We start from the raw sequence: 57,671 nt of genomic DNA on the forward strand, positions 1-57,671 counted from the left end.
GTAGTCTACTAGTATCTCAGGCAGTAACAACTTAAGGATATCGATAAAAGAATCTTGCATTAGGGTATAATTTGAAAATACAAATATCTAGATTTTAATATTTCCCCACAACAATATGTGTTGATCCCAAGAAAGACGTTATTTAAAACGTACGCAAAAGGACTACAGCATGTCTTTAAAATTAGAAATCGTTCAAGAAATAGAACAAGGACAGCTTACCGTTACTCAGGCAACAAAGAATTACGGTATCCAATGTAGAAAGACAGTTGTACAATGGTTGCGAAAATTTGGTAACTTTGATTGGGAGAACCAAATTCCTTTAAAGATGGAAAAAACACCCGAACAAAAGATTATGGAGCTTGAAGTCCAGGTCAAGCTTTTAGAGAAACAAAAGGCATTCTTGGAGCGACAGGCTTTTGTTGCAGACAAAAAAGCTATCTTGTTTGACATGATGATTGATTTAGCAGAAAAAGAATATCAAATCGATATCCGAAAAAACTCTGTACCCGAACAATCGATTATTTCAAAACAAAAGAGCAACAAACAATAGCATTTACCTGTTATTTGTTCGGGATAGACAGACAGGTTTATTATCGAAGAATTCGAAGAAAAATAGTTAAACAAGACAAAGCAGAACAGGTTGTTTTGTTGGTTGATTCTTTGCGAAAAACAATGCCTAGAATAGGCACTAGAAAACTATATTATCTTTTGGGGGAGCAACTCCAATTAATGAAAATAGGAAGGGATAAATTCTTCGATATACTAAGAGCTAATCATTTGTTAATACAACCCAAACGGTCTTATCAGATAACAACCAACTCACATCATCGCTTTAGAAAACACGAAAATCTAATTTTAGATTTAGAAATAAACAGACCAGAACAAGTATGGGTATCTGATATTACATACATTGGAAAAAGAGACAACCCTTGTTATTTAAGTTTAGTTACTGATGCGTATTCAAAGAAGATAATGGGCTACTTTGTGGCTAACAATTTAAATACCCGAAGTAGTATAATGGCTTTAAAAATGGCTCTTAAACAAAGAAAGTATTCTCATTTACAATTGATACATCATTCGGATAGAGGAATTCAATATTGTGCCAATGAATATCAAGAAGAACTTATTAAAAACAAGCTCTCATGCAGTATGACACAAAATTCAGATCCTTATGAAAATGCTATTGCAGAAAGAATAAATGGAATTTTAAAACAAGAATTTAACATTGACAAATACAATCAAGGAGCAAAAATAACAAATCAAATTATCAAAGAATCAGTTACTATTTATAATGAAATTAGACCCTCTTATTCAAATTATATGTTGACGCCAAACCAAATGCATTCTCAAAACAAAACTAAGATGAGAATCTATAAAACAAAAAACAGTAGTAAAAACGTTTTTACTACTGTTTAATATTTAATTTTATCTAATAATATGTGTCACTTTTTTAGGACGAGACAAAAAAATCTCAAAATTTAATAAATCAATACCAAAAATTGTAGGGATTCTTAAAAGTGCGTTAAGGATGGAAGCGGCATCCTTTTGCGATCATTCATACTCTGTCATAACCAAAACCTCCCTTCGCAAAAGATATAGCGGACAGCCTGACCCATAGGGAAACGCCATAAATAGTAAATACGGAAGTCTTTGGTTATCTAACACCTCTGAATTTTGGTCTGAATGCTTTTATTTTAGCATTGAATGATTCTTGCAGAAGCATTAGTACTTCTGTTGTCAAAATAATTTAATATGGTTTGATAATGATTCATAATGGTACGAGAGATTGTACCGAAAGACTTAAACCCGGATTGATCTACTTTTTCAGGATCAAGACGAAAAAAACTTCAATAAAATGAGGACAACTTGTTTAGGAAATGTTATCTGGGTTGAAATGATTTGATACTTTTGTGATAAAGAAATTGTATATGACCGAATTGTTATCCTTTATTAACTCTTTACAAAAATTGGATAATGAAACTGAACTGGCTGTTCGTAGTTATTTTGTAGAAAAGAGATTTAAGAAGAATGAATTCATTATCAAGGAAGGTTTAATCTGCACTAATGTTTATTTTATTCAATCTGGTGTGGTTCGCAGATTTTGTTTAGAGGATGGAATGGAGGTTACAAAATGGATTTATACAGATCATCAGTTTATTACTTCATTAAGTAGTTTTTTTGAGCAACGACCTTCGTTTGAAATTTTCCAAGCTTGTGAGGACACGATTGTGTATTCGTTGTCTTATGCAGATGAACAGATTTTGCTAGAATATCCTTTGTTTTCAAAATTTCATGTTAAACAACTTAGAATGTATCTTTCTAAAATAAATGAATTTCATCATAATTTTAGATTGATGAGTGCTCATGAAAAATATATATTTCTTCTCAAATCATTTCCAGAAATTATTAAACGAGCCAAGTTAAAACATATCGCATCCTTAATTGGCGTTAGTCCTGAAACTCTAAGCAGGATTAGAACTTCAATTATTTGACTTTAGGTCAATAAAACAAAAAATTATTTTCCCCACTTTTGTATTTAAATTTAGTAATTGTGAAAGTTAGTATAGTGGGAAAAAAAGCCAGGATCGGAAAGAATGTACAAATTGGTAATTTTGTGACAATTGAAAATGAAGTTGTAATTGGTGACAATACTTGGATTGGGAATAATGTTAGCATTCTAAATGGTACAAGTATAGGGGAACGTTGTCAAATTCATTCTGGAGCAGTTTTGGGAGGAAATCCGCAAGATTTGAAGTATAATAACGAACCAACTTTATTAATAATAGGAAACGACAATATTATTCGCGAATCTGTTACTGTTAATAAAGGCACATTGTCCAAAGGCAAAACGGAGATAGGAAATAATAATCTTATTATGGGAAATGCTCATATTGGGCATGATTGCCTTATTGGAAATAATTGCATAGTAGGTTTTGGCCTAGGTATAGCAGGTGAGGTTGTTATTGATGATTGGGTAAATATTGGTGGTTTGGCCGCTATTCATCAATTTTCTGTTCTTGGTATACACAGTATGATTGGCGGTATGAGTCGGGTGGTAAAAGATGTTCCTCCCTATGTATTGGTTGGTCGTGAACCATTGACCTATGTTGGACTGAATAGGGTTGGCTTGAAAAGAAGAGGTTTTAAGCCTGAAAAAATAAACGAGTTGAAAGAGATTTATCGTATTGTTTTTCAAAAAAATAAAAACACGACTCTTGCTTTGGAGTTTATAGAAAACAATTTTGAGCCATTTTTAGAGCGAGACATTATTATAGATTTTATTAGGAAATCAGTGCGTGGAATTGTGAAAGGCTCGAAAGAATAGAATTTGAAGTTTTTGGAGGGTTGTTAAAAATAATTAATAAATCATTTGAAAAATAATCAATAGAATAACTTCAGAGAGATACTTGTCTTTCAATTTGAAAAAATTTAATCTATTGTAGTACTAATATTTCTTTTATTCGCTTAAAAAACTAGCTTACTATAGGGTCAGTCATAAAAAATAGACCTTTATGCAGTTTTATTGATCTACTTAAAAGTCTGTAATACTTATGGTTGAATAAAAAAGTTGAAGAATAGATAAAAAGCTATCAAGTTTAATAATTGAAGATTTCTTCTCTTATTATCGAATTATTTTTACATAAGCGCTATAGACATTATCTTTGATGGAGGTTCGGAGATAAACTTCGTTTTCGTCTTTTGTTTTAAAATCAAATTGAATTAATGCAGCATCAGAATAGTAAAACAAAGAATCATCATCTGGAAATTCGAGGTTTGAAATAGGCATTGTTGTTAGTTTTGTTTCAAGTGCTATTTCGCCATTAGTAATGTCTAATTGAAAAAGTTTTCCCTTACGGGTATATCCAAAAATATTATCACTTTCTTCAATAATGTATTCGATATTATCCTCTTTAAAATCTGTTTTCCATATTCGGGTTCCTGTTTTTGAATCAACAGCATATACAGAAGAAACTTCTGAACCTTGTGCTGCAAAATATAGTTTTTTGTCTTTACAAAAGATACGCTCTTTGATATTAAATTGATTTTCATCTAATTTAAATTGCCATAGTATATCTGGTGTATTCGGACTTAAAGCAAAAACAATATCTTTTTCATTGGCTATAAATATATTTTCGCCGTCTGTTACAGGTTTTCCGTGTATAGGTTCCTCAAAAGTTTTTTGGTAAAGAAGTTTTCCTGTATTTGCATCAAAACTATAGAAATTAGATCCGCTTTGAGCAAAAATTTTATTATCAAAAAACAGAACCGGAATATCGTTATTTGTCGAATCTAGTTTATAATTCCAAAGTAAACTACCGTCTTTTATATTGAGGGCGTAAATATTTTGATTTTGAGCAGTTATAAACAGTTTCCCATCATTTATGACAGGAATCTGATCCTTTAGTACAATTTGATCTGTACTATTGCCTAATCTGGATTTCCAAAAAACAGCACCGGTTTGGTTGTCAATTGCAAAAATTTCACCGTTAATAAATGGGACGTATATGACTCCATCATGGAGTGTAACTTTATTGGCGCACATTTCAGTGTAGGCATCTGTAGCTTTTACAGTCCAGCTAATTTGTTCCGATTCTAAATCAAAAGAAAACAGAGATCCATCGTAGTCATAAATCAAAATTAATGCGGTATCTAACGGCACTTTTTTAAGCGGATTTATGGATTTATTAGTGACCATATCACTTACGGTTAAAACGGTATTGTTAGAATAATTGGTTTTGTCGGGTATTGAAGTGGTTGGCGTTTGCCCAAAAATAGTTATAACTGTAAATACAAGTAAAATAGTTATTAGTTTTTGTTTCATTTTTAAAATTTTGGTTTTAAAATTTGATTTCTTTTTTTACTTCTATGAAATTGTTCTTTCAAAGTAACGGAGAGAAGCATCTTTTGTTGTAACTTTTTTGATTATACTGTTGCCATATTCACATTAGTTTTTTCTGATAAAGATCTTTTTTTATATCAATAGACTTAATAATGTTATTACATTTAACTCTTTGTTAGAATTATTTGGAATGAAAATATAATTATTTATTGTTAAAGAGATGGATTAAGTATAGTTCAAAATATACAAATTCAGGATATTGAAGTCAATAAAAAAGCCAATGTCTGGATCAAATATAATGAAAAATTATTAGAGCGTTTTAGAAGTTATAAGTTCTTTGTGTTTTGAATTTGGATGCAAAAAAAAGAATTGGTAAAAAAGAAATTTCAATCTGTCCTCGCAACAGTGAATTACAAGAAAGCACAAAAAAAACTCCTTAATTTCTTAAGGAGTTTTTTGGTGGGCGATGAGGGGTTCGAACCCCCGACCCCCTCGGTGTAAACGAGGTGCTCTGAACCAGCTGAGCTAATCGCCCTGTTTTATTAGGTTGCTATCATTTGATGATTGCGTGTGCAAATATACGCTAGTTTTTCAGTTGTGCAAAGGAAATTCATTAAAAATTTAAACTTTTTTTACGAATATTTATATCTTGCTGGTGCTGAATTTATTATGACTTGCGAGTTTTTTGCTTTTAAAAGAAAATCTATCACAAAGGTAATTCTGCAACCACAAAGGTGCTTCCGCCAACATAAATAAAATCGTTTTGGATTGCATTTTTCTTCGCTTCTAGAAAAGCTGCTGAAACAGAACTATATTTTTTTCCAATTAATTGATGTTTTATTGCTGCTTCTTGCAGAATTTGTGTGTCTAAACCCCTTGCAGAATCGGGTTTGCAGAAATAATAACATGCTTTTTTAGGAAAAAGCGGTAAAATAGCTTCTAAATCTTTATCATTTACGACTCCTAAAACAATATGCAGGTTTTCGAAAATTTCGTTCTCAATCTGAGACATCACAATGGCTAAGCCGTGTTTGTTATGTGCGGTGTCGCAAATTATTTTTGGATCTTCGCCCAATTGCTGCCATCTTCCTTGCAATCCAGTATTTTTTACGACTTTCGATAAACCAGATTTTAGATTTTCGTCTGAAATTTTAAATTCTTTTTGTGAATTTAAAACTGCAACAGTTTGCTGAACTGTTTTTTTATTATGAAATTGATAATCACCTAATAGATCTGACGGAAGAACTGTGGTAATAAGATCTGAAGCAAAATAAATAGGGGCTTTGTTTGCCTCGGCTTTAGCCAAAAATACAGGCTGTGTTTCTGTAGTATATTCTCCAATAACAACAGGAACATTTGGTTTTATAATTCCTGCTTTTTCACCAGCAATTGCTGCCAGCGTGTTTCCTAAAAATTGGGTGTGATCCAAATCGATGTTGGTAATCACAGAAACTAATGGCGTGATAATGTTGGTAGCGTCCAATCTTCCGCCAAGACCTACTTCGATAACAGCAATGTCTACTTTTTCTGCTACAAAATAATCAAAGGCCAAGCCAACCGACATCTCGAAAAAACTCAAATCATTTGCTTCAAAAAAATCTTTATGTTGCGCAATGAAACTACAAACAAAATCTTCGGAGATTTCTTCTCCGTTAATTTTAATTCTTTCGCGAAAGTCTTTAAGATGCGGCGAAGTATACAACCCTACTTTAAATCCGGCTTCTTGCAAAACCGAAGCCAGCATGTGCGATGTAGAACCTTTGCCGTTAGTTCCTGCGACATGAATGCATTTTAACTTATTTTGTGGATTATCAAGATGTGTCGCCAACAATTTGATGTTGGTTAAATCTTCTTTGTACGCAGAAGCGCCCTGCAATTGGTACATTGGCAACTGATTAAACATCCAGTTGGTGGTTTCTTGATAGTTCATTTATTTTGGATAAAATGGTTCTTGATTGAAATAATTTTCGATTTTTTTAGTTTTATATTACAGCGAAAATTATCTTTAGTGCAAAATTGAAATATTTTTTAGAATTAATTATTAAAAACACGAATTAAAATATGTTTAGCCTCATTCAATTACAAACTGATACCATTGCAAACGCCGCTTCTAATGTAGTTATCGAAAAAATTGCTCCCAATACAGAGATTTCTGTTTTAGGATTTATCTTAAAAGGAGGTTTTTTTCTTATTCCAATTGCGATTTTATTGTTTTATACTTTTTATGTCATTATAGAGCGTTACTTATACATTAGTAAAGCTTCTAAAATTGATGCCAGATTGATGCAGGATGTTGGAGATAAATTAAATTCTGGTAATATAGAATTGGCGAGAACAATTGTTGAAAGAAGCGATACTGCGGCTGGAAAAATTTTGAAAGAAGGTGTTTTGGTTATTGGAAGGCCGATTGCTGAAATTGAGTCGAATATGGATCGTGCCGCCGATATTGAAATTGGTGAAATGGAAAGACGTTTAGGCCATCTTGGACTGATCGCGGGGATTGCACCAACTCTTGGTTTTGTTGGTACTATTTCTGGGGTTATCAAAATCTTTTACAGCATCTCGATTACAGAAAATATCAGTATTGGAAATATTTCGGGAGGTTTGTACGAAAAAATGATTAGTAGTGGTGCAGGACTTATTGTCGGAATTATAGCCTACAGTGCCTACCACTTATTAAACGGTAAAATTGATGATTTTGCTTTAAAAATTCAGAAGCAAATATTAGAATTTGTGAATATAATTCAAAGAGCATAAGGTATGTCTATCAAAAGAAAAAGAAGGTTTCATGCCGAAGTGGCGACTTCATCCTTGAGCGATATTATGTTTTTCTTGTTGTTGTTTTTCTTAATTATTTCAACACTTGCAAATCCTAATGTAATCAAAATGACTTTGCCAAAAGCAAAAGCCAACGAAAAAACCAACAAACAACTGATCAGTTTATCTGTTACAGAAGATAAAAAATTCTACATTGACAAAGAAGCTGTTGACTTCGAAAATCTTGAAACTACGTTAATGTCAAAAATTGGCGACAATAAAGAGCAAACAGTTGTAGTAAGAATTCCGTTTAATCTGCAAGTACAGGATTTAGTAGATGTGCTGCAAATTGGTGTGAAGAACAATCTAAAGTTTGTAATTGCTACGAGTCCGAAGTAATTATAATTACTTGCATTTTGTGTCTTTGCGAGGAACGAAGCAATCTCATATAGAGGAGGGAGTTAACATAGATTTCTTTTGTTAAGGAGATTGCTTCGTTCCTCGCAAAGACTCCATTAATAAAATCTATATAAAAAAGGCTTTCTGAACTATTTCAGAAAGCCTTTTTTATTAGTCGCTTTATATTTTTTAGTTCAAACTAAAATTATAAACAATTTTCCCAACTTGTTTTGCAGCGGCATTACTATCAGGTGACCATTTGGTATTCATTGCGGCAATTTTCGCCTGTTCAAGTAGGCAACTTGCTGTATTTGTGGTTCCTTTTATTCCAGGAGTCGCACTAATCGTTCTTCCGTTTTGATCAACAGTTACTTCTACAACAACTTTTCCGGCTTCATCACAAGTATATTTTGGGGCAGGTTTAGAAAGTGCTTTTCGGTTTCCTAAAGAATATCCTGAGCCGCCACCTGAACCTCCGCCACTTCCGGCTCCGTAACCGCTTCCTGTACCAATACCATTTCCGGTTCCGTTGCCTCCTCCGGTTCCGCCACCTGAGCCACCTGTACCATAATAACCATTAGATCCTAGACTTCCGGTTGCTTTTCCTTTGTTTCCAGCTGCTTTATCATCGCCGTCACCGCCTTTGTTTGATCCTTTTAAAATACTGGATAAGGCATCGTTGGTAGAATTAGAAACTTTTGGTTTCTGAGGAACGGGTTTTGCTTCTGGTTTAACGACTGGAGTATTTTTTTTAGGTTTTTCTTTTACCGGAATTACCACACTTTCTTCTGTAGCTGTTTCCTGTGATAGAATGGCTTCATCCGGAGTTGCTTTTGCGGGAGTAGGTTTGGCTTCGTTTTTTACATCCAAAACTTCACTTTTATAATTGGCACCAGAACCTAAGTCGCTATCACCAAAATTAATTGTTACCCCGCCGCCGCCGCCTCCAGCAGCAAGAGCTACGTTGTTTTCGGGATTATATGGAGGCCAAAAGCGCAACAGGAACATAAGTAAAAGTAACATACCGAAGATAATAGTTGACATAATTAGAGATTTCTTCTTGTCTGATAAAGATGATTTTAGGATAAATCCAAAAAGTATTTCTAAAGCCCAAACAGTTCTTGATACAGCACCCATTATTTGTAATTTATTAATATGTTGTTACAACGTTTAAAAGTACTAAAAATTGTTTAGAATCAAAGGCGTGTCTTAATTTTATGGAAGTAGTTTTTAGCACGCAGATTCTACAGATTGAGCATATTTTTTCTCTTATCTTTTAAAAAGTATCTGTACAAAGCTGGTTCAATCCATTTAAATCAGTATGAAAATTTATACACAAAACTTGGAATATTCCAAAACCTAATTGAAAAAAAAACGAGCTAAATAAATTTAGCCCGTTTAGAATAGAGTAAAAAAAATTACACTAATTGTTTCAACGCAATTTCAAATGCTGTTGCGCTGATATTTGTTTTTGATGGATTCAAAGCATGTGCTTTTACAATCGCATTTTTGATGATTTCTGAAGTATCATGAAAAATAGCTTCATCGGTCATTTGTACTTTTTTCTCCATAAAATAAGCAAAAACTCTCGCCATTCCGCAGTTCGAAATAAAATCCGGAATCAAACTTACTTTGCTGTCAACTTGTTCCATGATAGAGCCAAAGAAAATTTCTTTATCAGCAAAAGGCACATTTGCCCCACAGGAAATAACTTCCAATCCGTTAGCAATTAAACCATCAATCTGATTTTGTGTTACCAATCTTGAAGCCGCACAAGGCGTGAAAATTTCTGCGCCAATTGTCCAGATTTTAGCATTGATTTCCTCAAACGGAATCATATTATCGGCTACCAATTTGTTTCCGTCTTTGTTTAAAAATAAAGTTCTGATTTCTTCAAAAGAAAAACCTTCTTCATTTATCAATCCGCCATCGCGGTCAATAATTCCGATTACTTTTGCACCCATATCGGCCAGGTAAAAAGCAGCTGCAGAACCCACATTACCAAAACCTTGCACGATTGCTTTTTTGCCTTTTATATCACCACCGTAAGTAGCATAAAAATGGCGAACAGCTTCGGCAACACCAAAACCAGTAATCATATCGGCAACGGTGTATTTTTGTGTAACATCCGGCGAGAATTTTGGGTTTTCGATCACTTTTATAACACCCTGACGCAATTGTCCTATTCTATTGATTTTGTCGGCTTCTGTGGGTCTAAAATGCCCGTTGAAAACACCTTCTTGAGGATGCCAAACGCCACATTCTTCTGTCATCGGAATTACCTCATGAATTTCATCAACATTTAAATCTCCGCCTGTTCCGTAGTAACTTTTTAACAAAGGAGAAACGGCTTTGTACCAACGTTGCAAAACACCTTTTTTACGAGGATCGTTTGGATCAAAATTAATTCCAGATTTGGCACCTCCAATCGCAGGTCCAGAAACAGAAAATTTCACTTCCATCGTTTTTGCCAGAGACAAAACTTCGTTCATATCTAAGCCTTTTCTCATTCTGGTTCCTCCACCAGCGGCTCCTCCGCGAAGTGAGTTAATCACTGTCCATCCTTCAGCTTCTGTTTCAGAATCTTTCCAGTTAAAAACAATTTCAGGTGCTTTATTTTCAAATTGCTGTAATAAATCTTTCATTTTGTTGAGATATGTTTATTTTTAGCAAATATATAGAATTGATTAATGCGAATACTCTATTGATGCAGAAATCTGAAAATGGTTTTTAAATTAGTTGTTTTTACCTAACAATTCATTTTTTAAATCTTTGTCTACTGGGTTTTCTGAAAGCCAAATACCAAAAAATGCTTTTTTAAATTCGAAACTTTCAATTTTACCTTCGTATTTATCATTTTTATAAATCCATAATGATCTGTCCAAAGGATTGTAAATTAAGTTAAAACTGTCTCCTGCTTTCGTAATTTCTCTACCTATTAAGTTTTCTAATTCTTGTACTTCCTTAGTTAATTTTAGAATTCCAACTTCCCCAACAGACTTTTCCATTCCTTTTGCCAATGCTTTTGATAGCTTTTTTGATGTAACAAGTGATGATGTTATCTGAATTCGGATAGCCATCTCGATATCACTTTCCAAAATAAGATTCGCATCCTGAGTCAATTGTGATAAATATAAAGCTTGTACATATAATTCTGTAAACATTTTAGAGCGTTCTCCAACACCATTTAAGGTCAGGGTCTTTCCCTTAAAATCAATAGTTCTTGGTACAGTAACTCCGCCTACTTCTAATTTAGTTTGTGCTGAGACTGTCGAAAATTGTGAACTAAAAATGAATGCTAATACTAATAAAATCTTTTTCATACGTTGTCAATAATTTATTTTTTTTGGCAAAAATAATGTAATTTATAATTTTTGGCTATTTAAAGTTAATATTTTTTTATAATGAATTGCTATTTCTTTTATTTGTAGGATATTCATAATCAAAATAGTAGGAGTTTTTTTATCTACATATACGCAGTTTTTTGCTTTTTGGTTTTTTTGAGATTATAATAATTTGCTTATTTTTTAAATTTTATTTTTGTTTGATAATTTTACTCTTAAAATTTGAAGAAAATGCTGGAAATTTCATTTTCGATAGTTGAAAATTCAACAGAATCACGAAAACGTTATCGTGATTAAGGATAATATCTTAAAATTGTATGCACGCATTGTTAATTCGTATTTAAAATTTATCTTTGGAAGCCTTTATTCAAAAAAAAGAGGCTTCGATAAAATAAAAAACCAAAAACATACAATATGAATTTTAATCTAACCGAAGAACATTTGATGATTCAGCAAGCAGCAAGAGATTTTGCTCAAAACGAATTATTAGAAGGTGTCATAGAGCGCGATGAAAAACAAATTTTTCCAGCGGAACAAATAAAAAAAATGGGACAATTAGGTTTCATGGGAATGATGGTTGATCCTAAATATGGAGGAAGCGGTTTAGATACTATTTCGTATGTAATTGCCATGGAAGAAATCTCTAAAGTAGATGCTTCTGCCTCTGTGGTGATGTCGGTAAACAATTCATTGGTTTGCTGGGGATTACAGGAATTTGGTACAGAAGAACAAAAACAAAAATATTTGCCAGGTTTGGCTTCAGGAGAAATTCACGGTGCTTTTTGTTTGAGTGAGCCCGAAGCCGGAAGCGATGCGACTTCGCAAAAAACAACGGCCATTGATATGGGGGATCATTATTTGGTAAACGGAACAAAAAACTGGATCACCAACGGTAATACTGCCTCTGTTTATTTGGTTATTGCACAAACGCATGCTGAAAAAAAACATAAAGGAATCAATGCTTTGATTATGACCAAAGATATGCCTGGTTTTTCTGTTGGGCCTAAAGAACAAAAAATGGGTATTCGTGGTTCAGACACACATTCTTTGATGTTTAATGATGTAAAAGTACCAAAGGAAAACAGAATTGGTGAAGACGGTTTTGGTTTTAAATTTGCCATGAAAACACTTGCCGGCGGTCGTATTGGTATTGCAGCTCAAGCTTTAGGGATTGCTTCTGGTGCTTATGAGTTGGCTTTGAAATATTCTAAAGAACGTAAAGCCTTTGGAACAGAAATTTGTAACCATCAGGCTATCGCTTTCAAATTGGCAGATATGGCGGTAAATATTGAGGCAGCTCGTCATCTTTGTATGAAGGCCGCTTGGGACAAAGATCAACACAATAACTATGATGTAAGTGGTGCAATGGCAAAATTATTTGCCTCTCAGGTAGCTATGGATACAGCGGTAGAAGCTGTACAAATACACGGAGGAAATGGTTACGTAAAAGAATATCACGTAGAGCGTTTTATGCGCGATGCCAAAATTACTCAGATTTACGAAGGAACTTCAGAAATTCAGAAAATTGTAATTTCACGAGCTGTGATTGCAGGATAATTTTCTTTCTACATAAAATTTTAAAACCCTTTTCTAGCTATTTTTTGGCTTCAAAAGGGTTTTTATTTTTTCGTTAAAATTAGTTACATTTACCTAAAGCAACTTCCTATGTACGAAGATTTAAAATATTGGTACCTGCGCGACCACAAATTATTTAGAACATTAAGCTTTTCTCAGATCAGGCAATTGTGCATTATTACCGGTTTTAAAACAGCTTCAAAAGGAGAGATTATTTATTTTTCATCTTCGGATGTGCCTCGTATTTTTTTACTTAAAAAAGGAAATATTAAAATTGTCGCTGTCGATGAAGATGGTAACGAAACCATAAAAGACATTATCCAGAAAGGAGATTTGTTTGGCGAACTCACTTTAGAAACAGACGAAAAAGTAGAAGAATACGCCAAAGTCTTGTCGGATGACGTGTCTATTTGTAGTTTTCTAATGTCTGATTTTGAAGATTTATTACTCAAAAATCCCACACTGGCTTTGTCGTACACCAAGTTTGTAGGTCTGAAAATGAAGCGCATCAAAAATAGTTACAGCAATCTTATTTCTAAAGATGCCAAAACACGATTGTATCAGTTTCTAAAGGATTGGGCGGCTAGCGAAGGGGTGCATAATAGTGATGATAACTCGGTTAAGATTTTAAATTATTTAACCCAAAATGATATTGCTCAAATTATTTGTACGTCCCGACAAACTGCGACACAATTGCTAAATGAGATGGAGGCCAACCAAATTTTGATCTACAATCGCAAGGAGATTTTGATTCAGGATATCACTAAATTATGATATTTTGGTCGAACTGTAAATTAGCCGACATTTGGTTTTGTGATGCTGAAGTAGTTTTGTAAAGTAAAAATATAAAACTATGAAAAAGATAATTTGTGTTGTCTTAACAACAATTGCTTCGTTTGCAAATGCGCAAAGCATACTTCCGAAATCGGCGACCGAAATCGCTCCGTTATTAATAGGAGAAAAAATACCCGATGTTATTCTAAAATCATCTGATAATGTAACGGTGCCAATTAAATCGTTATTAAAAAAGAAAAAAACAGTTCTCGTTTTTTATCGCGGCGGCTGGTGTCCTTACTGCAACATGCATTTGTCTGCTTTGGCTGAGGCCGAAGAGCAAATTCTTGGTTTGGGATATCAAATTATTGCGATAAGTCCTGATGCTCCCGAAAATCTGAAGCTTACCGAGGAAAAAGATAAGATAAAATATACTTTACTTTCGGATTCGAGAGGCGAATTGGCAAAGGCTGTGGGGATTTCTTTTGAAGCTCCGGAAAACTATAAATCAATAATTAACGTAAATTCTAAAGGAGAAAACAAGGAGTTTTTGCCAGTTCCATCGATTTTTGTTTTGAATACAGATAATGAAATCGAGTTCGAATTTATAACTCCCGACTTTAAACATAGAATTACAACAGAGCTGTTAATCGCCGTTTTGAAAACCTTAAAATAACATAACATGAAAAAGTTACTAGTTTTTGTATGGTTTTTAATCTCTGTTGCAACATTTGCTCAAAACGATTCAAAACGGATTAGTCAGTATAATTTAGAAAAAAAAGTAGCGATTCAGGGTTACGATCCGGTAGCTTATTTTAAACAAGCAAAAGCAATTAAAGGAAAAAAAGAAGTGAGCGTTTCTTATCAGGGAGTTATTTATCAATTTTCGTCAAGCGAAAATAAAGATGTGTTCTTAAAAAATCCTTCAAAATACGAACCTCAATATGGTGGATGGTGTGCGTACGCTTTGGGAAGTTCTGGTGAGAAAGTAGAGATTAATCCGGAAACTTTCAAAATTATAGATGGTAAATTGTATTTGTTTTACAATGCTTATTTCAGTAACACATTGAAAAGCTGGAATAAAGACGAAACAAATCTCAGGTTGAAAGCAGACTTAAATTGGAAGAAAATCTATAATTAGAATGATGAAAAAAATAATATTACAATGGATTTTAAGGTTTTTTACAGCCGTAATTTTATTGCAAACGTTGTACTTTAAATTTAGTGGAGCCGAAGAAAGTATTTATATTTTTTCGACTCTCGGAATCGAACCTTACGGAAGAATTGGTTCTGGAATTGCAGAAGCGATTGTTTCGATTTTGTTAGTAATTCCAAGAACAACATGGCTGGGAGCTTTGGGTGGAATCGCGGTAATGAGTGGAGCTATTTTATCACACTTATTTGTTCTGGGAATAACCGTTCAGAATGACGGTGGCCTTCTGTTTTTGCTTGCTGTTCTGGTATTATTGTCTTGTTTGGCTTTGCTTTATTTGGATAAAGAGAAATTTTTGAACGTTTTAAAACTAAATAAATATGTTAATTAAATCGATACACCGCAGTTTAGACAAATTAACTGGTTTACTGAATCAGTTGTCTGAAAACGAATATTCAAATTCCTGCCCGGCATTAAGCAACGCCAGTATTGGGGAGCATACACGGCATATTCTTGAAATGTTTCAATGTCTTGAAAATAGTTACGAACTGGGTATTCTGAATTATGACAACAGAGAACGCAGTAAACGTATTCAAACCGATACGGCATTTGCAATACAAACGATTTTGGAAATAAAAAACGGACTGAAACCCGATAACAAAATCATCTACCTAGAACAAATAATTGACGGATTGAATCTGCGTATTCAAAGTAATTATTACAGAGAGTTATTGTACAATTTAGAGCATTGCATTCACCATCAGGCTTTGATAAAAGTGGCTGTTTTACAGTGTGAAAATGTGTTGATAGATGAAAATTTTGGCGTTGCAGGCTCAACAATAGAATATAGAAAACAATGTGTACAGTAAGTTTTATCAATACCGATAAAGAAATCATTATTACATCAAATCGTGATGAAAAGGTGCTGCGACCAAGTGCAATTCCGCCCAGAAATTATGTCAAAAACGGAAAGAATATTATTTTTCCAAAAGATAAAAAAGCAGGAGGAACCTGGTTTGCAGTAGATGCAGAAGGAACAATTTTGGTGTTACTCAATGGTGCTTTAGAAAAACATGAAGTACAATTGCCTTACCGAAAAAGCAGAGGATTGATAGTGCTCGACATGATAAGCCACGAATCTCCAAAGGAATTCTGGAAGGAAATTGATTTGCAGAATATCGAACCTTTTACGCTGGTTTTATATCAAAATAAAAAATTACACGAACTCATTTGGAATGGCATCAGCAAACAAACCAATTTGCTCGAGGTAACCAAAAATCATATTTGGTCGTCGGTGACTTTGTATCCAGAGGCAATTCGAAAAGAAAGAAAGAACTGGTTTTATGATTTTTTAGAAACCAAAAGTGAAATTTCTGCTCTGGAAATGTTAGATTTTCATCGGTACACGGAGGAAAATAATTCAGAAAACGGATTGGTTATCAACAGAAACAATCAGATGAAAACGCTTAGTATCACGCAGACGATCATCAGAAAAAATAAAGGCGTAATTGGGTATCATGATTTACAAAGCCACGAAGAATTTTATACTTCGTTTATCAGTATTTAAAAACAATAAGGATGAAATTATTTTTTCATAAAATTACCAATTGGGAGTATTGGCCGTTTCAGGTCTTGTATTTTCCTATTTATTTTCTCTGGGGGTATTATGCCATCAGAGCAAAGTCGATTTTTTTCTTTAATGCTTCCAATCCAACTATAAAAAACGGAGGCTTTATGATGGAAAGCAAAAAAGCAATTTACGATTTGTTACCCAAGAAATATTATCCCAAAACAATCTTGATACGAGAACAAACAGATTTGTCTCAAATTGTAAATAAAGTAGTTGAACAAGAAATTTGTTTTCCGCTAATAGTAAAGCCAGATATTGGTTTGCGTGGTTCGGGAGTTAAGAAAATCAAGACCATTTCTGAGTTGAAAATATATGTTGAAAAAGCAAATTTTGATTTTCTGGTACAGGATTTAATTCCGTATCAAAACGAAGTGGGTATTTTTTATGTACGTCATCCGCATGAAAAAGAAGGAAGAATAACAGGAATTGTAGCCAAAGAATTCTTGATTGTCAAAGGTGATGGAGTTTCATCGATAGAAGATTTGATTAGGAAGACGCCACGATTTATGTTGCAATGGGATAATTTGCAGGAAGAATATGGTGATGGCTTAAAAAGGGTTCTGACTAAAGAGGAGGAAATAAATCTCGTTCCTTTTGGTAATCATGCCAGAGGAGCGAAGTTTCTGGATGCGAGCAATTTGATTTCTGAAAAATTAACACAGACAATCAACGAAGTTTCTGCTCAGATTCCTGAATTTTATTTTGGAAGATTTGATATTATGTACAATTCTATCGAAGAATTAGAACGTGGTGAAAATTTTCAAATAGTAGAACTTAATGGTGCTGCCAGTGAACCCACTCATATTTACGATCCAAAACACTCTGTTTGGTTTGCCTGGAAAGAGTTGGCGCGCCACATTACATACATGTACGAGATTAGTGTAGCCAACCATAAAAGAGGATTTCCTTATTTGACACATAAAGTTGGAATGCATCAATATCGCTTGCACTTGGCTCAAAACAATAAAATTTTAAATTTTTGAATTTTTTGAAAAAGGTAAAAAATATAGCCATTGGATTTTTAGTGAGTTTCCTCGGGTCTATTCCGTTGGGTTATTTAAACGTGGTTGGTCTTGAAATTTACTCAAAATCAGGTTTTAATAATTTGACACTATTTTTATTTGGGGTTGTTTTTATAGAAGCTTTCGTAATTTATTTTACATTAATGTTTGCAAAAAAATTAGTGAACAATAAAAAATTAATGAAGGTAATTGACTTATTTGCCATTGTTTTTATGTTTGTTCTGGCTTATTTTTTTTATTCGAATGCCCGTCAAACGCCAAATTCCACATTCAATTCCAATCAATATTTAATGTTTTCGCCTTTTATAATAGGGGTAATTTTAAATTGCATTAATTTTCTGCAAGTTCCTTTCTGGACGAGCTGGAATTTATATCTCATTAACGGAAAGTACATAGCTATCGAAAATAAATTAAAATATTATTATCTTGCAGGAACTTTGATGGGTGTTTTTTTAGGAATGTTAAGCTTGATTGTTGTTTTGCAAACATTTTTTCAAAAGTACACATCTTTTTCAAAGTATGTAATGCCTGTTTTTATTCCACTATTTTTTATTGTTTTAGGAAGTGTTCAGGTGTTTAAAGTGTATAAAAAATATTTCAAACCGTCTGTTTTAGAAGGCTGACTTCTAAATCTAATTCATTTTTTCATGAAAAAGTCATGCTTTTTACTTTCGTTTGTTTTCTTAATCTGTTTCTCAAATTTAACTGTTCAAGCTCAAAAATCTGAAGCTTTTACCCACAAAGTAAAAGAAGAAGATGTAGCTGCAACCTTAAAATATCTTTCATCAGATGAATTAGAAGGTCGCGAAACCGGAACTGCCGGAATAGAAAAAGCAGCTGTGTTTTTAGAACTGTTTTTAAAAAATAATAATATAAAGCCGTATTTTGCTTCTTACCGCGATACCCTTTCAAACTTTGATGCGCCTGCTTATAATATTGTTGGGTATTTAGAAGGAACTGATCCTAAACTTAAAAAAGAGTTTATAGTTTTAAGTGCGCACTACGATCATATCGGACTTGAGAAAAACAAGCAAGGCGATATTATAAACAACGGAGCTAATGACGATGCTTCGGGTGTTACAGCCGTTGCCGAAATGGCAAAATATTTTAGCAAAACAAAATCGAATAAACGAAGCATTCTTTTTGCTTTTTTTGCTGGTGAAGAAAAAGGTTTATTAGGTTCTCAAAGTTTAGTCCAAAAACTGAAAGCGAAAAATTTTAATTTATACGCACAACTTAATATCGAAATGATAGGTGTGCCCATGAAAAGAGATTATCTGGCGTATATAACAGGTTTTGATAAGTCGAATATGGCCGGTAAAATAAACGAATACACGGGTAAAAAGACAATTGGGTTTTTGCCAAAAGAAGCCGAATATGAATTGTTTTATCGCTCTGATAATTTTTCTTTTTACGATGTTTTCAAAAAACCTTGTCAATCGATAAGTACTTTCGATTTTGAGAATTTCGAATTTTATCATCATGTTTCAGACGACTTCAAAGCAATGGATATTCCGCACATGACCCATTTTATACAAGAATTATTGCCTGCGATAACACAAATGGCAACGACACCAACAGAAGAAATTACCATGACCAAATAGTCGCTCTTTTTAAGGGATTTGCTTATTTTTGCTGCATGAAAAATATTATTGTTACAGGAACAAGTAGAGGAATTGGATACGAATTAGCATTGCAATTTGCAAATGCGGGTCATCAGGTTTTGGCTATTTCGAGAAAAATACCTCAGGCACTTCTAGAAAACGAAAACATTACGTGCCTATCTATTGATTTATCAGACGAATCTGCTCTGGCAGTTGTGGATGATTTTCTTTCTAAAACTTGGAAAAAAGTAGATGCCGTTGTTCATAATGCCGGCGCCTTATTACTAAAACCTTTTGCTGAAACGACTCAGGCAGATTTTGAAAGTATTTACAAAGTGAATGTTTTTGCAGTTGCAAATCTTACCAGAATTTGTTTACCGTACCTTCAAAAAGGAAGTCACGTAGTCACCATTAGTTCTATTGGTGGCGTGAGAGGAAGTCTTAAATTTCCTGGTTTAGCAGCTTATAGCTCTAGCAAAGGAGCGGTGATTACTCTTTCTGAATTATTAGCAGAAGAATACAAAGAGCAAGGAATTGCATTTAACGTTCTGGCCTTGGGTGCTGTTCAGACTGAAATGTTGGAAGATGCTTTTCCGGGTTATCAAGCGCCTATTTCTGCTCAAGGAATGGCTAATTATGTTTATGATTTTACGCTTAACGGAAATAAATATTTTAACGGAAAAGTATTGGAAGTTTCTTCTACGAATCCATAGATAAATTTCAATTTTAGAAAAAAACTTTTAACCTCTCACAAATAACTTTTAACTAAAAAATTGAGCGATACTTTAGCCAAATATTTACCTGAACACGCAGTAAAGCCTGTTTTTGATTTGATTGTAGCCAATCAGGTGCACCTAAAAATCGTAAATGAACGCCAAACGCGTCATGGCGATTACAGGCGCGGGCATACGGGTAAACATGAAATTACAGTGAACTCAAGTTTAAATAAATATCGTTTTTTGATTACATTGATTCATGAGATCGCACATTTGGTGGCTTTCGAAAAATTTGGTCGAAATATAAAACCTCACGGAAATGAGTGGAAATATACGTTTCAACGGATCATGGTACCGTTTATTCGTCCCGAGATTTTTCCAGGACAGTTGTTGCCGCTTTTAGCGAGGCATTTTAAGAGCCCAACTGCAAGTAGTGATACAGATACAACCCTGTCTCTCGCTTTGAAGCAATACGATCAGGATAATGATAAAAATTATGTTTTTGAAATTCCGTACGGAAGTATTTTTAGAATTAAAAACGGGAAAATTTTTAAAAAAATAGCGGTACGTACCAAACGATTTGAATGTTTAGAAATTAGTTCTGGTAAAACGTATCTTTTTAATCCAAATGCTGAGGTAGAACTTTTACCGAATCATTAGTTTTTATAAATTCAATTTAAAAAAGATATTCTAATAAAAAATCCAAATTCTATATCGCGATGCGGTTAGAATTTGGATTTTTATATTTTAAAAAAAATTATTCTTTCAAATAGGCTTCTCTTACTTTTTTGAATAAATTAGAGGAATAAACAAATTTTACGATGGCTTCATTATCGGTTCTAAAAATTTCTTCTTTAGTTCCCTGCCAGGCTTTTACTCCTTTTTTTAGAAACAAAATATTTTCTCCGATTTCCATCACCGAGTTCATATCATGTGTATTTATGACGGTGGTAATATTGTATTCTTCCGTGATTTCTTTAATCAAATTATCAATTATAGTTGAGGTATTTGGATCTAAACCTGAGTTAGGTTCGTCACAAAACAAATATTTTGGGTTGTTGACAATCGCACGGGCAATGGCTACACGTTTTTGCATACCTCCTGAAATTTCCGACGGTAATTTTTTATGTGCATCAATAAGATTGACTCTTTCAAGAACAAAATCTACGCGTTCTTTAATTTTTGCTCTGTTGTCGTGGGTGAACATTTTAAGAGGAAAAGCGACATTTTCTTCAACTGTCATCGAATCGAATAAAGCACTTCCCTGAAAAACCATCCCAATTTCGGTTCGTAATTCTCGTTTTTCGTCTGAGTCTAATTCAGAATAGATACGTCCATCAAACGAAATAGTACCAACATCTGGCGAGTGAATTCCTAATAAGCTTTTTAGCAAAACTGTTTTTCCAGAGCCACTTTGACCGATAATAAGGTTGGTTTTTCCAGTTTCAAAAACTGTCGAAACTCCTTTTAGAACTCTACTGTCGCCAAACGATTTTTCTAAATTTTTTACTTCTATCATGATCCTAGTAGCAATTGTGTTAGTATATAATTAAAAAGAATGATGCAAACAGAGGTCCAAACAAACGAAACCGTACTTGCCTTTCCTACTTCAAGTGCGCCACCTTTCATATAATAACCATGAAAAGAAGGGATGGTTGCCAATAACATTGCAAAAATTAAGGTTTTGATAAAAGCGTATACAATATGAAAAGGAATAAACTCCATTTGTGCTCCGTTGATAAATTCTACACTGGTCGTAAAACCACCGTAAACACCAGCAAGCCAACCACCAAAAATACCTAAAAACATACTGATTCCTATTACAAAGGGATACAAAAACAAAGCAATAATTTTTGGAAAAACCAAGTAATTAAGCGAGTTGACACCCATTACTTCGAGCGCATCAATTTGCTCTGTAACGCGCATCGTGCCAATACTAGAGGTGATAAATGAACCCATTTTTCCGGCCATAATAACCGATATAAAAGTAGGCGCAAATTCTAGAATCACCGATTGGCGTGTGGCAAAACCAATTAAATATTTTGGAATTAAAGGATTGGTAAGGTTTAATGCTGTTTGAATTGCTACAACTCCTCCTACGAAGAAAGAAATAAAACAAACGATACCCAGAGAGTCGATAATCAAATCATCGATTTCTTTGAAAATTAATTGTCGCATAACGGACCATTTGGTCTGTTTATTGAAAATTTCCTTGAGCATTAAAAAATATCTTCCTATTTGAGATAAGTAACGAATGAGCATCATAGTTTTACAAATATTGGCTAAGGTAAAAAGAAGTTATGAGTTATGGGTTATGACTTTAGGCTTTTTAGGCTAAAAAAGCTTTTGTTTCATTTTCTGAAAACGATAATTTCTAATAAATTTAGCTTGTTCGGGTGTTACCAATAATGGTGTTTTTGCGGTTTTTGCTTTCCAGAAACCTTTTATATAATCAAAAAAGAGCAGTGGTTTTTTCTTCATCATCGCCAATTTTGCAGATGCAATGGCTGTAATCCAAAAACCATATCCTAATGTAAAAAAAGCTTCTCCTTGTTTGTAACGTGCTGTTTTGTTGTAGTTTGCGCCAGTTGGTTTCAGGTGTTTTACATGTAAGCTCGTATCGGTAACTATTTTCCAACCATAATATTTACAGAGTAATTCATCAACGGTGTCCCAGCCCATAGCAGGTTTTAAACCTCCAATTTGTTGGTAAGTTTCTTTTCGATAGGCTTTTAATGCCCCGCGAATATGATCCTTATCGGTTAGGTTTTCCAGAACCCAGTCACCATTTTTTTCAATGTAACAAAATCCTCCCGCCATTCCGATTTTTGAATCAGATTGAAAATGTTTGATGATAGTTTCAAAATAATTAGAAGGAAAAATTAAATCGCCGTCTATTTTTACAAGAATATCATAATCGTTATCCAAAGTTTCAAAACCTTTCTGAAACGCCTGAATTACTTTGCTTCCCGGCATGTGTATGGCATCCGAAGTTTTGTTTACAATAGAAATAAACGGATTTTTTTGGGCGAATTCTAAAACAATTTCTTGAGTTTTATCTGTTGAATTATCATTGACAACGACAATTTTTGTTGGTAAAACGGTTTGAGAAATCAATGATTCTAAAGTAAGACCAATCAAATCTTGTTCGTTATGCGCAGGAATGACGATATAATATTTCATTTAAAATATTTTTGAATGAAGATTTACGATTCTTGATTTTAGATTTTTTACATCCATTATCACTCTCATAAATTAGCATTCGTTACTTTACAATTTTAAATTTTGATTTTTTCTGCATAAACAATATAATACCTGTTGGTAAAACTTCTTAAAAGCGGACGAATGCCAAATTTTTTTACAGGATTGGTCCATTTTTGTCTGTCTATGATTTTCCAGCCCGTTTTTTCTAAAAGCCAATCCAGCTGCCAATCTTCAAATTCATGGTAGTGCCTGTCCCACATGTCTGTTTTACTGCGATAAGCAGGAGAAAACCACAAACGCATCGGGATAGAAATAAAAAGTTTGTCTGATTTAATTTCGCTTAAAATGGTAAACGGATTCAATAAATGTTCGAAGATTTCGAAAGCAGTTACCACATCTTGTTTTTCGGTTTGAAAAACACTTTGGTCTAAATCCAGATCTTCACCGCTGGTGTTTTTTACGGTGAAACCTGCTTCTTTCATGATTTTAGAAAACGGATTTTCTACACCTAAGTCTAGAATGCTCTGGGAAGTTTGGATGTGCTTTTGTAAAAATTCTAGAGTAAGCTTGAATCTTTTATTCGGAAACGTTTTTTCGTACATTTTTTATTTTTTAACGGCAAAGGCGCAAAGATACAAAGATATCTTCTTTTTTTGATTTTTTTTAATAGGGATGAAAATGAAAAGTCCAGATTTAAAATTAAATTTTTAAATCTGGACTTTAAACGATATGATAAACTTCTAAATTTCTCGGGTTACAATGATTTAGTAGCGATAAACAAATGCATTAACATTCATTCCTGCTCCAACCGAAGCAAAAATTACTACATCACCTTTATTGATTTCGTGATTTTCTAATTTTCCTTGTATTAAAAGATCAAAAAGAGTAGGAACTGTTGCTACGCTGCTGTTCCCAAGATCATGAATGCTCATCGGCATAATGTTTTCAGGAGCAATTTTGTCGTATAATTTATAAAAACGGGTTATAATGGCTTCGTCCATTTTTTCATTGGCCTGATGAATCAGTATTTTCTTTACCTCATCAATCGCAATGCCACTTTTGTCCAAGCACTCTTTCATTGCACATGGTACTTGGCTTAAAGCAAATTCATAAATTTTACGACCGTACATTTTGATGTATTTAATGTCCGGGTCTAAATCTGGATTGTATGATTTTCCGAAGTATAAATAATTGGCTTCGTCGGTGGCAAAAGTGGCACTTTCATAAGATAACAAACCGGCTTCATCATTTGAGGCTTCTAAAATTGAAGCTCCTGCACCATCAGAATAAATCATAGAATCACGGTCATGTTCGTCAACTACTCTAGAAAGTGTTTCTGCGCCAATTACCAAACAACGTTTTGCCATGCCAGATTTAATAAAAGCGTTGGCTTGCAACACACCTTCAATCCATCCAGGACAACCAAAAAGAATATCGTAAGCAACACATTTTGGGTTTTGGATCCCTAATTTGTGCTTTACGCGAGTGGCTAAACTAGGAATCATATCTGATTGATTGGTTCCTAATTTTACGTCTCCAAAATTATGGGCAAAAATAATATAATCGATAGATTCTTTGTCAATTTTAGCGTTTTCAATGGCTCTTTCAGCTGCAAAAAAAGCTAAGTCTGATGAGGTTTGATGATCTTCGGCGTAGCGACGATTTTCTATTCCGGTAATTCCTTTGAATTTTTTTATTACAACTTCGTTTGGGTAGCCAAAAGGAGTTCCGTCATCATTTAAAAAAACATGCTTGTCAAAATCAGTATTGCGTACTTCTTTATTAGGAATGTAACTTCCTATACCTATTATTTTTATTTTCATTATTCCTTTATTATCCGATAAATTTAGGGCTAAATTATAAATAAAATTATGATAACTATCATAAAAAATACTATGCATGCATATAATTATGGAATAATAATTATTTATGGAATTTATTGTTTATTTTTTAAAGATTTTTCAGTTTTTCCGAGATTTCAAACGTTTGAAATGGAATACTGGTTGTGTTTTTTTGTTCAAAGTTTCGAGCTTAAGGTTATTTTAGGTTGCGTAAAACACAACATCTTGTCTTTTCATGAAAATGTGAATACTATAGTTCTGTATGACCTGTTTTTTCTTGTGCGTGGCACGACCAGATTAATAGTAGGTTTAAAAAGTTTCAAGTTTCAGGTTTCAAGTTGCACTGTAACCTGAAATAAAAAAATAAACCCGACAAGTGAAAGACCTGTCGGGTTTGAATATTATTTAATAAAAACTAGTTTTTAGCTTTCCATATAAGCTTCAATAGGAGCACAGCTGCAGATTAAATTTCTGTCTCCAAAAGCATCATCTGCTCTGCGGACAGTAGGCCAGAATTTGTTTTCGGCAATATAATCTAATGGAAAAGCGGCTTGTTCTCTTGTGTAAGGAAAATTCCAAGTCTCGGCAGTTAGCATAGCTAAAGTGTGAGGAGAATTTTTTAATACATTATTAGAATCTTCGATCGTAGCAGCTTCAATTTCTTTTCTGATGGAAATCATAGCATCGCAAAAACGATCCAGTTCTTCTACGTTTTCGCTTTCTGTTGGTTCGATCATCAAAGTTCCTGCCACAGGGAAAGAAACTGTTGGTGCATGGAAACCGTAATCCATCAAACGTTTTGCGATGTCCGTAACTTCGATTCCTTTTTGTTTAAAAGGACGGCATTCTAGAATCATTTCGTGAGCCGCACGACCCATTTCTCCAGAATATAAAGTCTCGTAATGACCGCTTAATTTTTCTTTGATATAGTTTGCGTTTAAAATAGCATGCTCTGTCGCGCTTTTTAAACCATCAGCGCCTAACATCGAAATGTATCCGTAAGAAATTAAGCAAACTAACGCTGAACCCCAAGGAGCAGCAGAAATAGCCGTAATAGCGGTTTCTCCGCCTGTTGCAATTACAGGATTTCCCGGTAAGAAAGGAACCAATTGTGGCGCCACGCAAATTGGGCCCACACCCGGACCTCCACCACCGTGAGGAATTGCGAATGTTTTGTGTAAGTTTAAGTGACAAACGTCTGCGCCAATGGTAGCAGGATTTGTTAGTCCAACTTGTGCGTTCATATTGGCACCATCCATATAAACTTGTCCGCCGTTATCGTGAATAATTTTTGTAATTTCTTTAATAGCACTTTCAAAAACACCATGTGTAGACGGGTAAGTAACCATTAGACATGATAAATTGTCTTTATGAAGAAGTGCTTTTTCGCGCAAATCGTCGATATCGATGTTTCCGTTTTCTAATGTTTTGGTAACTACTACTTGCATTCCGGCCATTGCGGCAGAAGCAGGATTCGTTCCGTGAGCTGATGAAGGAATCAAAGCAATATTTCTGTGATCGTCTCCACGAGATTGGTGGTAGGCACGAATGACCATAAGTCCGGCATATTCTCCTTGCGCACCTGAGTTAGGTTGCAAAGTAGTTCCTGCAAAACCAGTAATTACATTTAATTGTTCTTCTAATTTTTTCAACATTTCTTGGTAACCTTGTGCTTGATCCAATGGTGCAAAAGGGTGAATGTTGTTCCATTGTGGATTGCTTAACGGCAGCATTTCTGCAGCAGCATTCAATTTCATGGTACAAGATCCTAACGAAATCATCGAATGATTTAATGCTAAATCTTTGCGTTCTAACATTTTGATGTAGCGCATCAAAGCAGTCTCTGAATGGTATTTGTTGAAAACATCATACTGTAAGAAAGCAGAAGTTCTTTGCAAGTTTTCAGGGAAATGATTGGTTGCTGTCAATTCAGAAATGGTGGTTGCCTGAGTCCCTTTAGCGGAAGCGAAAATACTAACGATTTGATTTAAATCGGCGATACTAGTAGTTTCGTTTAGCGAAATAGAAATGGTGTTTTCGTCAACATAATAAAAGTTTACTTCGTTGGCTTCTGCAATTGCTTTTACTTTTTGCGCGTCTGCTTTAACCAAAATAGTATCAAAAAAAGCAGAGTTGATTTGTTCTATACCTAATTTTTTTAATTCGTTTGCCAAAGTAGCAGCTGAGGCATGTACTTTATCAGCAATGTATTTTAAACCTTTTGGTCCGTGATAAACGGCATACATTCCCGCCATTACAGACAATAAAACCTGTGCAGTACAGATATTTGAAGTTGCTTTATCACGTTTGATATGTTGTTCTCGTGTTTGCAAAGCCATACGTAAAGCGCGGTTTCCGTTGGTGTCAACCGTTACCCCAATGATACGTCCCGGCATGCTGCGTTTGTATTCGTCTTTTGTGGCAAAATAAGCGGCGTGAGGTCCACCGTAACCTAATGGAATCCCGAAACGTTGTGTTGTTCCAACCACCACTGCAGCACCCATTTCTCCCGGAGGAGTTAATTTTGTTAAACTCAAAATATCAGCAGCAACGGCTACTTTGATTTCGCTTGCAGCGGCTTTTTCGATAAAAGCTGCGTAATCATAAACTTGTCCGTATTTACCAGGATATTGTAAAATAGCTCCGAAAAATTCAGTTGAGAAATCAAAAGTTTCGTGGTTTCCAATTACTAATTCAACACCAATTGGAGTTGCACGTGTTTGTAAAACAGAAAGTGTTTGTGGTAGAATTTCTTCAGAAACAAAAAATTTATTGACATTATTTTTCTTTTGATCGCGAGAACGAACGTCTAATAACAAAGCCATTGCTTCGGCAGCAGCCGTTCCTTCATCTAATAAAGAAGCATTTGCGATTTCCATTCCAGTCAATTCAATAACGGTAGTTTGGAAATTTAGAATAGCTTCTAAACGACCTTGTGCGATTTCAGCTTGATAAGGCGTGTAAGCCGTGTACCATCCTGGGTTTTCAAAAACGTTACGTTGAATCACAGCAGGAACAATCGCCTGATTGTAACCTAAACCAATGTAGGTTTTAAATATTTTATTTTTGTTTCCTAATTGCTGAATATGGTTGGCAAATTCATATTCTGTCATTGCCGGAGCTAAGTCTAAAGGTGCTTTTAAACGAATGTCATCCGGAAGGGTTTCATAAACAAGTTGTTCGATCGATTCAACTCCAATGGTTTGTAACATGTGTTGAAGATCTGTCTCTCTTGGGCCAATGTGTCTTAAAGCAAAAGCATCTGTTTTCATTTGTAGCTATCTAATTTTAAAGGTCAATGCAATTCGCAAAGCATATTTTCGAGGTCTGATCGAACTTTTTACGATACTGATTACATTTTTTAGTAAAAGTGTTGTTTTTTTGTGGCGCAAAATTAAGTATTATTAATAATTTAACGCTGATTTTTAGAGGCAATTTTTATGAAATTTACAACTAAAGACTTGATTTGTTAATAATTGATTAGATTTAATGAATGAAATTATTAAAACAAATATTCGATTTTTATCTCAATAGCAGTATTCACGTGGCTTTGTCCTGTTTTGCGTTGGTTCAGATTACGTTTTATTTTTTTTATCTTCAATATGATGCCGCCATCACTTTTTTCGTTTTTTTTGGAACAATTGTAGGATATAATTTTGTAAAATATGATGCATTGGTTCGGGTTAAAAAGAAACCCATCGGAAACCCATTAAAAATTATCGCATTTCTTAGTTGTATTTCACTGGTTTTAGTGGGATATTATTTTTTTCAGTTGAAGAGAATCACTCAAATTATTTCTATTGTCATTTTTGCCATCACGGCTTTGTATACACTTCCGTTTTTTCCAAATAAAAAGAATGCCCGAAATTGGGCTGGCGTAAAAATTTATATTGTGGCAATTTGCTGGGTTGGCGCTACTTTGGTTCTGCCTTATATTGATGCTGAAATTCCATTTACAACTCATTTTTTTGTAAAATGTTTCCAGCGTTTTTTATTGGTTTTTGTATTGATTTTAGTTTTTGAAATTATTGATTTGGCAAATGATGATCCGCATTTAAAGACCGTGCCACAAACAATTGGCGTTAAGCGAACAAAAATTTTAGGATTTTTATTATTGATTCCTTTTTGGGTTTTAGGAGTTTTGACATTTACTTTTCATGACCTCTTAATCAATCTTATTATGGTCATCGTGCTGATGCTTTTTATACTTTTTGCAAATCCCGGCCGCTCTCATTATTACACTTCTTTTTGGGTCGAAAGCGTTCCGATTTTTTGGTGGCTGATGATCGTTTTTTTCTAAATTTTTGTTTTTTTCTAAAAACAAAGCGACACGATTTTTTTTAATCAATGCTCTTTTGTGGGCTTTATAACAAAGAATCTTTTTCTTATGACATCTTTTCTCTTTTCTATAGATGTCTGATATAGATTTGATTGCAGAAATAAAAAAGAATCGTAAATCTAGGTTTCAAGATTTCCCCCTTTTATATTATTGATCCAAAGGTTTGGTAGTTGGGACCATAAAAGTAACTCAGGAAAATTATGATTCAAAACAGCGCTATTACTGTTGAGCTTTATCTGCTTTGCTTTAACGAAGAAAAAATGATCAGGCATACTTTAAATTATTATTCTAAAATCTGCAGTAAAATAATTATTATCGACAATCAGAGCACAGATGATTCTATGCGGCTGGCAAGGAGTTATAAAAACTTAGAATTCAGATATCTAGACTCTAGGAATGAATTCGTTGAAGATGAATTGACCGCATCAAAAAATAACTGTTGGAAGGGAAGTAGTGCAGATTATGTGATAGTTTGTGATATGGATGAATTTTTATACGATGAAAATTTACTGGAAAAGTTAGCATTAGCGAAACACCAAAATATAATTATACCCAGCATAATTGGGTACAATATGATGAGTGATAAGTTTCCGACAAATTATAAAAAATTGATAACAGAACAGGTTAAACATGGCGTGCGATCTGAGAGATTTGATAAACACATCATTTTTGATCCCAAAAAAATCAAAGAGATGAACTACAGACCCGGCGCACATTTGTGCAATCCTGTTTTTTATGAAAATAGAGATGTAGATTCAAAAATTGAATTTAAACTCTTGCATTACAAATATCTAGGTAAGGATTATTTATATAAAAAGCACAAAGGATATGTTAAGCGAATGAGCGAGATAAGTCGAGAAAAGAAGCATGGTTATGAGTACTTAGAAGGAGAAGATCATGTCAATAATATGTTTGAATCAGCAAAATTATTAGAAAGAATAGTCAACTAAATTTTCATCCAACCCAAAAAAAAGCTTTATAAAATGGACTTCACAATAGAATTCACCTCTGGAGGAAATCACGGTCATCAACTGAAAGACGCTTTGGGAGGTCTTACCATTGGTCGCTTATTTAATATGAATTACGTGCATACTCCCTACGAGTATTTGGATTATTTTGGACTTGGATTTAAATATCCAGTCGTAGCAAAAGCAGATCGTAAATTGAAATATAAAAATATTGTAAGAGTTGAAGGACCACTTTGGTGTGGAATTGATGAGTACGAGGAATTATTAGAATATTTTGAAAAGGTTTTACCCAAAAACAGTAATGACACTTTGGTAATCTTAGAAAATGCTTTGCGAATTCATCCATTTCAAACCATACCTTGGTATCTCGAAGGAAGAACAAAACGGAATATTTTTACTGAAATTCAACATGAAGTATCTGATAATTTTAATGAACTCCATTCTTTAAAAATAAATAAATTCAGATCACCGATAGAAGTTGCGGTTCATATTAACAGAGGAACAGATTATGATCGCGACAAATTTCCAGAACATTTTACAAGCCCTTTTGCAGTACGATATATGTTTGATATGGATTATTACGAAAATATTATTTTGCATATAGAAAAAGCGTTCGAAGTAGGCAAAGTTCATTTTACGATTTATACAGAAAAGCAAAATGCAGAGGCTATTCTGCAAAGATTTGATAACAGAAAGCACACTAAAGTAGTACTTGGCTCAGATCGTGAGGAAAAAAATTATGATCAGATACATTCTATTTTTAGATCTTTTGTTGAAGCTGACATTCTAGTTTGCTCCAATAGTAGTTTTTCTGTAATGTGCGCTTATTTCCGCAAAGGCAGAAAAACGGTGTATCATCCTCACCTTCAATTACGGTATTTACCGGAACCTAATTACATAAAAACAGCCGATGATGGTAGTCTTAATATCGAGTTACTTCTACAAGAAATAAAGTTTGATTCCTTTTCTTTTTACTCGGGCAATACGATTGTTCAGTAACAGACAGATTACTCGTATAGCGAGGTTTTCGGTTTAAGCCAAACAATTCCAATAAGTTTTTTACTCTAGTCCATAATTTTACTAAAAAGAATACAACTATATTTTTTCTTTTGTTTTGATAATAAGCGTTTTATAAAAAAAAATAAAATAATGGCCTCGTTTTACTTTTTACGGCTCTCCTACTTAAAAATCCCCGTCTCATAGCATTTTTTTATTTCCGACTTTTTTTCTGAGGTAATTTTAGTACAGAAAATAATAGCTGTCAAAATTTATTTTAAGGATTTTTTTTCGATGCATTTCTTCTAAAGCAAAGTATAAGATTCATGAAGATTTGTTTATTGAAAAATGTTGATTCGGAACGAAAAAAATATAAAGTAGAATTCACTTAAAAAACGAACTGTTTCGCACAGTAAAAGGCGAAGGTGTCATCTGAAAAACCTTATGAGTAAGACAAATAATTAAATCATTAAAATATGAATTCATTTATTGGAAAATGGGTAGATCAAAAAAATGTGTTAATCACAGTTACAGGATCTAAAACTAATAGTGTTAGTGTAACGTATGGCAACGGACGTGGCCCTTTTCAAGGTACTCTAAACGTTTCTAATCCATCAGTAATTACCGTAAACTTTACAGATGATGGCGGAAATAAAACAGGTACGCTGTCAAGGAACAACTCTGAGATAGATTGGGATAATGGGACAACTTGGAAGCAATTGATTTATTTAAGAAAAAATGCATGGGATGACAACAATGGGGGGCAATTTATAGATAAATCAGGCAATTATACCGATCTTTATTGGTATGCAAAAGCGGTTAAAGTAATGCAATCCCGCCCAATAAGTGACCCTACTAGCTGGTGGTTTTATGCTGCTATTCATGGTCAATTGTTATTGCCAAAATCTTTGTATCCAAAGCCATACCAATATTTAAACTGGGTCAATGTTAACTACATAGGAGCAGCTGCAAATTTAAGTACACTTCCATCCAAGACATTAACAACTATTTTTTGGGATCAGTGTCAACACGGTACTTGGTTTTTTCCTCCTTGGCACAGAGGGTATTTGGTAGCACTGGAAAATATTCTTCGTACCATTATATCTGAATTAAATGGTCCTTCGGACTGGGCATTGCCTTATTGGAATTATCTAAGCCAATCGACTATATATACGGAGTCTAATATCCCTCCAGCATTTACACTTAGTGTTTTGCCAGATAATACACCAAATCCTTTGTACGTACCTGAGCGTTATGGCTCAAATGTACAAGTAGGTAACGACGAGAATTCAGCAAATGATCAATGCCAATGGGACACCATTTACAGTGAAGGATCTGCTCCTGCAAAACTTGGACCAGGCGATTTAAATGGTTATTTTTATGGTGGAGGAGAAACCGGATTTTCACATGGTGGTTCAGAAACGGGAGATCTTGAGCAGAATCCTCATAATTTTGTACATGGTATGATAGGTGGGCAAAATGCTGCCGGACAGATAGGTTTGATGGGTGTGCCAGCGACAGCAGGACTAGATCCTGTATTTTTCTTGCATCATTCTAATATTGACCGTATGTGGGATGCTTGGAATGTAACAGGAAAAAACAGTAATCCAACGCAAACAGATTGGCTGGTTGGACCAACTGCCAATGGCAATTCACAATTTGCTATGCCATTGGATGCAAACGGTACTGCTTGGTATTATACACCTGCAGATGTTCAAACTACAAATAATTTGAAGTATAACGTATCGTATTATTCCTACACCTATAGCGATCTTTCTTTAACTTCTTATGACACCATTCAACCGAGTTCTTTAAAAGAGAATTTATCTGTTAGATTAAATAAACTTGGGGCAACAAATTTAGAAACAGGAATTAAGATGGCTAATAAACAAAATAAGGAATTGGTAGGAGCAAGTAGTGGTTTCATTACTTTAAAGGATAAAGAAACCAAAGCTACTGTTCAATTGGATAAAACGGCATGGAAATCAGTAAAGAATAGTCTTTTAAAAGCGTCTGTTTCTAATGTCCCAGATGAGGTGTATCTTCAGTTAGAAGGTGTAAAAGGTGGCGTTGACTCTAATTTTCTTTCGGTGTATGTAAATGAAACATTTATCAAGTCTGTTTCCCTTTTTGGTCTCCTTGCTGCATCCCTAAAAAATACTGCTCATGGCGGTGCAGGACTTACTTTTAAATTTAATATCACAAGTGTTATTGACGAATTACACCTGCAGAATGACATTGATATTAATTCACTAAATGTTCAAATAAAGAGTAAAGATGCTCCTCTCGATGGTAGTGAAATTACAGTAGAACGAATAGGAATTTACCGTTCAGGGCAATAAGTCAAAAAAAACATGAAACTTTCACAGAATAAGCGTATTGCAATTAATTTAGTAATTATAAGCATTTTTGTCTGGACGTTACTTTTCGTAAATCCTGGCCACATTATGGCAATGAAATACTGTCATGTCTTTGTTTCATGTCCCTCTGCGACATCATTTCAGATGTTGCTTGAGATGAAGCTTTTTTCAGCGCAATTAATTGGTTGGGGGCTTATGGTGGTTGCAATGATGCTTCCTAAATTAATTCTGCCCATTCAGTTTATTTACCAACAGAGTTTCAAACGCTATCGTTTCTTGTGTTCTTTATTATTTGTGTTTGGTTATCTACTAGTTTGGATGATTGTTGGTGTTTTTATGATAGAAATAATAATGGGCGTTAATCTTTTACTCCCCGGGTCCTATATTCCTGCACTTGGATTGTTTCTTATTGCGGTAGTATGGGAGATTTCACCAATGAAACAGCGGTTTTTAAATCTCGGTCATGATCATCAGGTTTTATCAGCATTTGGATGGAAGGCTTTTAGAGATTCATTATTTTTTGGGCTTACCCACGGTGTTTGGTGCGTTGGTTCCGGATGGGCATTGATGCTTTTGCCTATGCTTTTGCCCAAAGGACACAATGTAGCAATGCTAATTGTCACTTTTATTATGATTAGTGAGCACCTCGAATATCCAAGATTCCCTCAGTGGCTCTTTATTACTCGTTTTAAATTATTGAAAATCATTGTAGTGCAAACAAAAATCAGACTGATGATGTTTTGATAGTGTAGGATTTAAACCTATGAATCTGCATTGCAAATTAATTTCAATTAGAATTTCCTTCAAGAACTACTCCTGTATAGCTATTAAAATACAGAAGGAGTTCATGGGGGATTATTCTTATTGGCATGTAGTGAATTTTGTTTTCTGCTTCAATAATAGTCTTTTACTTCTTGTTTTATTTAATAATTCAGATGTGTTTAAATTTTTTTAACACTGATAATGAGTGTTTTATGTAAAATAATGTCCTCGTTTTACTTTTTACGGCTCTCATACTTAAAAATCCCCGTCTCATACCATTTTTTTATTTCGGACTTTATTTCTGATGTAATTTTAGTACAGAAAATAAAAGCCGGCAAAATTTATTTTCAGGATTTGTTTCCGATTTATTTCTTATAAAATAAAGATATGATTGATAAAAATTTGTTTGTTGAGAAATGTTTATTCGGAACAAAAAAATTATAAAGTGGAGCAGAACCCACTAAAAAAACGAACTGTTTCGCACAGTAAAAAGCGAAGGCGGATCTGAAAAGCCTACGAGTAAGAATAAAAATTAAATATCATGCAAGCAATACCTGTAAAAGTAAAAAATGTAAAAGTATATCCTTATATCGACTGGAAGGGTGGCGGTGTGGGGCCGGTTATTCTTCCAGTCATTGAAGGAGCAAGCGGAACATACGCAGTTGGTACCCTTATCATGTCTGTGTTCTATAATCTTGATCTAAATTCAATAGGTCAAGGCACTAAATTGGGCATGCATCAAAGATATATAGCAACGGGAGAGACAGAAGACGGAACTCCTTTTACGACTCCTTGGATGTATTGTACCAACACGAGTGATCAACCACAGTTTGGTAGAACCATTAGAATGAATAAACAAGACGCTGAGAGTGTTAACATGGGCAATAGCGTGGTGCCAGCTTATATTACGCTAGGTGCATTGACAGATATTACGGTGAGTCAGTCGTTTCCTCCTCCTGCAATTGGAGAAATAATGCTTATCGAAAACGGATCGGGTAACGTGATCGCCACCAGAACGGGAACACCTCATGAAATGGGAGTTGAAGTAAAAGGAGGCAAACGATACGGCACATTAAGAGCAGGAATGAAAAATATTATGATTACCGGAAAAACCACAGAAGGCAAAATGGTCACGATGGGTAATTTAACCTGTGTGAGTCCGGATGAACCAGCACTTTTTCTACATGAATTTGGGTTCTAAAAAATCAAAATATTTTGCTTTAAAAAGTTATTTATCAAAAAAATAATAAGAAGTTTTATTAACAATTAAAACATAAAAATCATGGGAGTAATTATGCCTTACGGAGCAGCAATTAGAGAAGCTATCGTTTCAAACGATTTGGCAAAAATGGAAGCCATCGCAGAACAAACAAAACAAATAGTAAAGGGACAAGGAGACATGCATTTGGCTTTGTTAGAATTGTTGGAAGCAATTGATTCTTTAAAAAATAAAAAATAAAAGACGCTATCAAAAAGCGTAAAAAGTAGAAATAATTATAAAAATTAAAAAGTATGGGATTTATACCAATGTACGGAGTTGCCATCAGAGACGCTATTGCTTCAAATGATTTGGCAAACATGGAAGCTGTTGCAGAACAAGCAAAACAGGCAGTAAAAGAACAAGGAGATCTAAGTGCTGCTTTGTTAGAATTGTTGGATGCGATAGATACTTTGAAGAAGAAATAATAAAAAACTTTTTCAGATTGATAGATAAACTGACTTGTACAGAAAAAACAAGGGTGTAGCCGAAAAACCTAAAGAGTAGGAATAACTAAAATACAACTATTATGGGAGTAGTAATGCTTTACGCAGCAGGAATTAGAGAAGCCATTGCTTCTAATGATTTAGAAAAAATGATTGCAGTAGCCGAACAAGCGAAACAAACTGTAAGAGAACAAAAAGACCTAACCGCAGCATTGTTGGAATTGCTAGATGCAATTGATGCGCTGAAAAAGTAATCTAAATTAGAAAACGGTTTATCAAGCTTTACTTTTTAAACCGTTTTTTAGTATTGAAAAGAACTGTAAATACCCAAAAGATGGATAAGACTTCAACACGATATAGAGTAAGAGACGATTATAAAACGGCTACACCCGTACATGTGGTGTGGGAAATAACGCTGGCCTGTAATTTAAAATGTTCGCATTGTGGTTCCAGAGCCGGAAAAGTCAGACCTGGCGAATTGACCACCGAACAGTGCTTTGGCGTTATTGATAGTCTAAAACGTCTCGGCACAAGAGAAATTACCATTATTGGAGGAGAAGCTTTTTTAAGGAAAGACTGGTTAGAAATTATAGAAAGAATCCATCAAAGCGGGATCGAATGTTCTATGCAGTCAGGAGCTTATAATCTAACAGAAGAACGAATTATTGATGCCAAAAAAGCAGGAATAAGAAATATTGGTGTTTCTATAGACGGAATGCCTGAAACGCACAATAAAATCAGAGGAAGAAAAGATTCTTTTGAACATGTAATTAATTGTTTGCAATTATTAAAAAAGCACAATATACCATCGAGTGTCAATACGGTTGTTACAAAAAGCAGTAAAAACGAATTGAATGATCTTTTGGATGTTCTTATCGAAAATGATGTAAAAAATTGGCAAATACAACTGGCAGTCGCTATGGGAAATGCCGTAGATAATTCGGAAGAACTGATACTGCAGCCTTACGAATTAAACGATTTTTATGATAATCTTATTCTAATTTACCGAAAAGCCTTAGCCAATAAGGTATTAATTCAGGCAGGAAATAATATAGGTTATTTTGGGCCTTACGAACATATTTGGAGACAAGGCAACGAAAAATATTATACAGGATGTTCTGCTGGACATACTGGAATTGGTATTGAAGCAGATGGCAAAATCAAAGGTTGCCCGTCTTTACCAACGACTGAATATACTGGAGGAAACGTAAAAGACATGGAACTGGAAGACATTTGGAAATATAGTGAAGAAATGGTTTTTTCCCGCTATAGAAATAAAGAAGAATTGTGGGGAGGCTGCAAAGGCTGCTATTACGAGTCTTCTTGTCTGGCAGGCTGCACATGGACCAGTCATGTGTTATTTGGCAAGAGAGGTAATAATCCTTTTTGTCACTATCGTGCTTTAGAGCTAAAAAAGAAAGGTCTCAAAGAACGCATCAGAAAAATACAGGAAGCGCCCGGATTATCATTTGATATTGGTCTTTTTGAAATTATTGTAGAAAATGAAAAAGGTGAAATCGTAGAAATACAATCCCCTAATGATGTTGCTCCAGTAGTCGTTTCAGCTATTTCAGACAGATCACCGAGGATTCCAAAAGCACTAAAAATGTGCAACGGCTGCGATAATTATGTTTACGAAGAAGAAACTACCTGTACTTTCTGCAACGCCGACATTCAAAAAGTAAATAATGAATATGCCGAAAAGATGAAAAAAGCAATTCTTTCTTTAGAAAAATTAGAACTATTAATGATGAAATAAATGGATGCTTTTACAAAAATTCAAACGGCAATTGATCATTATTCTGAAGGTATAGAAAATGAATTAAGCCTTTCTGAAATTACCATTCAACACGGGCTTAATTCTTTTAGATATGGGTCTTCAAGTTTTTTATTTGAGCTTTTTGACCCTCTTGAAATCACAAAAGAAACGGTGTTTTATGATCTGGGTTCGGGTTACGGAAATATCATTTTATATGGCGCTCTAAAATATCCCGAAGCACACTTTAAAGGAATAGAAATTTTGCAAGAGCGAAATGACGTTTGCGCTACTTTAATCGAAAAAGAGCAAATAAAAAATGCTTCTGCCATTTGCGGGGATATTTTAAAGACCGATGTTTCTGATGGAAATGTCTTTTATCTCTACAATCCTCTTTTTGATTTTCAATACGACGAATTGCTAAATAAATTATATCAGATTTCATTAACCAAATCGATTATTGTAATTGCCGAATCCCGTTGTATTTTCTTTGATCAGGCGAGTTGGTTAGAGCAATATCATGAAAAAGATATTGATGTGGTGAGAAAAATAAAATACTATCGCGCTAAAGCTAACCATCAAGTTTTAAATCACAATTAATACGTTAACAAACCATTTAAAATCAAATAATCATGACCAATTTAAGTTCAATTATTCTTCCCGTTCTTGAAGGAATGGAGGAATCACATTTAAAAAATCAATTATTAAAATTCTTGCCGAATCAACAAGAAGCATTTTCAAAAATCGAAAAAAGTTTTAATCAATTGACATCGAAAGTACAAGAGAAAGAGCGCTTACAACGTTTTTTTCATAGTTGGAGCCAAACCAATAATAGCGCCATGACGGTGGCAGGAATTAGCAATCGCATGACGATGCTAGTTCATAAAAAACAACCTGTCGCAGACGAAAAAGCGCTTTTGCAGTCGATCACGAGTCTCAACAGAATTGTAGATGAAGATTTGGCAGTGGTGGGTAGAATTTTACATTCTCAGATGTTTTATACTATGGCCACGGCTATTTGTACCGATGATGATTGGCTTTCACGCAAGTATTTAAACCAAAGTGCTTGTGACTTTAAAGCCTGGAAAGATCAAAATTCGTTACGAAATAAAGACATAATGATTGCTTTACTGACAACCTTGATACATGAAATTTACACGCATGGCGAAGTAGAATTGATACTTCCAAAATTCAAATCTTGGTTGCTAAATGATTATAATTTTTCCGAAGAGGAATGCGATAAAACATTGGCATGGATAAGCGTTCACTGTGGGCCAACTGAAAAAAATCATTTCTTTTTTGCCGTAAGTGCTGTTTTTCATTATGCAAAAGCAATGAATATCGATGTTGAAGCGTATGATCTGGAGCCTATTATTAAAGATTATTTAGAAAAAAAATCTGCTGTAATGGAAGATATCATGGAGCTAGAAGAACTTAGTTTTTAATTTATTATTCTACTAATGACGATCACAAAGAAAGAAGCGAAATCTCAACTCATGATGCCTAAAATTAGGTTACAGCAAAACCAAGCTGACAAACAGAAAAAATGGGACGAGTTGTTTTCTGAGTATTTTCAAAAAGACAGCGGATTAATTAGAAGTTCTTTTGCTAATTCTTCGGTACTGTTATCTTCGGGCTACCGTCAGAAAATGAATCGCTTGTGTTCTATTTTAAATAAAGCCTGCAACGCAATTGTTCTCAATTATTTTGAAGATGATAGAATTCGAAACTATTATCAATTGAATGAAGATTTAGAAGCTTTATTGAAGAAAACCAATAACAAATTATACAATCAGGGTTTTTATCGCCCTGATTTTTTATATGACACCCATGATCAGGCAAAAATTTGTGAGATAGGCGCACGATATCCCTTAAACGGCTGGATGATTAGTTATTATTTGAAATTAATAAACGATCAGATAAATTTAGATCAAGATGTAGTAACTACTTCAAATAAAGATTTAAAAAATATTGTTGATGATCTATACCATCAATTCGCTTCTCATAAAAAAGTAGCGCTTGTTCATGATGATGAAAAAGGTACCGAAATTTTTTATCTTCAAAAAGAATTGGCAAAAATAGAAATTGACATAATTTCTGTCAAACCTCAGGATCTAATCATTTCTAATGATTCAATTATTGTAAATGGAGCGCCTGTTTCGCAATTTATTTTAGAAATGGATCGTGAAGAATTAAAAAAAATAAATCCAGATGTACTCGATAAATTGATTGAAGGAAACTCTTATTTTAATGATATCCGTACTTTAATTTTAATTCACGACAAAAGGGTTTTGGCTGTAATGTATGATGCTCAAATCATGACCGATTACCTGAGCGAGGAAGAATATGGTTTTTTACAAAATTACCTAATTCCCACTTTTGTTATTCAAGATACTGCGGGCTGTGATGCTTTTATAAAGAGTAAAGAGAATTTTATTTTGAAATTAAACAGTGGCGGCAGAGGTATTGGAGCGTATGTCAAAAAGGATTGTACGGCAGAGGAGTGGGAAGTCATTATTCGGGAAAACTGGAGCAAATACGTCATTCAGCATTTTGTCGACCAAAAAGAATTTACTGATCTCGAAAATCATCGCCAGATTCATCTGGTAGGGATGTTGTTGTGCAAAGAGGATAAAATGTATGGAGCCGGATTGTTTCGTGGTTCAGATGAATCAGTGGTGAATGTGCACCAGGGAAGGGCTTTAATTTACCCATTATTAGAGTAGAAAAAATATGAAACATACGGTTGTTATACCTCTTTACAACAAAGAAAACTATATTTATGATGCCATTCGGTCACTGGCTTTTCAGGAAAAAAAACCATCTCAAATTATTATTGTAGATGATGCCAGTACCGATAAAAGTTTGGTTTGTCTCAAAGATTCATTATTGTTTTTTGCGCCGCAATTTTTGCAAACCGAGATTCAAATTATCGAATTGAAAGAAAACATAGGTCCGGGTAACGCAAGAAATTTAGGGATCGAACAAGCCACGGGAGAGCTAATTAGTTTTTTGGATGCCGATGATTGTTACACACCTTCCAGTTTAAGAGAGGTAGGTTCGATCATGGAGCAAAAAAATATAGATGTTTTGGTAGTTGGAATTTTATTGCTTCCATCGAATTATTATTTGCCAAATATTAAATCTTTTGCAACAGAACTGATTTTACTTTCCGATCAATTGTATTTGATACCCAATGTGCTGCACACCATCAGCGCACCAGATTTTATTATGGGTCTCGGGAGTAATGTGGTAATACGTAAAAAATGTCTAAACGACATTCGCTACGAGAAGAATGTTTCCTTAAATGAGGGGATTGATTTTTGGTACCGTGTGCTCAAAAGCATCAAAAAAGAAGCTCTGGTAGGACTGCTCAATAAAGCCTGTATCGAAGTGCGTGAAATCGAAGGGAGTTTGTCTCGAATTAGTTATACAAACTGGGCAGCATTAGAAATTCCGGTTACTATAAAGCGATATCAAAAAAGTGCTAATCGATATGATCAACAGTTAATGGGGATGTTGTCTCAGCGATGGTTAGAACACGCCATGGAGCGATTACCTTCGTGGCAACAAAAAGTATTGTTTGTTTTAAATCATGCGTCAACTTTACTTAAAAACTATTATTATTTTAAAAAGAGAAATAAATAAAATGATAAACATGAATTCAGTTGATACTTCTTCAAAAACCCATAATCTCCTTTTGCAGGATTATTTCGAATTGGCAAAAAAGAGTTCTTTGTACAGTCAATTTTATAAAGGAAATGATCTTGCTGCTGAGGCTCCGATACTCAGTAAAAAAGAACTAATACCAATTTTGAAGACCAATTTTAAGCTGCACGAAGAAAAGACAGGTGTCTATTTGGTGCGGTCTGGTGGAAGCACGCAAAATCCTTTGATTTTTCCGGTCGATATACAAGAAAATCAAAATCAACGTCTTGCAATGGCGGCAGAACTTACAAAAAACAACTTTTTTACCCCTAAAACCATTGCCCTAAATATTTTTGGCTACTCAGACATGTACCGTACAGCCGCTATTATGGATGATATTTTAGAAAAATGTCAAGCCACGACGTTAGCATTGAGCGCACATGCAAGTTACAATGATATGGAACAAACGGCTACTTATTTTAAGCCAGATTTTATACTCGGTACTCCTTCAAAATTATTATGTTTTGCGCAGTTTCTTGAGGAGAAGAATACAAAACTGCAAATTGAAAACTTATTTTATGGTGGCGAATTTTTGCGGCCCAACGTACAAAATCTTTTGCAAAAAGCCTTAGGCTGTAAACAAATTTACTCAATGTATGGTTCTGCCGAAACCGGAATTTGGGCGTGGTCAGATGCTACCAAAAACCCATCATTATTTAGTATTATTAAAGGGATTATTGTCGAAATTATCGATCCTGATAAAGAAGGTTATGGTACAATTGCCGTCACGAATACCTTTCGCAAAAGATTTCCTGTTTTTCGATATGCCATTGGCGATGTAGGACGATGGGTAAATCAAGATGGCGAATCTTTTTTGGAATTAAAATCCAGAGAAACAAAATCTTTTATTGTTTGTGAACAACATTATGATGTAGATGAATTTACTTCTCTCACCAGTGGAGCAACTGCTTTTCAGATTCAATTGTCTACAGATAAAAATTTTAAGGAAGTTGTTCGGATGTTAATTGTACAAAATGTTCCCGAATATCAAAGGTTGGATTTTGTTCAGGAAAAATGTACCCAATTAAAAAAACTATTAAATTATAATCAACGTTTCATGGAAGTTGATGTTTTGCTAGTTACAGCAGCTGATTTGTATACAAATCCTACTACTACCAAAACGCCAATGTTATGGGACAGAAGGTGAAAAAGTTCCCGAAAGGTCTATTGTAACATAGAATATCTGTTTCGTGAATCAAATACGTTGCTTTGTGACAAATTTTATTTTTGACTATTGTATTCTTGCTATTTTTAAGCAAACAAATTGTTAATAACAGGCAAAAATATTCTGAAACCTTTTAAGAATGTATTCGTACTTTATCAAAATAATCAATGATGGACTGTATTTTTTTGGGGAAAAATTTATAAATTTTCTATCGATTATAAAGGATGATTTTAAAATAGGTCTACTGGTTTTCTGCTATTTTTTTGAGCATTTTATTTCTTTCTAAAAGAAAACCAATCAGATGTTTTTTTAAAAATAAAGTATCGAATAGTTTGCCAATACTGCCAAACGGAGTTTCATATTGTAATAAGTCATTCATAATAGTTACTCCGTTTTCTTCTTTAAAAAAATGTTCGTGTTTGAAGGATTTGAATTTTCCCTCCACCATTTCATCCACAAAATAATCATAATAGTTCATGGCGCTAATAATGCTTTTATGGGTGAGATAAAACCCAAAATGTTTCCCTCTCCAAGTTACCGTTTCGTTTAAATTGATTAATCCTGTTGTAACTCCCGCAATCGCTACTTCGTTTGATTTGCTGGCAGATTGCTGATGCACATCGATGTTTCTTGAAACATCAAAAACAATTTGTTTGGATGCTTTTATTTTGGTGATGAGGTTTATGGTTGTCATTTGTTTAGTATATTTTTAAAAGCAGCATCTGCATTTTCGTACTTAAATTTAAATCCGTTTTCTAAAAGTCTTTTCGGAATCACATTTCTACTTTTCAAAACTAATTCGGTTTCTGTTCGAATGATAAAAGAGCCCATTTTAAGCAAAAAAGTACTAATCGGAATTCCGAAAGGAGCACCAACCGCTGTTCGAAGCTGCTTCATAAACTCAGAATTTCGAATCGGTTGAGGTGATACAATATTGATAACGCCAGTCAGTTCTTTTTCGATTATCAAATCAATTGCATTGGCAAAATCGTCTTGGTGAATCCAGCTGATAAATTGATTTCCTTTTCCTTGTTTTCCTCCAAAACCTAATTTTGCCAAAGTTTTCAGCGGGACAAAAGCGCCACCCTTTTTTCCTAAAACAATCGAAGTTCGCAAAGCCGTTTTTAAGGTATTTGGAGTTTCGGTTTTAAAAAATGCTTTTTCCCAAGAAAGCGCAACATTCATAGAAAAATCATTTCCTGTTTCGCCATCAACTTCATCCATTTGTTTGTCTAATGAAAAACGATATATAGTTGAGGTAGAGGAATTCAGCCAATGTTTAGGTGGGTTTTGGCACTTTAAAACCGCTTGGTTTAGAATTTTGGTACTTTCTATTCGAGATAGTAAAATTTCTTTTTTATTTTCTTTGGTGTAGCGGCAATCAACAGATTTTCCCGCCAGATTGATTAAAACAGCTGCGTTTTCCAATTCGTTTTCCCAGCCAGAAAAGGTTCTACCATCCCAGTTTACGTATCGTATTCCGTCGATTGTTTTTGAATTTCCTCTTGTGAGAATTACTATTTCTTCAAATTTATTTTTGAAATGATCTACCAAAACTTGTCCTAAAAAACCAGTTCCAGCGGCTATGATGAGTTTTTTCATTTTATAAATTTAAAATTAATAGTAGCGCAATTATTCTGTAAATGACCCAAGTGTAAGATAAGTAAAAAGGAAGATTTAAAATTTTAATTCTTCTAAAATGCTCCATAAACATGATCAAAACGGTACTTGCAAACCAACCTAAAATTAGATTTTTAGGTAAAATTATAACTTCATTGAGCAATACAATTGGCAGTAAAATAAGGGAACCCATTAAAGAAACGGTCATCAAATTTCCAGCATAATTGATCATCGTTTTTTTGTCTAATTTGAGAAGAAATATACTTTGAAAAACAATTTGTCCTAACGCTAAAATGAGTTCTCTTAAAACACTTGATTTTGGCAAATTCGGAATCAAATTAGAAAAGGCAAATAGTGCAAAAGTCGTGATCATTAATGCAAATGCAATAAAAATAAATCTGTATTTGTAATTAAAATCCGGGACACATTGCAATTTGTTTGCTTCTTTTATTTGGCTAGGGATAATTACTTTTCGATTGTAAGAAACGAAAGAATACAGTTTTTTCAGAAAATATTTCACGGGTTTTACGCTCCCGATTTTTTCTATCCTTGGAAATGAAAATCCTATTACTTTAAGCAAACTGTCAATTCCGTAGGTCACTGTTTTGGTTTTGTTGTCTACCAAAGCAATTTCATTTGCTGCACGTTTTATGTCTACAAAATTTTGTTCGTCTTCAGATAATTGGCAATAGGGTTTTCTTCCGTTTTCATCTAGCATACCCGTTTTTACAAAGCCCTTTGTATACACCTGACACAGCGGACAGTCTTCGTCATAAAGTAAGGTTTGGTTTTGTAGCGTTTTCATAACGTTTGGTTTTTTTATTTTCAACTTTTGTTTTTGATCCCTTTGCCAATAAAACAGATAGCGGTTTCGTATTTTGTAAAATTTCGAAATCACTGCCATAATTTCTTTTAAAATCTACCTTGAGCATGAAGTTTTTAACCTCTAGTTGTTTCCATCTTGGATGTTTTACTTCGTACTCAAAGGTTGTATTGTCATTGTATTTGGTGTAGCCAAAGTAATGCTCTGTTATAAATTCGGCTTCAGAATTTACCTCAATTTCTTGCGACTCCTTGAATGTTTCAAGTTGAATGGTATTCCATTTTCCATCTACTTTCCATTGATAATTAAAAAGAGTTGTGTTCTCCTTTTCAATAATTTTATGTCTCATTTTACAAGTTTCGTAATGTTCTTTATACAAACTATTGGCTATAAAAGTGATGGCCTTTTTGGGTACAATTTCTTTTATAAAAACAACGCCTCTTTTCCATTCTCCATTCTCGAAATGTTTTACATAAAATCTAAGATTGACCTCTTCAAAATTGATGTGAAAAGGAAATTTAATACCTAAAATTTTCGTTTCTTCAAACATAAAACCAACTACGCTCACGTAACATTTGCCATTCCAAAAGTCAATTTCTGTTCCAGCGGGAAGGTATTTTTTTAGTAATTGAGGATCAATTTCATAATTTATTAAGGCTAAGTTTCTCCATTGTGCGTTTAAGAAAGTCATGATTATTGTTTTTTATAGATTATTGATGATAAATAAATTGCAAGTATTAATAGAATTGAGAATGTTGTAATTTCTTTTTTTGATTGTAAATAATGAATGTTAAGAAAAATATTAATGAAATTGGTATTAAGAAAAGCCAATTTAAAAGCTCACCATCCCAAATTAAAAAGAAGCAAATGACCATTCCAAAATAAACATAAATCCATTTATTTTTAGGGAACAGTATTAAAAAGAGCACAGCCGCTAAAATCTGTAATGTACCTGTAATGGCTATTCCGTATGCTCCTGCTAATAGAAATAGCAATGCTACTATGTTTACGATCTCCATTATTTTAAATGTCATTTTCATAATCACTAAGTGTTTTAAACTTTCAGAAAAAAATGAAAGTTTTAATTAAATTTTTTTAGTTCGAAATTTATTTCATGATTTTTAAAACCAAACGTCCCAGCCAATTTTCGTTAAACTCCGTCATTTTGTCTAACATATTGTCTGCTTTCAAAACAAAATCATACAATTTAGAGGTTTGATCAACAAAGTGTTTCTCTTCAGCAGAATCTTTAGATTCGATAGAGGAAACTTCTTTTAAGATTTTGAGCGCAGGTTTGATTTCTCTTTTGCTTCTTTCTCGGGCAATTTTTACGGCTAATTCGTCTAAGTCTTTTTCGGCCGTAAAAAACTCTCTTCTTTCACCTGCTTTGTATTCTTTGTAAACAATTCCCCAGTCCATTAAGGCTCTTAGGTTCATGCTGGCGTTCCCGCGCGAAATTTGCAATTCCTCCATGATGTCTTCCATCGAAACGGCTTGGTTCGAAATCATCAATAAAGCATGAATTTGCGCCATGGTTTTATTAATGCCCCACTGAGAACCTAATGCTCCCCAGGTTTGTACAAACTTGTTTTTTGCTTCTTTGAATTCCATACAGCAAATGTAAGTAAAAGTTTTTAAACTTTCAAAAATAAATGAAACTTTAGTAAAAAACATTTTAATTGGGTTCTAAGACACGGTCGTAAAATCGTTTTACATCATCTTTCGTCTCGCTTGCAACCAAAAAATCCTGTCTTGTGCCATTTTTTTATTCGAGTATAACGCTAAAAGATACTTTTGGTGTACAAAATGTAAAAACATTTCGAGTTATCGTCGAAGGTGTTTTTTTGAGAACCATTTATTTCAATATTCCTTCAATAAATATTGAAAAGCCCACAGCAACTAATCAAGAAGTTTCACATTCAACCTAAAAACAACAAACCAATTAACAACAACACATCATGAAAAAAATAACGATAAAAACCACAGCAATCCTTATGGGACTGATCATCATCCTTTTTTTGGGATGCAAGAAAAAAGATTTGTTAGCCAATGTGGATACGGACTATGAATATCTTCCGCAGGATGTAAAACAATCTTGCACGGTTTCGGATTCTCTATTTAATTCCTGGTTTGCTGGCAAAAAAGCAACTGAAAACGGACTGGTGTCTCCTGCCAACAGTGTCACATTTCCGCACAATAACAATTGCGATTTCTACCAATGGTCTGAACAGATGTTTTTATGGATTACCTCGCCATCATCTGGCTCTTATGGTAATAAAGGAACCATCATGGAATCGCCAGTTTTTTACAATGTTTCTCCTCAAGATCCTGTTACAGGAAAACGCAAGCTTACAGCGCACCAACCCAATGTTTTGTTGAATGCTGCTAGTACGATCAATCAGAGTGGTCCTAACAGATTGCCTGTTTTGATAGACAAGTCTGGAAAAATGTTCGAAATTGAGTCTCAAAAGAAAGATGAGAAAGTAAAAAATGATGCCAATAAATTAGTTCTACTCGGCAGCGTAAAGGCCGATGCAAAAGGCATTCATTCTTTTCTGGATACCAAGGGCAACGTTATAAAAAACCCAAAACCAGTTATCGATAGTAAAATTAAACCATCAGAGGTTGTACAAGAATTTAAAGTAGGTGCTAAATCAATTTTTCTTGATTCTAACGGCAACGAAGTACAGTCTGAGCAAGGCCAGGCAGGTTCTCACGGCGCTCTAATGGGCGAAAACAAATCGCTAGTCTACTACATAACAATGGTCAATGATGTTTATGCTTATTATCTCACAGGTGTTAATGAAGGCAAACTCAATGGCAATCAATTTCCAACTACCGCCTCAGCAAGAGATAGTATTGTTGCGTATGCAAAAACCAAAGGCTGGGCCATACCTCCAGATGCAGACGCACTCGCAATGGAAATTAAAACATCATGGGTAGAAGTCAAAGACTTGCCGAATCCAGAGACGTATGTAACCATCGAGGCCACTATTCCTACTTACGACAAAACAAACCCAAACAAATGGGTAGAAAATGGACAAACTACTGCAAAATTGGCTTTGGTTGGCATGCATGTCGTGGGCAGTGTTGCAGGACATCCTGAAATGATCTGGGCCACTTTCGAACACGAAAAAAATTCACCCAATAGTGCCTATGCTTATGTAGACAAAAACAATAAAATCAAGCAAGTTGCTGCAGATACTGGCAAAGGTTGGCTTTTTAATGGCAATGCCAGCGATACAACGGGAGCACAAAACATTCAGAACATGACCGCAAAAGGCAATACAATTCTTATTACTAATCCTGCATTAAAGAGCCCAACGGCAAGAAGAATTATGGCTTGGGGTGTTGCCTCAAATACGCCTCCTAATGCCGAAGACAAAACTCCAGCAGACTCTAATAGCCAAATTATCTCGATCAACAATGCCGTGCGCAGCAAGCTAGTAGGCAACGACATCAGAAAGAATTACTTACTCATAGGTGCTACATGGACTTTTGGTGGAGCCGCACCAAACGGAAACGTATATCCTTACGGAGGCACGAATGGTGACGCCATCGGCACAGGACAATTATCCAATAGTACTATGGAAACTTATGTCCAGTCTCCGTCATCTGCCTCTACAGAACAAAATGCGATTTCTTGTTTCTCTTGCCACAGTAATAGCAATAATAATGGCGTGCTACCAGATGATTTAAGTCACATTTTCGAAGATCTAATACCTTTACCCGCCAACAACAAAAGAGTTATAAAATAACACATAAGCAACATATTCGATGGTGAAATACCAATCGTTAAAATTGCAATTTACAGTAGAAACGAATTTTAATTTTTATCATTTAAAATTGAAGATTTCTTTCTAGGGCTGTCACCATACCGATAAGAGGGCTATAGTACTTTGTGCATATACGCCCTCTTTTCGGTATGATGTCGGGCTATCCGCGCTACTTCGGTAGCTTGCTACTATCCCTCATCCAAAACGACACGATACTGTTTGGGAGTTTTATAGTAGGTTTCAGGTTTCAGAACATTCACGCCATTTTTTTAGAAGCCAGACATAAAAATTCTTTTCCTATACAGTAATAAGAACTTTGCATACAGTCGAATGCTACTTTACAGTGGTCAAATCCAACTTGCATACGGTCGAATTCTACTTTACAGTGGTTAAATCTAACTTGCATACTGTCGAATTCTTTTTTACAGTGGTTAAATCTAACTTGCATACGGTCGAATTCTTTTTTACAGTGGTTAAATCCAACTTGCATACGGTCGAATTCTTTTTTACAGTGATTAAATCATGTTTTCAGTCGGTCGAATCCTGTTTTCAGTCGGTTAAATCATGTTTTCAGTCACTCAAATCAAGTTTTCAGTCGGTCGAATCAAGTTTTCAGTCGCTCAAATCAAGTTTTCAGTCGGTCGAATTCTTTTTTACGAAGACTATAATTAAACGGAAGACCTAACAGGTTTCTAAAACCTGTTAGGTCTAACTAAAAGAGAAGTATTTTTTATACAATATTATCAAGTAAAAAGGCCAGAACTCATTGCATTGCGTTCTGGCCTTTTGTTTTATCGTTTGTCCTCTTTAGAATAATTAGACAGTCCGTTTATATCTATCGGATTGCCTAAAAAATGTGGGTCACGATCTCGTAAAACATCAAAAAAGGCTTTAAAAACCGAAAGGTATTCTCTTGTCGTAACATATTGATAACCCAAATATTCGCCAGAATTGGCAGAATAGCCAACCGATTTGATGCCGAGATTTTGCCCGACATAAATTGCCCGATTCAAATGGTATTTCTGAGAGATGAGGGTCGCTTTTTTAATTTTAAAAATATGTTTGGCACGATACATCGTAGAGTAGGTGTCAAAACCAGCGTAGTCAATAAATATTTTGCTTGTGTCTACTCCGTGTCTAAAACAGTAATTTTTCATCACGGTTAGTTCGTCATATCCTTCACGGCCATTGTCTCCCGAAAGCAAAATTTTATTAATGCGCTTTGCTTTATATAGCAAAATTCCGGCGTCAAGACGATCCTTCAAATATTTGCTGGGCTGATCGCCATTGATGCCCGCTCCAAAAATAATTCCGACATCATTTTTAGGAAACCTTCTCATCGAGTTGTACACATGTTTTTTCGTCGTTGACTTCACATATAAATTAACCGACACAATGGCGATCAATCCAAGAATAGCGATATAAAACAGTATTTTTAAGTATTTTTTCAAATTTTATTGGTTTTAAGCATGAATACAAAAGGCTTTGGCCGCACAATTGTAAATTTTGTTTTTGCAAGCACAGGCTTTTTTGTCTTAAAGAAGTCCCGCGCGTTTTAACAAAGCTTCCGGTTTTGGTTCTTGCCCTCTAAAACGTTTGTACAAAATCATCGGATGTTCTGTGCCTCCCTTAGAAAGGACATTTTCTTTAAATTTTGTGGCAACTTCAATATTAAAAATCCCTTTCTCCTGAAAATAGTCAAAAGCATCGGCGTCAAGAACCTCAGCCCATTTATAACTGTAATATCCAGAAGAATAACCACCCTGAAAAATATGCGAGAAAGCAGTACTCATGGCATTTTCTTTTACGTCAGGATACAATTGCGTGTTGGCAAATTGCTCGGTCTCAAAAGTTTTTAAGTCGGTAATGCCAGTCGGATCCTGACCGTGCCACGCCATGTCTAATAATCCAAAACTCAACTGTCGCAACGTTGCCATTCCTTCCTGAAAGCTCGCACTTTCCTTGATTTTTTGTACATATTCTATCGGGATAATTTCTCCTGTTTCGTAGTGATTGGCAAACAAGGCCAAGGCTTCGGGCTCGTAACACCAATTCTCCATAATCTGACTTGGCAATTCTACAAAATCCCAGAAAACAGATGTTCCTGACAAACTAGGATAGGTGGTGTTGGCTAGCATTCCGTGTAATCCGTGACCAAATTCGTGAAATAGGGTTGTTACTTCATTAAAAGTCAATAACGATGGTTTGGTTTCTGTTGGTTTGGTAAAATTGCAGACATTAGAAATATGAGGCCTTTCGTTGATGCCGTCTTTTATGTATTGCGATTTAAACGAAGTCATCCAGGCGCCGTTTCTTTTTCCTTTTCTCGGAAAAAAATCGGCGTAGAATATCGAAACCAAATTGTTTTGAGCATCGGTTACTTCATAAGTCGTTACTTCTTCGTGGTATTTGTCAATGTCAAAAACTTCAGTAAAAGTGAGTCCGTATAATTTTTTGGCAACGGTAAATGCTCCGTTTAACACTTTTTCTAATTGAAAATAAGGTTTTAGTTTTTCATCATCTAAATTAAAAAGCTGTTGTTTTAATTTTTCAGAATAGTACGCACCATCCCATTTTTCTAATTGTTCAATTCCGTCTAAATTTTTCGCAAAAGCGGCTAGTTCTGCAAATTCTTTTTGTGCAGCAGGTTTTGCTTTTGCTAATAAATCATTCAAAAAAGAAAATACTTTTTCAGGACTTTCGGACATTCTTTCTTCCAAAACAAAATGGGCATGGGTTTTATATCCCAGCAAATTAGCTCTTTCAAAACGTAATTTGGCTATTTTTAATACATTTTCTTGATTGTCAAATTCGTTGTTCTGGAATCCTCTCGCTCCAAAAGCAATCGCCATTTTTTTGCGTAATTCGCGATTGTCGGCATAGGTCAAAAAAGGAATATAGCTAGGATGATCCAGAGTAAAAATCCAACCTTCTTTTTCCTGGTTTTTAGCCAGTAATCTGGCCGCCTCAATTGTACCTTCAGGCAAACCTGCCAAATGGTTGTAGTCGGTCAAATGCAATTCGAAAGCATTGGTTTCTGCCAAAATATTCTCTTCAAATTGTAATTTTAATTTAGATAATTCTTTATCAATTGCTCTCAGTTTGTCTTTTTTATCTTCGGGTAAATTGGCGCCATTTCTAGAAAAACTTTTATATTTTTTTTCTAAAAGTGTGGTTTGCTCGGGATTTAAATTCAACGTTTCTTTTTGATCGTAAACGGCCTTTATTTTGGCAAATAAAGCAGTGTTTAGTGTAATGTCATTACCAAATTCTGAAAGTAACGGCGAAACTTCCTGAGCAATTTTTTGCATCTCGTCGCTGGTTTCGGCCGAATTTAAATTGAAGAAAATACTCGAAAGACGATCCAGAATATCACCAGAGAAATCCATCGCTACCACTGTGTTCTCAAAAGTAGGTGCTTCTGGATTGTTGACGATGGCATCAATTTCGGCTTTAGCCAAAGCAATTCCTTCTTGAAAAGCTGGGGAACAATCTTCTATTTTAATTTGAGAAAAAGGCGCTGTATTGTGCTTTGTTATAAATTTTGAAAGTAATACGTTCATTTTGATATTATATTTTTTATGGATTGAAGTCAAAATTTTGAATTCCAAAGATAACAATTTATAAAAATGTAATCATCGATATGGAATTGATTATTGGCATAAAATACTCTTAAATTGTGTTATAGATTTGTTATTTATTGCTGTAGTAGATATTAAAAGCGTAAATTGAAAAAAACAATTTAGCAGTATAAAATGCTAATCATAAATTAAATAAAAAAAGGATGAATTATCAAGTTGTAATCAAGAATATAGATACGGTAAATGAAGTAGAAGGATATTGGTCTGATGAAGATTTTGTTGTTTTATTACAAAAATTCAATTATCCGGATGGAGCTACAGCCGAGAAAAGCAGTTTACCGGAATTATTAGAAATGGCCATTTCGGATTACGAACCTAACGAAGCTGCACAGATTGTATTAGACTATAAATTGGGAGAGGAATTAAGTGAAGGACAGATTGAGCAGATATCAAACAACATGTTAATTGATAAAGTGTGTGAGGAATATCCGGAAATACACATGCAAGGCAGATTATTTCATGTCAATCAATTGCTTTTTAAAGCTTACAATGGGAAATTTCCAAATGCAAAAGCGTCTGTTGTGCATTTCTCTATGACACCAACTAATGGCGAAGTACAAAAACTGACAGCCGAAAATATATTGAAGTTGTTGAATAATGGTTTGTCTGACAGAAACCTGATTAAAAGGTTGTTTGAAAATCAAATGTCTCAAAATATTCCGTTTCCTGAAGCAGAAAGTATTATCTGGGAATTGACAACAGAAGATGATGTAAACTATAATCTGGTTACTTCTGAGAATTGGATCAATAAGGATGATGTGATAGCATCTGAATTTGAATCTGTTTTGGAGCAAATTGAAGATGAAGCATAATTAAAAAAGACCCTAAAAACACAAAGGCTTCCTATAATGGGAAGCCTTTGTGTTGAAATATTCATATTATTTTTATTCTACAAGGTTTTCAAAACCTTGTAGGTGTTTTAGAAGTATTAATTGGGCTTTATAATCATACCTACAAGGTTTTGAAAACCTTGCAGGAATTAAAGAAATGCCTTATCTATTTAAGCCTTCAGCGGCTTTATTTACTGCTGCTTTCAGTTCTTCTTTGTAGGCAATAATCGTGTCAAGTACTTTTTTGTCGTGGCTTCCAATGATTTGTGCTGCTAAAATTCCAGCATTTTTAGCTCCGTTCAAAGCAACGGTTGCAACCGGAACGCCACCTGGCATTTGAAGAATCGACAAAACAGAATCCCAACCATCAATTGAATTGCTCGATTTTACAGGAACTCCAATTACAGGAAGCGGCGACATCGAAGCCACCATTCCCGGTAAATGCGCCGCACCACCAGCTCCAGCAATAATAACCGAAATCCCGCGGATGTGTGCATTCTTGCTAAAATCGAATAATTTTTCCGGCGTTCTGTGTGCCGAAACAATATCAACCTCAACTTCGATATTAAATTGTTTTAGTATGTCAATAGCATCCTGCATGACTGGCATGTCTGAGATGCTTCCCATTATAATGGCTACTTTGCTCATGTGGTTTTTTGTTTGTTTAAAACTGTTTTTTTTTGTTTCAGGTTTCAAGTTGTGAACTTTGACTAAAAACTAATTTTATTGTTATTTTTAAAATTTTATTTTGTGCAAACTTTATAAATTAGAAAAAATAATCCAACTATAAATAGTATTAAACACAAAGTAAGAATTATAAATAATAGGAAGCTTTTGATTCTTTCTCCTTTATACTCATTTTTATCTCTAAATATTTCAAAATGAGTTTTAAACAAATTTGAATTATCTGATAAATTTAAAAGGTTGCTAACTATTTCTATAAAATCCATTTATACTAATTAATCAAGATTGAAATAAACTTAAGATTTTCTAGTGGCTAAAAACGGATCACTAATTACTTTTCACTAATCACTCGAATCGTATTCTTAACCTCTTCAGCAATCCTTCTCGCTTCAGCCATATCTTCATTTACTATGGTAACGTGACCCATTTTCCTGAAAGGGCGCGTTTGTTTTTTGCCGTAAATGTGTGGTGTAACACCATTCCATCCTAAAATGGTTTCGATGTTTTCGTAAACAACTTCTCCGGAAAAACCTTCGGCGCCCACTAAATTGACCATAATTCCGGCAACTTTGCTGTCGGTATTTCCTAAAGGAAGATCTAAAATGGCACGCAAATGATTTTCGAATTGTGATGTATAACTGGCTTCGATAGAATAATGTCCTGAATTGTGCGGGCGAGGAGCAACTTCGTTGACCAGAATTTCATCATCGTGGGTTTGAAACATTTCGACAGCCAGAAGTCCGACATGATTGAATTTTTCTGAAACATTCAAAGCAATAGCTCTGGCTTTTTGGGCTACTTTTTCATCAATTCTGGCTGGACAAATTACATATTCAACCTGATTGGCTTCTGGGTGAAATTCCATTTCGACAACCGGATACGTTTTGATTTCGCCTGACGGATTGCGGCAAACAATCACAGCCAATTCATTTTTAAACGGAATCATCGTTTCGGCAATGCATTCTACGTTTGGCAAATTATCTAAATCTGATGTTTGACGAATTACTTTTACGCCGTTGCCATCATAACCAAATTCGGTACATTTCCAGACAAAAGGCAAGTTGATTGTTGAGTGTTGATTAACGATTGCTGATTTTAGATTTTCGAGATTCTCAAATCTTGCAAAGGGAGCGGTAGGTATATTGTGCTGCGCGTAAAAATCTTTTTGAACTCCTTTATTCTGAATGCCTTTTAATGTTTTTGGCGAAGGATATATTTTTAGGCCTTCGTTTTCTAATTGTGTCAGTGCTTCCAGATTGACCAATTCGATTTCAAAAGTCAAAACATCGACTTGTTTTCCAAAATTGTAAACCGTTTCATAATCCATCAAATCGCCTTTGAAGAACTGATTGCAGGCAATTTTACTCGGCGCTTCATCGCTCGGGTCTAAAACATAAGTCTGTATGTCAAATTTTCGAGTGTCAAACAAGAGCATTTTGCCCAATTGTCCACCACCTAATATTCCTAATTTAAAATCAGAAGAAAAATAATTCATTGTTGTGTGTTTTTGCAAAGATACTTTTTAATCTTTTTTTTGCCACGAATTTCACAAATTTCATAATTTTTTTCACTTATTAAGTTTTAAATTGACTCAATTAGTCTAAATCTGTAGCAAACAAACTATTTTATTTTCTTCAAAACTTCTCTGGCAACGGCTTTGTACGCAGCAGAATGAGTGTGATATTCTTTGTTGAGGATTATTTTTAGTTCAGGATGAATCCAGTTATCGTGATTTCCGAGAAGATATAAAGTTCTAATCGAATAGGCTTTTGTGGCCACTTTTACGTCTGTGATCAGCCAATCAAAAGATGTTTCGATGCATTGCTGAAGGTTTTTTTCTGAAAGGATAATGCTGTTTTCTGCTTTTTTATAATGAGATTTCACCAAAAGCTGAAGTACTTTTGCAAGAGGCCTAATAGCACTTTCGTCTTTTACACGAGGCATATTTTCGAAAAAGAAATCAAGATGAGGTTGTAACCAAACAAGCTCCCGGTAGGATATGAATTCTAAAATCCAACAGGCTTTGTGGTGCTTTTCATGATTAGGATCAAAACAAATCTGAACCAGTTCGTCAAAAAGGTGCTTGTTTTCTAAGATTTCTTGCGAAACTTTCAAGCGGCTCTCTCTACACGCCTGTACAGAGTTTAGTTTTATTTGCAGTTCAGAGGGCATCTTTTTTTAAATTTAATAAGGATCTAAAATAGGTAATTTAACGAAATACTGCCATAATAATTTACAGGAAGTCCGGGATAATAATATCGTGGGGTAGCGTTTCCAACAGCTGTCGCATTGGGTAAAATTAACGAAGCATATTTTTTATCAAATAAATTGTTTATTCCTGCTGCAAAATGGATAGTCAGTTTTGGAAGTATCTCTAAACGGTAGCCGGTTTTTAGGTTTACGACCTTATAAGCGTCAGAGTAAGCGGTATTTGCATCGTTCATCGGAATTTCGTCTACAAACTGAAAATCGGCGGCGAAATAAAGCCCTGAATTACTGTTCAAACTCAATCCTGCATTGGCTTTGTTGGCGGCAACTCCGGTTAGTTTATTTCCTGAAAAATCATTTCCGCTATCGATGAATTCTTTAAATTCATAATTTCCAAGGGAAGCCGAAACATAAGATATCATCCATAAAGAAGAATTTATGTACCAATTGTGTTTGACCAAAATTTCGATACCTTCATGAAGTGTTTTGCCAGCATTTATGCCCACATATTGATCATCGCCAATACGTTTTGCTACCAATAAATCTTTTATTTCCATTCGATACAAAGAAAATTCTATGTAGAGATTTTTATTCAAAAAATAATATTTTCCTCCAACTTCAAAATTATAACCATTTTCAGGTTTTATATCCGGATTGATGGTTCCTTCACTCGTAAGCGTTTCTTCTGTAGCCGGCAACGAAAATCCCCGGCTTGCCGAAAAATAAAAGGTTTTTTGTGTATTTGGCTTGAATAAAAGAGAAATTTGCGGCGAAAAAATACCGCTGTAAGCATATTTCTGAATCGTATTGGTATCGTAATTCTCTATTTCAAATTGTGTTTTGTTATAATTTAGCCCCGCTTGAAACTCCATTTTTTGAGAAAGTAACGTTCTTATTTGCGAAAAAACATTGTAAAAATGCCTTTTCTGTGCCGTTGCCGCCAGTTGATTTCCTTGTAAACTACCTAAACCATTATTTTGCTGATACCAATTTTCAAAAGTATTTCCTTTATAATTATCTAAAAAATATTCTATTCCCGCAATAAATTGATTTTCTGTTTCTCTGATTTTAAAGTTTCCTGAAAATTGTGATCTTGCTCCAGCAGCAAAAGTATTTTGTCGCAGAACATCAAAAGGACGCGGTTCATTACTGTCTTTATAATTGATAAAAACAGAGGTCGCATTGTTTAAACGATCATTAATTTTAAAATCATACGCCAATCCTCCTAAAACCGATTTGTATTCTTTATATCCTTTTGAAGCAGCCCAAGTAGGTGCCGCAAGTCGCGGGTTTGTCTCGTATACCGTCTTGCTAATCGAACTCGGTATGTACGCTTTCACGTAAGTGTAATTTGAAAAATAAGTAAGTTTGCTATTTTGCTTTTTGAATAATGCTCCCGCAAGCGTAATTCCTTCACGATGGTACGCGCTATTTTGTCGCCATCCGCTGGTTTCCAATTTATGATAACTGAT

At 34.4% G+C, this 57,671-nt stretch carries 59 protein-coding genes and 1 tRNA gene (1 of these 60 running past the window's edge); 35 read left to right on the forward strand and 25 right to left on the reverse strand.

The genetic code is table 11. The features are described from left to right. Positions 1–169 precede the first annotated feature (169 nt). Positions 170–550 carry a helix-turn-helix domain-containing protein gene (locus J3495_RS14470; protein ID WP_210667252.1) on the forward strand — a complete coding sequence of 127 codons (381 nt, stop codon included), beginning with the start codon at positions 170–172 and terminating at the stop codon, positions 548–550. Positions 551–564: 14 nt separating this feature from the next. Then, entirely contained in the window at positions 565–1,416 is an 852-nt protein-coding gene (locus tag J3495_RS14475; RefSeq protein WP_210667253.1) for an IS3 family transposase, read from the forward strand. Positions 1,417–1,694: 278 nt separating this feature from the next. Here J3495_RS14475 and J3495_RS19550 read toward each other — a convergent pair whose 3' ends face one another. Further along, the gene (locus J3495_RS19550; RefSeq protein ID WP_449536207.1) at positions 1,695–1,787 is read right to left on the reverse strand and encodes a hypothetical protein; all 93 of its coding nucleotides are present in this window, start codon (positions 1,785–1,787) and stop codon (positions 1,695–1,697) included. A gap of 180 nt (positions 1,788–1,967) precedes the next feature. Here J3495_RS19550 and J3495_RS14485 point away from each other — a divergent pair, with 180 nt between their 5' ends. Together J3495_RS14485 and lpxA are read left to right on the forward strand one after the other, a co-directional pair. Continuing rightward, entirely contained in the window at positions 1,968–2,492 is a 525-nt protein-coding gene (locus J3495_RS14485; protein WP_236025474.1) for a Crp/Fnr family transcriptional regulator, read from the forward strand. 59 nt (positions 2,493–2,551) lie between these two features. Next, the gene (gene lpxA / locus J3495_RS14490) at positions 2,552–3,325 is read left to right on the forward strand and encodes an acyl-ACP--UDP-N-acetylglucosamine O-acyltransferase (protein WP_210667255.1); all 774 of its coding nucleotides are present in this window, start codon (positions 2,552–2,554) and stop codon (positions 3,323–3,325) included. Positions 3,326–3,622: 297 nt separating this feature from the next. Here the strand turns inward: lpxA and J3495_RS14495 are convergent, their stop codons facing one another. The 3 genes from J3495_RS14495 to J3495_RS14505 all read right to left on the reverse strand — a co-directional run bounded on the left by J3495_RS14495 (position 3,623) and on the right by J3495_RS14505 (position 6,770). Continuing rightward, entirely contained in the window at positions 3,623–4,822 is a 1,200-nt protein-coding gene (locus J3495_RS14495; protein WP_210667256.1) for an outer membrane protein assembly factor BamB family protein, read from the reverse strand. A gap of 475 nt (positions 4,823–5,297) precedes the next feature. Continuing rightward, positions 5,298–5,375: transfer RNA gene (locus J3495_RS14500), tRNA-Val, on the reverse strand. 171 nt (positions 5,376–5,546) lie between these two features. Then, positions 5,547–6,770: a bifunctional folylpolyglutamate synthase/dihydrofolate synthase gene (locus J3495_RS14505; protein WP_210667257.1), complete on the reverse strand. Its 1,224-nt coding sequence runs from the start codon at positions 6,768–6,770 to the stop codon at positions 5,547–5,549. A gap of 131 nt (positions 6,771–6,901) precedes the next feature. Here J3495_RS14505 and J3495_RS14510 point away from each other — a divergent pair, with 131 nt between their 5' ends. Continuing rightward, positions 6,902–7,597 carry a MotA/TolQ/ExbB proton channel family protein gene (locus tag J3495_RS14510; RefSeq protein ID WP_210667258.1) on the forward strand — a complete coding sequence of 232 codons (696 nt, stop codon included), beginning with the start codon at positions 6,902–6,904 and terminating at the stop codon, positions 7,595–7,597. 3 nt (positions 7,598–7,600) lie between these two features. Then, complete coding sequence (locus J3495_RS14515) at positions 7,601–7,996, forward strand: ExbD/TolR family protein (protein WP_210667259.1); 396 nt, start codon at positions 7,601–7,603, stop codon at positions 7,994–7,996. Between the two features lie 189 nt (positions 7,997–8,185). On the opposite strand, the gene J3495_RS14520 is transcribed toward J3495_RS14515, so the two are convergent. The 3 genes from J3495_RS14520 to J3495_RS14530 form a co-directional block, all read right to left on the reverse strand. Further along, positions 8,186–9,040 carry an energy transducer TonB gene (locus tag J3495_RS14520; protein WP_210667318.1) on the reverse strand — a complete coding sequence of 285 codons (855 nt, stop codon included), beginning with the start codon at positions 9,038–9,040 and terminating at the stop codon, positions 8,186–8,188. 374 nt (positions 9,041–9,414) lie between these two features. After that, a complete protein-coding gene (locus J3495_RS14525) occupies positions 9,415–10,641 on the reverse strand; it encodes a Glu/Leu/Phe/Val dehydrogenase dimerization domain-containing protein (RefSeq protein ID WP_210667260.1) in 1,227 nt (408 codons plus the stop codon). A 90-nt stretch (positions 10,642–10,731) separates the two neighbouring features. After that, positions 10,732–11,319 carry a chalcone isomerase family protein gene (locus J3495_RS14530; protein WP_210667261.1) on the reverse strand — a complete coding sequence of 196 codons (588 nt, stop codon included), beginning with the start codon at positions 11,317–11,319 and terminating at the stop codon, positions 10,732–10,734. Between the two features lie 435 nt (positions 11,320–11,754). Here J3495_RS14530 and J3495_RS14535 point away from each other — a divergent pair, with 435 nt between their 5' ends. From J3495_RS14535 to J3495_RS14590, 12 genes are all read left to right on the forward strand, one after another. Then, the gene (locus J3495_RS14535; RefSeq protein ID WP_210667262.1) at positions 11,755–12,897 is read left to right on the forward strand and encodes an acyl-CoA dehydrogenase family protein; all 1,143 of its coding nucleotides are present in this window, start codon (positions 11,755–11,757) and stop codon (positions 12,895–12,897) included. Positions 12,898–13,005: 108 nt separating this feature from the next. Next, positions 13,006–13,689, forward strand: coding sequence for a Crp/Fnr family transcriptional regulator (locus J3495_RS14540; RefSeq protein ID WP_210667263.1), 684 nt, complete (start codon positions 13,006–13,008; stop codon positions 13,687–13,689). Between the two features lie 79 nt (positions 13,690–13,768). Next, entirely contained in the window at positions 13,769–14,365 is a 597-nt protein-coding gene (locus J3495_RS14545) for a peroxiredoxin-like family protein (protein WP_210667264.1), read from the forward strand. 6 nt (positions 14,366–14,371) lie between these two features. Continuing rightward, positions 14,372–14,830, forward strand: a complete 459-nt coding sequence (locus J3495_RS14550; protein WP_210667265.1) for a YHS domain-containing (seleno)protein — start codon at positions 14,372–14,374, stop codon at positions 14,828–14,830. Between the two features lies 1 nt (position 14,831). Next, positions 14,832–15,233, forward strand: coding sequence for a DoxX family membrane protein (locus J3495_RS14555; RefSeq protein WP_317192643.1), 402 nt, complete (start codon positions 14,832–14,834; stop codon positions 15,231–15,233). Further along, positions 15,223–15,711 carry a DinB family protein gene (locus J3495_RS14560; protein WP_210667266.1) on the forward strand — a complete coding sequence of 163 codons (489 nt, stop codon included), beginning with the start codon at positions 15,223–15,225 and terminating at the stop codon, positions 15,709–15,711. Before J3495_RS14555 ends, J3495_RS14560 begins: the two co-directional genes overlap by 11 nt. After that, positions 15,699–16,409, forward strand: coding sequence for an NRDE family protein (locus J3495_RS14565; RefSeq protein ID WP_210667267.1), 711 nt, complete (start codon positions 15,699–15,701; stop codon positions 16,407–16,409). The genes J3495_RS14560 and J3495_RS14565 overlap by 13 nt, the downstream gene beginning before the upstream one ends. Before the next feature lie 11 nt (positions 16,410–16,420). Next, complete coding sequence (locus J3495_RS14570) at positions 16,421–17,455, forward strand: ATP-grasp domain-containing protein (protein ID WP_210667268.1); 1,035 nt, start codon at positions 16,421–16,423, stop codon at positions 17,453–17,455. 5 nt (positions 17,456–17,460) lie between these two features. After that, positions 17,461–18,117, forward strand: coding sequence for a hypothetical protein (locus tag J3495_RS14575; protein WP_210667269.1), 657 nt, complete (start codon positions 17,461–17,463; stop codon positions 18,115–18,117). 24 nt (positions 18,118–18,141) lie between these two features. Continuing rightward, positions 18,142–19,098: a M20/M25/M40 family metallo-hydrolase gene (locus tag J3495_RS14580; RefSeq protein WP_210667270.1), complete on the forward strand. Its 957-nt coding sequence runs from the start codon at positions 18,142–18,144 to the stop codon at positions 19,096–19,098. 35 nt (positions 19,099–19,133) lie between these two features. Further along, positions 19,134–19,811 (forward strand): SDR family NAD(P)-dependent oxidoreductase, encoded by a 678-nt coding sequence (locus tag J3495_RS14585; protein ID WP_210667271.1) that lies wholly within the window; start codon positions 19,134–19,136, stop codon positions 19,809–19,811. Positions 19,812–19,871: 60 nt separating this feature from the next. Next, complete coding sequence (locus J3495_RS14590; protein WP_210667272.1) at positions 19,872–20,474, forward strand: SprT-like domain-containing protein; 603 nt, start codon at positions 19,872–19,874, stop codon at positions 20,472–20,474. Between the two features lie 97 nt (positions 20,475–20,571). Here J3495_RS14590 and J3495_RS14595 read toward each other — a convergent pair whose 3' ends face one another. The 6 genes from J3495_RS14595 to gcvP form a co-directional block, all read right to left on the reverse strand. After that, positions 20,572–21,333 carry an ABC transporter ATP-binding protein gene (locus J3495_RS14595; RefSeq protein WP_210667273.1) on the reverse strand — a complete coding sequence of 254 codons (762 nt, stop codon included), beginning with the start codon at positions 21,331–21,333 and terminating at the stop codon, positions 20,572–20,574. Further along, positions 21,330–22,079, reverse strand: coding sequence for an MlaE family ABC transporter permease (locus J3495_RS14600; protein WP_210667274.1), 750 nt, complete (start codon positions 22,077–22,079; stop codon positions 21,330–21,332). The genes J3495_RS14595 and J3495_RS14600 overlap by 4 nt, the downstream gene beginning before the upstream one ends. Before the next feature lie 69 nt (positions 22,080–22,148). Next, complete coding sequence (locus tag J3495_RS14605; protein ID WP_210667275.1) at positions 22,149–22,997, reverse strand: glycosyltransferase; 849 nt, start codon at positions 22,995–22,997, stop codon at positions 22,149–22,151. A 95-nt stretch (positions 22,998–23,092) separates the two neighbouring features. Further along, positions 23,093–23,620 (reverse strand): methyltransferase domain-containing protein, encoded by a 528-nt coding sequence (locus tag J3495_RS14610; protein WP_210667276.1) that lies wholly within the window; start codon positions 23,618–23,620, stop codon positions 23,093–23,095. Positions 23,621–23,782: 162 nt separating this feature from the next. Continuing rightward, positions 23,783–24,841, reverse strand: a complete 1,059-nt coding sequence (locus tag J3495_RS14615; protein ID WP_210667277.1) for a 3-oxoacyl-ACP synthase III family protein — start codon at positions 24,839–24,841, stop codon at positions 23,783–23,785. A gap of 440 nt (positions 24,842–25,281) precedes the next feature. Beyond that, positions 25,282–28,131 (reverse strand): aminomethyl-transferring glycine dehydrogenase, encoded by a 2,850-nt coding sequence (gene gcvP, locus J3495_RS14620; protein WP_210667278.1) that lies wholly within the window; start codon positions 28,129–28,131, stop codon positions 25,282–25,284. Between the two features lie 221 nt (positions 28,132–28,352). Here gcvP and J3495_RS14625 point away from each other — a divergent pair, with 221 nt between their 5' ends. From J3495_RS14625 to J3495_RS14695, 15 genes are all read left to right on the forward strand, one after another. Then, a complete protein-coding gene (locus J3495_RS14625; RefSeq protein WP_210667279.1) occupies positions 28,353–29,159 on the forward strand; it encodes a UbiA prenyltransferase family protein in 807 nt (268 codons plus the stop codon). A 239-nt stretch (positions 29,160–29,398) separates the two neighbouring features. Next, positions 29,399–30,148 carry a glycosyltransferase gene (locus J3495_RS14630; RefSeq protein WP_210667280.1) on the forward strand — a complete coding sequence of 250 codons (750 nt, stop codon included), beginning with the start codon at positions 29,399–29,401 and terminating at the stop codon, positions 30,146–30,148. Positions 30,149–30,181: 33 nt separating this feature from the next. Continuing rightward, positions 30,182–31,165 carry a hypothetical protein gene (locus tag J3495_RS14635; RefSeq protein WP_210667281.1) on the forward strand — a complete coding sequence of 328 codons (984 nt, stop codon included), beginning with the start codon at positions 30,182–30,184 and terminating at the stop codon, positions 31,163–31,165. 473 nt (positions 31,166–31,638) lie between these two features. Then, positions 31,639–33,504 carry a tyrosinase family protein gene (locus J3495_RS14640; protein ID WP_210667282.1) on the forward strand — a complete coding sequence of 622 codons (1,866 nt, stop codon included), beginning with the start codon at positions 31,639–31,641 and terminating at the stop codon, positions 33,502–33,504. Between the two features lie 12 nt (positions 33,505–33,516). Then, positions 33,517–34,266: a copper chaperone gene (locus J3495_RS14645; RefSeq protein ID WP_210667283.1), complete on the forward strand. Its 750-nt coding sequence runs from the start codon at positions 33,517–33,519 to the stop codon at positions 34,264–34,266. A gap of 559 nt (positions 34,267–34,825) precedes the next feature. Beyond that, positions 34,826–35,485 (forward strand): hypothetical protein, encoded by a 660-nt coding sequence (locus tag J3495_RS14650; RefSeq protein ID WP_210667284.1) that lies wholly within the window; start codon positions 34,826–34,828, stop codon positions 35,483–35,485. An 81-nt stretch (positions 35,486–35,566) separates the two neighbouring features. After that, positions 35,567–35,743: a DUF1843 domain-containing protein gene (locus J3495_RS14655; protein WP_210667285.1), complete on the forward strand. Its 177-nt coding sequence runs from the start codon at positions 35,567–35,569 to the stop codon at positions 35,741–35,743. A 53-nt stretch (positions 35,744–35,796) separates the two neighbouring features. After that, positions 35,797–35,970, forward strand: a complete 174-nt coding sequence (locus tag J3495_RS14660) for a DUF1843 domain-containing protein (RefSeq protein WP_210667286.1) — start codon at positions 35,797–35,799, stop codon at positions 35,968–35,970. 101 nt (positions 35,971–36,071) lie between these two features. Beyond that, a complete protein-coding gene (locus J3495_RS14665) occupies positions 36,072–36,242 on the forward strand; it encodes a DUF1843 domain-containing protein (protein WP_210667287.1) in 171 nt (56 codons plus the stop codon). 80 nt (positions 36,243–36,322) lie between these two features. Next, a complete protein-coding gene (locus J3495_RS14670) occupies positions 36,323–37,747 on the forward strand; it encodes a radical SAM/SPASM domain-containing protein (protein WP_210667288.1) in 1,425 nt (474 codons plus the stop codon). Then, positions 37,748–38,344 (forward strand): class I SAM-dependent methyltransferase, encoded by a 597-nt coding sequence (locus tag J3495_RS14675; RefSeq protein WP_210667289.1) that lies wholly within the window; start codon positions 37,748–37,750, stop codon positions 38,342–38,344. A 32-nt stretch (positions 38,345–38,376) separates the two neighbouring features. Then, positions 38,377–39,189, forward strand: coding sequence for a hypothetical protein (locus J3495_RS14680; RefSeq protein WP_210667290.1), 813 nt, complete (start codon positions 38,377–38,379; stop codon positions 39,187–39,189). 15 nt (positions 39,190–39,204) lie between these two features. After that, entirely contained in the window at positions 39,205–40,470 is a 1,266-nt protein-coding gene (locus tag J3495_RS14685) for a hypothetical protein (protein WP_210667291.1), read from the forward strand. 7 nt (positions 40,471–40,477) lie between these two features. Then, positions 40,478–41,392 (forward strand): glycosyltransferase family 2 protein, encoded by a 915-nt coding sequence (locus tag J3495_RS14690; RefSeq protein ID WP_210667292.1) that lies wholly within the window; start codon positions 40,478–40,480, stop codon positions 41,390–41,392. A gap of 10 nt (positions 41,393–41,402) precedes the next feature. Then, positions 41,403–42,599: a phenylacetate--CoA ligase family protein gene (locus J3495_RS14695; RefSeq protein WP_210667293.1), complete on the forward strand. Its 1,197-nt coding sequence runs from the start codon at positions 41,403–41,405 to the stop codon at positions 42,597–42,599. Between the two features lie 259 nt (positions 42,600–42,858). Here the strand turns inward: J3495_RS14695 and J3495_RS14700 are convergent, their stop codons facing one another. The 6 genes from J3495_RS14700 to J3495_RS14725 form a co-directional block, all read right to left on the reverse strand. Then, the gene (locus J3495_RS14700; protein WP_210667294.1) at positions 42,859–43,311 is read right to left on the reverse strand and encodes an SRPBCC family protein; all 453 of its coding nucleotides are present in this window, start codon (positions 43,309–43,311) and stop codon (positions 42,859–42,861) included. Further along, the gene (locus J3495_RS14705; protein WP_210667295.1) at positions 43,308–44,219 is read right to left on the reverse strand and encodes a TIGR01777 family oxidoreductase; all 912 of its coding nucleotides are present in this window, start codon (positions 44,217–44,219) and stop codon (positions 43,308–43,310) included. The genes J3495_RS14700 and J3495_RS14705 overlap by 4 nt, the downstream gene beginning before the upstream one ends. Position 44,220: 1 nt before the next feature. Next, positions 44,221–45,042, reverse strand: a complete 822-nt coding sequence (locus tag J3495_RS14710; RefSeq protein WP_210667296.1) for a hypothetical protein — start codon at positions 45,040–45,042, stop codon at positions 44,221–44,223. Continuing rightward, positions 45,008–45,751 (reverse strand): YqjF family protein, encoded by a 744-nt coding sequence (locus J3495_RS14715; RefSeq protein WP_210667297.1) that lies wholly within the window; start codon positions 45,749–45,751, stop codon positions 45,008–45,010. The genes J3495_RS14710 and J3495_RS14715 overlap by 35 nt, the downstream gene beginning before the upstream one ends. 46 nt (positions 45,752–45,797) lie before the next feature. Further along, on the reverse strand, positions 45,798–46,100 hold the full coding sequence (locus J3495_RS14720) for a hypothetical protein (protein WP_210667298.1): 303 nt from the start codon (positions 46,098–46,100) through the stop codon (positions 45,798–45,800). 67 nt (positions 46,101–46,167) lie between these two features. Then, complete coding sequence (locus J3495_RS14725; protein ID WP_210667299.1) at positions 46,168–46,671, reverse strand: GbsR/MarR family transcriptional regulator; 504 nt, start codon at positions 46,669–46,671, stop codon at positions 46,168–46,170. A 347-nt stretch (positions 46,672–47,018) separates the two neighbouring features. On the opposite strand from J3495_RS14725, the gene J3495_RS14730 reads away from it, so the two are divergent. Then, positions 47,019–48,818: a hypothetical protein gene (locus J3495_RS14730; protein WP_210667300.1), complete on the forward strand. Its 1,800-nt coding sequence runs from the start codon at positions 47,019–47,021 to the stop codon at positions 48,816–48,818. 809 nt (positions 48,819–49,627) lie between these two features. Here the strand turns inward: J3495_RS14730 and J3495_RS14735 are convergent. Then, entirely contained in the window at positions 49,628–50,287 is a 660-nt protein-coding gene (locus tag J3495_RS14735) for a SanA/YdcF family protein (RefSeq protein WP_210667301.1), read from the reverse strand. A gap of 84 nt (positions 50,288–50,371) precedes the next feature. Further along, positions 50,372–52,399, reverse strand: coding sequence for a M3 family metallopeptidase (locus tag J3495_RS14740; protein ID WP_210667302.1), 2,028 nt, complete (start codon positions 52,397–52,399; stop codon positions 50,372–50,374). Between the two features lie 221 nt (positions 52,400–52,620). On the opposite strand from J3495_RS14740, the gene J3495_RS14745 reads away from it, so the two are divergent. Beyond that, on the forward strand, positions 52,621–53,289 hold the full coding sequence (locus J3495_RS14745; RefSeq protein WP_210667303.1) for a hypothetical protein: 669 nt from the start codon (positions 52,621–52,623) through the stop codon (positions 53,287–53,289). 180 nt (positions 53,290–53,469) lie between these two features. On the opposite strand, the gene purE is transcribed toward J3495_RS14745, so the two are convergent. The 4 genes from purE to J3495_RS14765 form a co-directional block, all read right to left on the reverse strand. After that, positions 53,470–53,955: a 5-(carboxyamino)imidazole ribonucleotide mutase gene (gene purE / locus J3495_RS14750; RefSeq protein ID WP_210667304.1), complete on the reverse strand. Its 486-nt coding sequence runs from the start codon at positions 53,953–53,955 to the stop codon at positions 53,470–53,472. Positions 53,956–54,322: 367 nt separating this feature from the next. Further along, entirely contained in the window at positions 54,323–55,486 is a 1,164-nt protein-coding gene (locus tag J3495_RS14755) for a 5-(carboxyamino)imidazole ribonucleotide synthase (protein ID WP_210667305.1), read from the reverse strand. A 125-nt stretch (positions 55,487–55,611) separates the two neighbouring features. Then, positions 55,612–56,163, reverse strand: a complete 552-nt coding sequence (locus tag J3495_RS14760) for a hypothetical protein (protein ID WP_210667306.1) — start codon at positions 56,161–56,163, stop codon at positions 55,612–55,614. 23 nt (positions 56,164–56,186) lie between these two features. Then, a protein-coding gene (locus tag J3495_RS14765) for a TonB-dependent receptor (RefSeq protein ID WP_210667307.1) crosses the window boundary here: on the reverse strand, positions 56,187–57,671 show its 3' portion. The gene runs 606 nt beyond the window's last position; only the last 1,485 of its 2,091 coding nucleotides appear in the window; its start codon lies off the right edge, out of view — the gene reads right to left on this strand; the stop codon is at positions 56,187–56,189.

It is taken from the genome of Flavobacterium geliluteum (assembly GCF_017948595.1).
GTDB lineage: Bacteria > Bacteroidota > Bacteroidia > Flavobacteriales > Flavobacteriaceae > Flavobacterium > Flavobacterium flavipigmentatum.

Coding starts and splice junctions, on each gene's coding strand:
- J3495_RS14470 (WP_210667252.1), top strand. CDS start 170: ATGTCTTTAAAATTAGAAATCGTTCAAGAAATAGAACAAGGACAGCTT.
- J3495_RS14495 (WP_210667256.1), bottom strand. CDS start 4,822: ATGAAACAAAAACTAATAACTATTTTACTTGTATTTACAGTTATAACT.
- J3495_RS14505 (WP_210667257.1), bottom strand. CDS start 6,770: ATGAACTATCAAGAAACCACCAACTGGATGTTTAATCAGTTGCCAATG.
- J3495_RS14510 (WP_210667258.1), top strand. CDS start 6,902: ATGTTTAGCCTCATTCAATTACAAACTGATACCATTGCAAACGCCGCT.
- J3495_RS14515 (WP_210667259.1), top strand. CDS start 7,601: ATGTCTATCAAAAGAAAAAGAAGGTTTCATGCCGAAGTGGCGACTTCA.
- J3495_RS14520 (WP_210667318.1), bottom strand. CDS start 9,040: ATGTCAACTATTATCTTCGGTATGTTACTTTTACTTATGTTCCTGTTG.
- J3495_RS14525 (WP_210667260.1), bottom strand. CDS start 10,641: ATGAAAGATTTATTACAGCAATTTGAAAATAAAGCACCTGAAATTGTT.
- J3495_RS14530 (WP_210667261.1), bottom strand. CDS start 11,319: ATGAAAAAGATTTTATTAGTATTAGCATTCATTTTTAGTTCACAATTT.
- J3495_RS14535 (WP_210667262.1), top strand. CDS start 11,755: ATGAATTTTAATCTAACCGAAGAACATTTGATGATTCAGCAAGCAGCA.
- J3495_RS14540 (WP_210667263.1), top strand. CDS start 13,006: ATGTACGAAGATTTAAAATATTGGTACCTGCGCGACCACAAATTATTT.
- J3495_RS14545 (WP_210667264.1), top strand. CDS start 13,769: ATGAAAAAGATAATTTGTGTTGTCTTAACAACAATTGCTTCGTTTGCA.
- J3495_RS14550 (WP_210667265.1), top strand. CDS start 14,372: ATGAAAAAGTTACTAGTTTTTGTATGGTTTTTAATCTCTGTTGCAACA.
- J3495_RS14555 (WP_317192643.1), top strand. CDS start 14,832: ATGATGAAAAAAATAATATTACAATGGATTTTAAGGTTTTTTACAGCC.
- J3495_RS14560 (WP_210667266.1), top strand. CDS start 15,223: ATGTTAATTAAATCGATACACCGCAGTTTAGACAAATTAACTGGTTTA.
- J3495_RS14565 (WP_210667267.1), top strand. CDS start 15,699: ATGTGTACAGTAAGTTTTATCAATACCGATAAAGAAATCATTATTACA.
- J3495_RS14570 (WP_210667268.1), top strand. CDS start 16,421: ATGAAATTATTTTTTCATAAAATTACCAATTGGGAGTATTGGCCGTTT.
- J3495_RS14580 (WP_210667270.1), top strand. CDS start 18,142: ATGAAAAAGTCATGCTTTTTACTTTCGTTTGTTTTCTTAATCTGTTTC.
- J3495_RS14585 (WP_210667271.1), top strand. CDS start 19,134: ATGAAAAATATTATTGTTACAGGAACAAGTAGAGGAATTGGATACGAA.
- J3495_RS14595 (WP_210667273.1), bottom strand. CDS start 21,333: ATGATAGAAGTAAAAAATTTAGAAAAATCGTTTGGCGACAGTAGAGTT.
- J3495_RS14600 (WP_210667274.1), bottom strand. CDS start 22,079: ATGATGCTCATTCGTTACTTATCTCAAATAGGAAGATATTTTTTAATG.
- J3495_RS14605 (WP_210667275.1), bottom strand. CDS start 22,997: ATGAAATATTATATCGTCATTCCTGCGCATAACGAACAAGATTTGATT.
- J3495_RS14610 (WP_210667276.1), bottom strand. CDS start 23,620: ATGTACGAAAAAACGTTTCCGAATAAAAGATTCAAGCTTACTCTAGAA.
- J3495_RS14615 (WP_210667277.1), bottom strand. CDS start 24,841: ATGAAAATAAAAATAATAGGTATAGGAAGTTACATTCCTAATAAAGAA.
- gcvP (WP_210667278.1), bottom strand. CDS start 28,131: ATGAAAACAGATGCTTTTGCTTTAAGACACATTGGCCCAAGAGAGACA.
- J3495_RS14625 (WP_210667279.1), top strand. CDS start 28,353: ATGAAATTATTAAAACAAATATTCGATTTTTATCTCAATAGCAGTATT.
- J3495_RS14630 (WP_210667280.1), top strand. CDS start 29,399: ATGATTCAAAACAGCGCTATTACTGTTGAGCTTTATCTGCTTTGCTTT.
- J3495_RS14635 (WP_210667281.1), top strand. CDS start 30,182: ATGGACTTCACAATAGAATTCACCTCTGGAGGAAATCACGGTCATCAA.
- J3495_RS14640 (WP_210667282.1), top strand. CDS start 31,639: ATGAATTCATTTATTGGAAAATGGGTAGATCAAAAAAATGTGTTAATC.
- J3495_RS14645 (WP_210667283.1), top strand. CDS start 33,517: ATGAAACTTTCACAGAATAAGCGTATTGCAATTAATTTAGTAATTATA.
- J3495_RS14650 (WP_210667284.1), top strand. CDS start 34,826: ATGCAAGCAATACCTGTAAAAGTAAAAAATGTAAAAGTATATCCTTAT.
- J3495_RS14655 (WP_210667285.1), top strand. CDS start 35,567: ATGGGAGTAATTATGCCTTACGGAGCAGCAATTAGAGAAGCTATCGTT.
- J3495_RS14660 (WP_210667286.1), top strand. CDS start 35,797: ATGGGATTTATACCAATGTACGGAGTTGCCATCAGAGACGCTATTGCT.
- J3495_RS14665 (WP_210667287.1), top strand. CDS start 36,072: ATGGGAGTAGTAATGCTTTACGCAGCAGGAATTAGAGAAGCCATTGCT.
- J3495_RS14670 (WP_210667288.1), top strand. CDS start 36,323: ATGGATAAGACTTCAACACGATATAGAGTAAGAGACGATTATAAAACG.
- J3495_RS14675 (WP_210667289.1), top strand. CDS start 37,748: ATGGATGCTTTTACAAAAATTCAAACGGCAATTGATCATTATTCTGAA.
- J3495_RS14680 (WP_210667290.1), top strand. CDS start 38,377: ATGACCAATTTAAGTTCAATTATTCTTCCCGTTCTTGAAGGAATGGAG.
- J3495_RS14685 (WP_210667291.1), top strand. CDS start 39,205: ATGACGATCACAAAGAAAGAAGCGAAATCTCAACTCATGATGCCTAAA.
- J3495_RS14690 (WP_210667292.1), top strand. CDS start 40,478: ATGAAACATACGGTTGTTATACCTCTTTACAACAAAGAAAACTATATT.
- J3495_RS14695 (WP_210667293.1), top strand. CDS start 41,403: ATGAATTCAGTTGATACTTCTTCAAAAACCCATAATCTCCTTTTGCAG.
- J3495_RS14700 (WP_210667294.1), bottom strand. CDS start 43,311: ATGACAACCATAAACCTCATCACCAAAATAAAAGCATCCAAACAAATT.
- J3495_RS14705 (WP_210667295.1), bottom strand. CDS start 44,219: ATGAAAAAACTCATCATAGCCGCTGGAACTGGTTTTTTAGGACAAGTT.
- J3495_RS14710 (WP_210667296.1), bottom strand. CDS start 45,042: ATGAAAACGCTACAAAACCAAACCTTACTTTATGACGAAGACTGTCCG.
- J3495_RS14715 (WP_210667297.1), bottom strand. CDS start 45,751: ATGACTTTCTTAAACGCACAATGGAGAAACTTAGCCTTAATAAATTAT.
- J3495_RS14720 (WP_210667298.1), bottom strand. CDS start 46,100: ATGAAAATGACATTTAAAATAATGGAGATCGTAAACATAGTAGCATTG.
- J3495_RS14725 (WP_210667299.1), bottom strand. CDS start 46,671: ATGGAATTCAAAGAAGCAAAAAACAAGTTTGTACAAACCTGGGGAGCA.
- J3495_RS14730 (WP_210667300.1), top strand. CDS start 47,019: ATGAAAAAAATAACGATAAAAACCACAGCAATCCTTATGGGACTGATC.
- J3495_RS14740 (WP_210667302.1), bottom strand. CDS start 52,399: ATGAACGTATTACTTTCAAAATTTATAACAAAGCACAATACAGCGCCT.
- J3495_RS14745 (WP_210667303.1), top strand. CDS start 52,621: ATGAATTATCAAGTTGTAATCAAGAATATAGATACGGTAAATGAAGTA.
- purE (WP_210667304.1), bottom strand. CDS start 53,955: ATGAGCAAAGTAGCCATTATAATGGGAAGCATCTCAGACATGCCAGTC.
- J3495_RS14755 (WP_210667305.1), bottom strand. CDS start 55,486: ATGAATTATTTTTCTTCTGATTTTAAATTAGGAATATTAGGTGGTGGA.
- J3495_RS14760 (WP_210667306.1), bottom strand. CDS start 56,163: ATGCCCTCTGAACTGCAAATAAAACTAAACTCTGTACAGGCGTGTAGA.